At 64.8% G+C, this 54,554-nt stretch carries 59 protein-coding genes and 2 pseudogenes (1 of these 61 cut by a window edge); 35 read left to right on the top strand and 26 right to left on the bottom strand.

Features of this window, described 5'->3' with window-relative positions; genetic code table 11:
- From HCA61_RS05845 to HCA61_RS05805, 9 genes are all read left to right on the top strand, one after another.
- Positions 1-883 carry the 3' portion of a carbon-phosphorus lyase complex subunit PhnI gene (locus tag HCA61_RS05845; RefSeq protein WP_169687217.1) on the top strand. Its footprint begins 227 nt before the window's first position, so only the last 883 of its 1,110 coding nucleotides appear in the window; the start codon falls outside the window, past its left edge; it ends in the stop codon at positions 881-883.
- Complete coding sequence (locus tag HCA61_RS05840; protein ID WP_240958964.1) at positions 883-2,748, top strand: alpha-D-ribose 1-methylphosphonate 5-phosphate C-P-lyase PhnJ; 1,866 nt, start codon at positions 883-885, stop codon at positions 2,746-2,748. The genes HCA61_RS05845 and HCA61_RS05840 overlap by 1 nt, the downstream gene beginning before the upstream one ends.
- A gap of 2 nt (positions 2,749-2,750) precedes the next feature.
- Positions 2,751-3,503: an ATP-binding cassette domain-containing protein gene (locus tag HCA61_RS05835; protein WP_169687216.1), complete on the top strand. Its 753-nt coding sequence runs from the start codon at positions 2,751-2,753 to the stop codon at positions 3,501-3,503.
- Complete coding sequence (locus tag HCA61_RS05830) at positions 3,500-4,729, top strand: alpha-D-ribose 1-methylphosphonate 5-triphosphate diphosphatase (RefSeq protein WP_169687215.1); 1,230 nt, start codon at positions 3,500-3,502, stop codon at positions 4,727-4,729. Before HCA61_RS05835 ends, HCA61_RS05830 begins: the two co-directional genes overlap by 4 nt.
- A gap of 210 nt (positions 4,730-4,939) precedes the next feature.
- Entirely contained in the window at positions 4,940-5,902 is a 963-nt protein-coding gene (locus tag HCA61_RS05825) for a phosphate/phosphite/phosphonate ABC transporter substrate-binding protein (protein ID WP_169687214.1), read from the top strand.
- 36 nt (positions 5,903-5,938) lie between these two features.
- A complete protein-coding gene (phnC, locus tag HCA61_RS05820) occupies positions 5,939-6,769 on the top strand; it encodes a phosphonate ABC transporter ATP-binding protein (RefSeq protein ID WP_169687213.1) in 831 nt (276 codons plus the stop codon).
- On the top strand, positions 6,766-8,481 hold the full coding sequence (gene phnE / locus HCA61_RS05815) for a phosphonate ABC transporter, permease protein PhnE (RefSeq protein WP_169687212.1): 1,716 nt from the start codon (positions 6,766-6,768) through the stop codon (positions 8,479-8,481). Before phnC ends, phnE begins: the two co-directional genes overlap by 4 nt.
- Before the next feature lie 111 nt (positions 8,482-8,592).
- Positions 8,593-9,387, top strand: a complete 795-nt coding sequence (locus HCA61_RS05810; protein ID WP_169687211.1) for an inositol monophosphatase family protein — start codon at positions 8,593-8,595, stop codon at positions 9,385-9,387.
- Between the two features lie 35 nt (positions 9,388-9,422).
- The gene (locus tag HCA61_RS05805) at positions 9,423-9,977 is read left to right on the top strand and encodes a sugar O-acetyltransferase (RefSeq protein ID WP_169687210.1); all 555 of its coding nucleotides are present in this window, start codon (positions 9,423-9,425) and stop codon (positions 9,975-9,977) included.
- 9 nt (positions 9,978-9,986) lie between these two features.
- Here HCA61_RS05805 and HCA61_RS05800 read toward each other — a convergent pair whose 3' ends face one another.
- Positions 9,987-10,337: a PLDc N-terminal domain-containing protein gene (locus HCA61_RS05800; protein ID WP_169687209.1), complete on the bottom strand. Its 351-nt coding sequence runs from the start codon at positions 10,335-10,337 to the stop codon at positions 9,987-9,989.
- 317 nt (positions 10,338-10,654) lie between these two features.
- On the opposite strand from HCA61_RS05800, the gene HCA61_RS05795 reads away from it, so the two are divergent.
- Positions 10,655-11,692: a beta-ketoacyl-ACP synthase III gene (locus HCA61_RS05795; protein ID WP_169687208.1), complete on the top strand. Its 1,038-nt coding sequence runs from the start codon at positions 10,655-10,657 to the stop codon at positions 11,690-11,692.
- On the opposite strand, the gene HCA61_RS05790 is transcribed toward HCA61_RS05795, so the two are convergent.
- Both HCA61_RS05790 and HCA61_RS05785 read right to left on the bottom strand, forming a co-directional pair.
- The gene (locus tag HCA61_RS05790) at positions 11,624-12,442 is read right to left on the bottom strand and encodes an MHYT domain-containing protein (protein ID WP_169687207.1); all 819 of its coding nucleotides are present in this window, start codon (positions 12,440-12,442) and stop codon (positions 11,624-11,626) included. The two genes, HCA61_RS05795 and HCA61_RS05790, sit on opposite strands and share 69 nt — an antisense overlap.
- Before the next feature lie 89 nt (positions 12,443-12,531).
- Positions 12,532-13,452, bottom strand: a complete 921-nt coding sequence (locus tag HCA61_RS05785) for an alpha/beta hydrolase (RefSeq protein WP_169687206.1) — start codon at positions 13,450-13,452, stop codon at positions 12,532-12,534.
- Between the two features lie 78 nt (positions 13,453-13,530).
- On the opposite strand from HCA61_RS05785, the gene HCA61_RS05780 reads away from it, so the two are divergent.
- Both HCA61_RS05780 and HCA61_RS05775 read left to right on the top strand, forming a co-directional pair.
- A complete protein-coding gene (locus HCA61_RS05780; protein WP_169687205.1) occupies positions 13,531-14,214 on the top strand; it encodes a TetR/AcrR family transcriptional regulator in 684 nt (227 codons plus the stop codon).
- A 425-nt stretch (positions 14,215-14,639) separates the two neighbouring features.
- Positions 14,640-15,770 carry a Rieske 2Fe-2S domain-containing protein gene (locus tag HCA61_RS05775; RefSeq protein ID WP_169687204.1) on the top strand — a complete coding sequence of 377 codons (1,131 nt, stop codon included), beginning with the start codon at positions 14,640-14,642 and terminating at the stop codon, positions 15,768-15,770.
- Between the two features lie 39 nt (positions 15,771-15,809).
- Here the strand turns inward: HCA61_RS05775 and HCA61_RS05770 are convergent, their stop codons facing one another.
- Entirely contained in the window at positions 15,810-16,397 is a 588-nt protein-coding gene (locus tag HCA61_RS05770) for a TetR/AcrR family transcriptional regulator (RefSeq protein ID WP_169687203.1), read from the bottom strand.
- 109 nt (positions 16,398-16,506) lie between these two features.
- Between HCA61_RS05770 and HCA61_RS05765 the strand changes: the two genes are divergently transcribed.
- A complete protein-coding gene (locus tag HCA61_RS05765; protein WP_169687461.1) occupies positions 16,507-17,277 on the top strand; it encodes an SDR family NAD(P)-dependent oxidoreductase in 771 nt (256 codons plus the stop codon).
- Here HCA61_RS05765 and HCA61_RS05760 read toward each other — a convergent pair.
- From HCA61_RS05760 to HCA61_RS05745, 4 genes are all read right to left on the bottom strand, one after another.
- Entirely contained in the window at positions 17,259-17,999 is a 741-nt protein-coding gene (locus HCA61_RS05760) for an IclR family transcriptional regulator (protein WP_169687202.1), read from the bottom strand. The two genes, HCA61_RS05765 and HCA61_RS05760, sit on opposite strands and share 19 nt — an antisense overlap.
- An 86-nt stretch (positions 18,000-18,085) precedes the next feature.
- The gene (locus tag HCA61_RS05755) at positions 18,086-18,718 is read right to left on the bottom strand and encodes a helix-turn-helix domain-containing protein (protein ID WP_247273313.1); all 633 of its coding nucleotides are present in this window, start codon (positions 18,716-18,718) and stop codon (positions 18,086-18,088) included.
- A 177-nt stretch (positions 18,719-18,895) separates the two neighbouring features.
- Complete coding sequence (gene bphC / locus HCA61_RS05750; protein WP_169687201.1) at positions 18,896-19,804, bottom strand: biphenyl-2,3-diol 1,2-dioxygenase; 909 nt, start codon at positions 19,802-19,804, stop codon at positions 18,896-18,898.
- Positions 19,805-19,833: 29 nt separating this feature from the next.
- Positions 19,834-21,006 (bottom strand): acyl-CoA dehydrogenase family protein, encoded by a 1,173-nt coding sequence (locus HCA61_RS05745; RefSeq protein ID WP_169687200.1) that lies wholly within the window; start codon positions 21,004-21,006, stop codon positions 19,834-19,836.
- A gap of 204 nt (positions 21,007-21,210) precedes the next feature.
- Between HCA61_RS05745 and HCA61_RS05740 the strand changes: the two genes are divergently transcribed.
- The 3 genes from HCA61_RS05740 to HCA61_RS05730 all read left to right on the top strand — a co-directional run bounded on the left by HCA61_RS05740 (position 21,211) and on the right by HCA61_RS05730 (position 22,847).
- Positions 21,211-21,696, top strand: a complete 486-nt coding sequence (locus tag HCA61_RS05740) for a nuclear transport factor 2 family protein (protein ID WP_169687199.1) — start codon at positions 21,211-21,213, stop codon at positions 21,694-21,696.
- Positions 21,697-21,748: 52 nt separating this feature from the next.
- Entirely contained in the window at positions 21,749-22,606 is an 858-nt protein-coding gene (locus HCA61_RS05735) for an alpha/beta hydrolase (RefSeq protein WP_169687198.1), read from the top strand.
- Between the two features lie 94 nt (positions 22,607-22,700).
- Positions 22,701-22,847 carry a hypothetical protein gene (locus HCA61_RS05730; protein WP_169687197.1) on the top strand — a complete coding sequence of 49 codons (147 nt, stop codon included), beginning with the start codon at positions 22,701-22,703 and terminating at the stop codon, positions 22,845-22,847.
- Between the two features lie 93 nt (positions 22,848-22,940).
- Here HCA61_RS05730 and mhpB read toward each other — a convergent pair.
- The 3 genes and pseudogenes from mhpB to HCA61_RS05715 form a co-directional block, all read right to left on the bottom strand.
- A pseudogene (gene mhpB, locus HCA61_RS05725) lies at positions 22,941-23,147 on the bottom strand (3-carboxyethylcatechol 2,3-dioxygenase); the annotation flags it as partial.
- Positions 23,148-23,237: 90 nt separating this feature from the next.
- Entirely contained in the window at positions 23,238-25,091 is a 1,854-nt protein-coding gene (gene nhaA / locus HCA61_RS05720; protein WP_169687196.1) for a Na+/H+ antiporter NhaA, read from the bottom strand.
- Between the two features lie 65 nt (positions 25,092-25,156).
- Positions 25,157-25,837 (bottom strand): lysophospholipid acyltransferase family protein, encoded by a 681-nt coding sequence (locus HCA61_RS05715; RefSeq protein WP_169687195.1) that lies wholly within the window; start codon positions 25,835-25,837, stop codon positions 25,157-25,159.
- Positions 25,838-25,856: 19 nt separating this feature from the next.
- Between HCA61_RS05715 and HCA61_RS05710 the strand changes: the two genes are divergently transcribed.
- Both HCA61_RS05710 and HCA61_RS05705 read left to right on the top strand, forming a co-directional pair.
- Complete coding sequence (locus HCA61_RS05710; RefSeq protein ID WP_169687194.1) at positions 25,857-26,396, top strand: TetR-like C-terminal domain-containing protein; 540 nt, start codon at positions 25,857-25,859, stop codon at positions 26,394-26,396.
- Between the two features lie 45 nt (positions 26,397-26,441).
- Positions 26,442-26,885, top strand: coding sequence for a hypothetical protein (locus HCA61_RS05705; protein ID WP_169687193.1), 444 nt, complete (start codon positions 26,442-26,444; stop codon positions 26,883-26,885).
- Positions 26,886-26,896: 11 nt separating this feature from the next.
- On the opposite strand, the gene HCA61_RS05700 is transcribed toward HCA61_RS05705, so the two are convergent.
- Positions 26,897-28,096, bottom strand: a complete 1,200-nt coding sequence (locus HCA61_RS05700) for a flavin reductase family protein (protein WP_240958962.1) — start codon at positions 28,094-28,096, stop codon at positions 26,897-26,899.
- Between the two features lie 25 nt (positions 28,097-28,121).
- Positions 28,122-29,543 (bottom strand): MFS transporter, encoded by a 1,422-nt coding sequence (locus HCA61_RS05695; protein WP_169687192.1) that lies wholly within the window; start codon positions 29,541-29,543, stop codon positions 28,122-28,124.
- Between the two features lie 189 nt (positions 29,544-29,732).
- On the opposite strand from HCA61_RS05695, the gene HCA61_RS05690 reads away from it, so the two are divergent.
- The 3 genes from HCA61_RS05690 (at position 29,733) to HCA61_RS05680 (ending at position 32,091) form a co-directional block, all read left to right on the top strand.
- Positions 29,733-31,025: an amidase gene (locus tag HCA61_RS05690; RefSeq protein ID WP_169687191.1), complete on the top strand. Its 1,293-nt coding sequence runs from the start codon at positions 29,733-29,735 to the stop codon at positions 31,023-31,025.
- A 92-nt stretch (positions 31,026-31,117) separates the two neighbouring features.
- A complete protein-coding gene (locus tag HCA61_RS05685) occupies positions 31,118-31,438 on the top strand; it encodes a hypothetical protein (protein WP_169687190.1) in 321 nt (106 codons plus the stop codon).
- On the top strand, positions 31,438-32,091 hold the full coding sequence (locus tag HCA61_RS05680) for a response regulator (RefSeq protein WP_169687189.1): 654 nt from the start codon (positions 31,438-31,440) through the stop codon (positions 32,089-32,091). Before HCA61_RS05685 ends, HCA61_RS05680 begins: the two co-directional genes overlap by 1 nt.
- Positions 32,092-32,099: 8 nt before the next feature.
- Here the strand turns inward: HCA61_RS05680 and HCA61_RS05675 are convergent, their stop codons facing one another.
- Genes HCA61_RS05675 through HCA61_RS05645 form a run of 7 tightly spaced genes read right to left on the bottom strand, consistent with a single transcriptional unit; the run spans position 32,100 to position 37,709 of the window.
- Complete coding sequence (locus tag HCA61_RS05675; RefSeq protein ID WP_169687188.1) at positions 32,100-33,050, bottom strand: PDR/VanB family oxidoreductase; 951 nt, start codon at positions 33,048-33,050, stop codon at positions 32,100-32,102.
- A 26-nt stretch (positions 33,051-33,076) separates the two neighbouring features.
- The gene (locus HCA61_RS05670; protein WP_169687187.1) at positions 33,077-33,823 is read right to left on the bottom strand and encodes an SDR family oxidoreductase; all 747 of its coding nucleotides are present in this window, start codon (positions 33,821-33,823) and stop codon (positions 33,077-33,079) included.
- A 9-nt stretch (positions 33,824-33,832) separates the two neighbouring features.
- Positions 33,833-34,327, bottom strand: coding sequence for an aromatic-ring-hydroxylating dioxygenase subunit beta (locus HCA61_RS05665; protein ID WP_169687186.1), 495 nt, complete (start codon positions 34,325-34,327; stop codon positions 33,833-33,835).
- Complete coding sequence (locus tag HCA61_RS05660) at positions 34,320-35,600, bottom strand: aromatic ring-hydroxylating dioxygenase subunit alpha (protein WP_169687185.1); 1,281 nt, start codon at positions 35,598-35,600, stop codon at positions 34,320-34,322. The genes HCA61_RS05665 and HCA61_RS05660 overlap by 8 nt, the downstream gene beginning before the upstream one ends.
- Positions 35,601-35,641: 41 nt before the next feature.
- Complete coding sequence (locus HCA61_RS05655) at positions 35,642-36,139, bottom strand: nuclear transport factor 2 family protein (protein WP_169687184.1); 498 nt, start codon at positions 36,137-36,139, stop codon at positions 35,642-35,644.
- A gap of 4 nt (positions 36,140-36,143) precedes the next feature.
- Positions 36,144-36,503 carry a hypothetical protein gene (locus HCA61_RS05650; protein WP_169687183.1) on the bottom strand — a complete coding sequence of 120 codons (360 nt, stop codon included), beginning with the start codon at positions 36,501-36,503 and terminating at the stop codon, positions 36,144-36,146.
- Positions 36,504-36,536: 33 nt separating this feature from the next.
- Positions 36,537-37,709 carry an acyl-CoA dehydrogenase family protein gene (locus tag HCA61_RS05645; RefSeq protein ID WP_169687182.1) on the bottom strand — a complete coding sequence of 391 codons (1,173 nt, stop codon included), beginning with the start codon at positions 37,707-37,709 and terminating at the stop codon, positions 36,537-36,539.
- Positions 37,710-37,870: 161 nt separating this feature from the next.
- Between HCA61_RS05645 and HCA61_RS05640 the strand changes: the two genes are divergently transcribed.
- The 6 genes and pseudogenes from HCA61_RS05640 (at position 37,871) to HCA61_RS05615 (ending at position 42,368) form a co-directional block, all read left to right on the top strand.
- Positions 37,871-39,349 (top strand): ATP-binding protein, encoded by a 1,479-nt coding sequence (locus HCA61_RS05640; RefSeq protein WP_206039678.1) that lies wholly within the window; start codon positions 37,871-37,873, stop codon positions 39,347-39,349.
- A 174-nt stretch (positions 39,350-39,523) separates the two neighbouring features.
- Entirely contained in the window at positions 39,524-39,664 is a 141-nt protein-coding gene (locus HCA61_RS05635; RefSeq protein ID WP_169687181.1) for a CopG family transcriptional regulator, read from the top strand.
- A gap of 30 nt (positions 39,665-39,694) precedes the next feature.
- Positions 39,695-40,069, top strand: a complete 375-nt coding sequence (locus tag HCA61_RS05630) for a VOC family protein (protein WP_169687180.1) — start codon at positions 39,695-39,697, stop codon at positions 40,067-40,069.
- Positions 40,059-40,220, top strand: a pseudogene (locus tag HCA61_RS26750) (SAM-dependent methyltransferase); the annotation flags it as partial. The gene HCA61_RS05630 and the pseudogene HCA61_RS26750, both read left to right, overlap by 11 nt.
- A 37-nt stretch (positions 40,221-40,257) precedes the next feature.
- Positions 40,258-40,464 carry a hypothetical protein gene (locus HCA61_RS05620; RefSeq protein ID WP_206039677.1) on the top strand — a complete coding sequence of 69 codons (207 nt, stop codon included), beginning with the start codon at positions 40,258-40,260 and terminating at the stop codon, positions 40,462-40,464.
- Positions 40,465-40,760: 296 nt separating this feature from the next.
- Positions 40,761-42,368, top strand: a complete 1,608-nt coding sequence (locus tag HCA61_RS05615; RefSeq protein WP_169687179.1) for an AMP-binding protein — start codon at positions 40,761-40,763, stop codon at positions 42,366-42,368.
- A gap of 86 nt (positions 42,369-42,454) precedes the next feature.
- Here HCA61_RS05615 and HCA61_RS05610 read toward each other — a convergent pair whose 3' ends face one another.
- Positions 42,455-42,841 carry a hypothetical protein gene (locus HCA61_RS05610; protein WP_169687178.1) on the bottom strand — a complete coding sequence of 129 codons (387 nt, stop codon included), beginning with the start codon at positions 42,839-42,841 and terminating at the stop codon, positions 42,455-42,457.
- A gap of 177 nt (positions 42,842-43,018) precedes the next feature.
- Between HCA61_RS05610 and HCA61_RS05605 the strand changes: the two genes are divergently transcribed.
- From HCA61_RS05605 to HCA61_RS05590, 4 genes are all read left to right on the top strand, one after another.
- Positions 43,019-43,819, top strand: a complete 801-nt coding sequence (locus HCA61_RS05605; RefSeq protein WP_169687177.1) for a DUF2470 domain-containing protein — start codon at positions 43,019-43,021, stop codon at positions 43,817-43,819.
- 11 nt (positions 43,820-43,830) lie between these two features.
- A complete protein-coding gene (locus HCA61_RS05600) occupies positions 43,831-44,232 on the top strand; it encodes a TIGR03668 family PPOX class F420-dependent oxidoreductase (protein WP_169687176.1) in 402 nt (133 codons plus the stop codon).
- A 46-nt stretch (positions 44,233-44,278) separates the two neighbouring features.
- Positions 44,279-45,337, top strand: coding sequence for a Gfo/Idh/MocA family oxidoreductase (locus tag HCA61_RS05595; protein WP_169687175.1), 1,059 nt, complete (start codon positions 44,279-44,281; stop codon positions 45,335-45,337).
- A 152-nt stretch (positions 45,338-45,489) separates the two neighbouring features.
- Complete coding sequence (locus tag HCA61_RS05590) at positions 45,490-46,446, top strand: ScbA/BarX family gamma-butyrolactone biosynthesis protein (protein ID WP_169687174.1); 957 nt, start codon at positions 45,490-45,492, stop codon at positions 46,444-46,446.
- A gap of 7 nt (positions 46,447-46,453) precedes the next feature.
- Here the strand turns inward: HCA61_RS05590 and HCA61_RS05585 are convergent, their stop codons facing one another.
- Positions 46,454-47,110, bottom strand: a complete 657-nt coding sequence (locus HCA61_RS05585; protein ID WP_247273278.1) for a ScbR family autoregulator-binding transcription factor — start codon at positions 47,108-47,110, stop codon at positions 46,454-46,456.
- 146 nt (positions 47,111-47,256) lie between these two features.
- Between HCA61_RS05585 and HCA61_RS05580 the strand changes: the two genes are divergently transcribed.
- A complete protein-coding gene (locus HCA61_RS05580; protein WP_247273440.1) occupies positions 47,257-48,111 on the top strand; it encodes an NAD-dependent epimerase/dehydratase family protein in 855 nt (284 codons plus the stop codon).
- A 688-nt stretch (positions 48,112-48,799) separates the two neighbouring features.
- Here HCA61_RS05580 and HCA61_RS05575 read toward each other — a convergent pair.
- Together HCA61_RS05575 and HCA61_RS26560 are read right to left on the bottom strand one after the other, a co-directional pair.
- A complete protein-coding gene (locus HCA61_RS05575) occupies positions 48,800-50,236 on the bottom strand; it encodes an Hsp70 family protein (protein ID WP_169687172.1) in 1,437 nt (478 codons plus the stop codon).
- A 171-nt stretch (positions 50,237-50,407) separates the two neighbouring features.
- Positions 50,408-50,530, bottom strand: a complete 123-nt coding sequence (locus tag HCA61_RS26560) for a hypothetical protein (protein WP_277351981.1) — start codon at positions 50,528-50,530, stop codon at positions 50,408-50,410.
- Positions 50,531-50,871: 341 nt separating this feature from the next.
- Between HCA61_RS26560 and HCA61_RS05570 the strand changes: the two genes are divergently transcribed.
- A complete protein-coding gene (locus HCA61_RS05570; protein ID WP_169687171.1) occupies positions 50,872-51,681 on the top strand; it encodes an MHYT domain-containing protein in 810 nt (269 codons plus the stop codon).
- Positions 51,682-51,784: 103 nt separating this feature from the next.
- Here HCA61_RS05570 and HCA61_RS05565 read toward each other — a convergent pair whose 3' ends face one another.
- Positions 51,785-52,336 (bottom strand): dihydrofolate reductase family protein, encoded by a 552-nt coding sequence (locus HCA61_RS05565; protein ID WP_169687170.1) that lies wholly within the window; start codon positions 52,334-52,336, stop codon positions 51,785-51,787.
- Positions 52,337-52,435: 99 nt separating this feature from the next.
- On the opposite strand from HCA61_RS05565, the gene HCA61_RS05560 reads away from it, so the two are divergent.
- Positions 52,436-52,924, top strand: coding sequence for a hypothetical protein (locus HCA61_RS05560; RefSeq protein WP_169687169.1), 489 nt, complete (start codon positions 52,436-52,438; stop codon positions 52,922-52,924).
- Positions 52,925-53,085: 161 nt separating this feature from the next.
- The gene (locus tag HCA61_RS05555) at positions 53,086-53,802 is read left to right on the top strand and encodes an SOS response-associated peptidase (protein ID WP_169687168.1); all 717 of its coding nucleotides are present in this window, start codon (positions 53,086-53,088) and stop codon (positions 53,800-53,802) included.
- A 102-nt stretch (positions 53,803-53,904) separates the two neighbouring features.
- Here HCA61_RS05555 and HCA61_RS26170 read toward each other — a convergent pair whose 3' ends face one another.
- Complete coding sequence (locus HCA61_RS26170) at positions 53,905-54,228, bottom strand: amphi-Trp domain-containing protein (protein WP_169687167.1); 324 nt, start codon at positions 54,226-54,228, stop codon at positions 53,905-53,907.
- Positions 54,229-54,554: the final 326 nt, after the last annotated feature.

Genomic DNA, 54,554 nt, shown 5'->3' with positions numbered 1-54,554 from the left:
TCTCGTCCGCGCCCACCAATCGACCCTTCCGCGACTGGCGGTCAGCGAACCCGTCGACCCCGACGAGATGACGGTGCTGCGCCGCATCGTGCCTGCGTGGCGCACGCCGGACGGACCTCAGTTGCTCGGCCGCACCAGCGATTACACCGGCCGCATGCTCGTCCGCGACGACGCGACCGTGCCGCCGACCGTCATCGACGAGGCCCCCACCCCCGACCGGACCGAAGCAGAGCGGCACCCCAAGCGCTTCTCGGAACTGCTGCGTGAAATGGACCTGCTCGCCGACAGCCGCCCGACCGACGGCTCCGACCCCGAACCGTTCGACATCTCCCGACACCCCGCTGCGCCTCCCGCGCCGCGATCGGCGGTGCTCGCGTCGATGGCACGCGCCGAGACAGGTTCGCTGATCGGCACGTGGTACCGCTCGATCCGCGGCACCGAAGGCAACCTGCACGAGGTCACCCTCGGCGAGGTTCGACACGGCCGCGTACCGGTGCGCGTGCGCCACCCCCATACCGGAACCGCCTTCGCGGTCGGCGATGTTCGCGTCACCGAATGTGAGGCGATCGAAGATCTCAACGGCCCCGACGAGGACCGCGGCCGCTTCGACGTCGGCTACGGATTGTGCTTCGGACACAACGAACGCAAAGCCATCGCGATGGCGAACCTGGATATCGCATGCCGCCGCTTCGGCGACACCGCCGGTCTCGAGCAGACCCTGCTGCTCACCACCGACGGCCTCGACTCCTGCGGCTTCCTCGAACATCTCAAGCTTCCGCACTACGTCACCTTCCGCTCGATGATCGACCGGAAGCTCGCCGTGCAGGCCGGCGCCGACGACGCCGCGGACCGCAACACCGAACCTCTCGGAAGGACCTGCTGATGACCGACCTGCTCACTACCCGTAATACTCTGCGGGACACCGCCTCGCGCGTCACCCACACCCTTGACGCGATCGACGCCGCCACCCGTGAACGCGGCATCCTCGACGAAGGATCCAAACGCGAGATTCGTCGCGCGACACTGACCGCGGTGTGTGTGCCCGGTTACCTGACCCCGTTCGGTTCCCGCGAGATGCCCGTTGCCCGCGGCTGGGGCTCCGGCGGCCTACAGGTCACGCTCGGCGTCGTCGGCGGTGCCGATGTCGTCAAGGTCATCGATCAGGGCGACGACGACGGCGTCAACGCCACGAACCTACGACGCCTGATCGAGGCGAGCGAGAAGTGTGCTTCCACCAAGGACACCCGCGAGTCGACGATCATCCAGTCGCGTCACCGCATCCCCGAGGAGCCGATGACCGAGGAGCAGATCCTCGTGCTGCAGGTCCCCAACTCGGAACCTCTTCGGGCCGTGCAGAAATCGGTCACCGAGTGTGCCCGTATGCACGCCGAGGCCGACTATTCGATGATGTGGGTCAGCCTCTACGAGGACCTCGTCCGCAACGGCGTCATCACCAAGACCACCGGCTACCCGGTGCTCGTCGACGGCCGGTACGTGATGATCACGTCGCCGATCCCGCGATGGGATGTCCCGCGCCTGCATAATTCACCGCATCTGACGCTGCTCGGGGCCGGACGCGAGAAGCGCATCTTCGCAGTCCCGCCCTACACCCCGGTGCAGCCGCTCACATTCGACGACGTCCCGTTCGAGGTCGAGGGCAGCGACGATCAGGCCTGCGTACGTTGCGGTTCGTCCGACACGTTTCTCGTCGAGGCATCGCCCGGGCGCATGATGTGCAGCGACGTCGAGTGGTGCACTCGCGTCATCGACGCGGATATCGACGAGGCGCTCCACGGTGCGCACTCCCCGTTGCAGTTCCTTCCCGACCCGCAGCGCCGCGTCCGCGCCGCGAACGCGGTGACCCGCCGCGATCCGGCCGAACTCACCGATCGACCCGTCCCCGCGCAACCCGACGGCTGGACCCTGGCCGTCCGGGACGTCGGCAAGGTGCACGGCCCCGGTGGTGCCGACGCCGTCCCGGGAACCGGCCCCGAGACCGGCACCGCGATCAGCCCGGTCACCGGTGCCGTCGTCGCGGCGTGGGATGTCAGCTTCGACGTCGCGCCCGGTGAGGCGCTCGGCCTGATCGGCGAGTCGGGGTCGGGCAAGTCGACGGTGCTGCGCTGCCTGATCGGCGACGACAAGGCCACCAGCGGCTCGATGTTCCTGACCACCGTCGGAGGCGGGACCACCGACGTGTTCACCCTCGACGACACCGAACGCCGCGCGCTGCGCATCGACACCCTCGGTCTCGTGCACCAGAATCCCGCCGACGGACTGACGATGACGGTCTCCGCGGGTGGCAACATCGCCGAGCGACTCACCGCCGCGGGCTGGCGCAACTACTACGAGATCCGCGACCGTGCCGCGTATCTGCTGGAGAAGGTCGAGGTGCCTCTCGAGCGTATGGACGATCCCGTCCACACGTTCTCCGGCGGGATGCGTCAGCGCGTGCAGATCGCGAAGGCCCTTGCGACCGATCCGCGCGTACTGCTGCTGGACGAGCCCACGACAGGGCTCGACGCGTCGGTTGCGGCCGGTGTGCTCGATCTGCTGCGGAATCTACTCGCCGAACGGGACACCGCCGCCGTGGTCGTCAGTCACGACTTCGCGGTCATCGAGGCACTCACCGACCGCACGCTCGTGATGAACGTCGGCCGCGTCGTCGAGAGCGGGCTCACCGACCAGCTGTTCCAGGACCCCCACCACCCCTACACCCAGCGGCTCGTTGCAGCCGCACGGAGGTGACCATGTCTGAGCCCGCTACCGCAGATCCGGTTCTCACCGTCCGCGACCTGCGCAAATCCTTCACCCTCCACACCATCGACGGTCGCACCGTCACGTCGCTGCACGGCGTCGAGCTCGAGGTCGGCCGCGGTGAACACGTCGCGCTCGCAGGACCGTCGGGTGCCGGAAAGTCGAGTTTCCTGCGTTGTGTGCACCGCAGCTACCTGCCCGACTCAGGCTCGATCGTGCTGCACACCGACGAAGGCCCCGTCGAACTCACCGAGCTGTCCGACCGGGAGATGGCCCGGCTGCGCGGACGCGAACTCGGCTACGTGTCGCAGTTCCTGTCGGCGCCGCCGCGCACAGCACCCTTGGAGGTGGTTGCGGCATCCGCTCGTCGCCGCGGAATGAACCGCGCCGATGCCCGCGACGCCGCTGCCGAAGCACTGCAGCGACTCTCGCTCGACGAAGCATTGTGGGACGTCGACTGCAGTGTGCTCTCCGGTGGTGAACGTCAGCGGGTGAACATCGCTGCCGGCACCGTCCACCCGCCGCGGCTGCTCCTGCTCGACGAGCCGGTGTCGGCCCTCGACCCGGTCAACCGCGAGCGTGCACTCGACCTGATCGCGTCGCTGTCGGCGTCCGGTGTCGCGGTGCTCGCAGTGTTCCACGATCTCGATGCCATGCACCGTCTCGCGACACGTGTCGTGCGGTTCGCCGACGGTCACATTGCCCGAATCGGATCCGCCGCAGATGTGTTGGGAGATGCAGCATGACCGGAATCGAAACCGCACCCGCTACCGCAGCATGGACGCTGCAGTGCGCACCGCAGAACTATGTGGTCGGCCACGTCCGGGCGGTGCTGCCGGACCGCATTCTCGACGACGCACGCATCGTGGTGCGCGACGGCATGATCGAGGAGGTCGGCCCGTCCACCCCCGGAGTGCGGTCCGACGTCGACGGCGGTGGGCTCCTGTGTGTGCCGGGCCTCGTCGACGTGCATTCCGACGGACTGGAGAAGGAGCGTCTCCCGCGACCGGGTGTCGAACTGCCGTGGGCGTTCTCCCTCATGTCGTTCGAGGGCAAGGTGCGGGCGGCGGGTGTGACGACCGTGTTCCACGGTGCATCGTTCTCCGATCGCGCCACCGCGACGACGGGGCGCAGCGTCCATGTCGCGCAGCAGATGTGCGAGTCGATCGAGGACTGGAGCACCCGCGACACCGACGCACGACTCGTCGACCACCGGGTCCTGCATCGCCTCGACGTGCGGTCCGCGGCCGGATTCAAGGCCATGCGTGAGGAATTCGACCGGCTGGTTGCGGCGGGTGTCGTCACCACCACAACCCCCGCGGTCATCTCACACGAGGACCACACGCCGGGGATCGGCCAATACGCCGACCGAACCTACTACGAGAACCACATCGCCGGCGTACGCGGAATCTCGGTGGAGGATGCACGCAAGGTGGTGGACGGCCTGGCGGCCGAGCGCGAGGCCAACGCCGGTGTCCGCGACGAGACGATGGGATGGCTTGCAGAACAGTCGCGCAGCGGTCTGGCCCGCGTCTTCGGGCACGATCCCGAATCGGCCGTCGAGATCGCGGATCTGGCCGCACGCGGAGGCAACGTCGCCGAGTTCCCCACTACGGTCGAAGCGGCGCGGGAAGCGCGTGACCGCGGCATGTCCGTGGTGATGGGCGGCCCGAACGTGCTGCGTGGACGCTCCCACTCGGGCAATGTCTCCGCCGGGGAACTGGCCGAGCTGGGGCTGGTGACGGCGCTGGCGTCGGACTACCTGCCGTCGTCGCTGCTCGGTGCCGCGTTCGCTCTCGCGGAGCGCGGCATGGCGTTGCCCGCGGCGGTCGGACTCGTCACGAGCGGTCCCGCGACCGCGGTCGGGCTTGCCGACCGAGGTGCGCTGACCACCGGTCAGCGCGCCGACCTCGTCCTGGTCTCGCTCGAACACGGTCACCCGGTGACCCGCGCGGTACTACGCGCATCGTGAATCCTCGGCCTCGCACCCATTCGGTTGCGGGGCCGAGGTGCATTGATCGCACAACACACCGTGAACGTCGTCCGGTCGAGGGGAGGAGTTCACCTCGGGTTGGGAGATTCGATGCACCATACAGACAGTCTGGACTCCAACGATGCCGGTAAGGTGTCGCCCCCTCGTGCCCCGACTCGCTTCCGCGTGTTCGACAAGGAGTTTCCTCTCATGCGTATTACCTCTTCCCGTACTTGGTCTGCGGTGGCTGTGGCCGCGGCGGCCGTGCTCACGCTGTCCGCGTGTGGTTCCAGTGCCGACGAAGACAGCTCGGCGGGCGCGACCGGAAGCGAAGGCGCCCCGGAGACCTTGGTGCTCGCCTCCATCCCGAGCGAGGACAGCACCAGCCTGGCGCAGGAATTCTCGCTGATTCAGCAGGTCATCGAAGACGAGACGGGTATCCCGGTCGAGTTCCAGAACGCCACCGACTACGCGGCCGTCATCGAGGCCCAGCGCGCAGGCAAGGTGCATATCGGCCACTACGGCCCCTTCTCCTACGCCACCGCGAAGGACGGTGGCGTGCCTGTACAGCCACTGGGGGTGTTCGCCGACAGCCCCGACGAGGAACCCGGCTACCAGTCGTACGCGATCGTGCCTGCGGGATCCGACATCCGGTCGCTCGAAGACTTCCGCGGCAAGACGGTGTGTTTCGTCGACCCCACCTCCACCTCCGGGTATCTCTACCCGTCGGCGGGTCTGCTCGAGGCCGGCGTCGACCCCGAGAAGGACGTCACCCCGGTCTTCGCGGGCGGCCACGACGCTTCCGCACTCGCGGTCAAGAGCGGCCAGTGCGACGCCGGTTTCGCATTCGACACGATGGTGACCGAAACTCTCGTCCAGAAGGGCGATCTGGCCGAGGGCGACCTCGACGTGATCTGGGAGTCCGAGATGATCGCGGCCAGCCCCTCAGCGGTGCTGACCACGCTGCCGCAGGACCTCATCGACCAGCTCACCGACATCTACGCGACGAAGCTCAACCGCCCCGCACTCGTCGAGGGCGGCTACTGCGCCAGCGAGCAGGAGTGTGAGCTTCCCGAGGGCACCGAATACGGATTCATCCCCGTCGCCGACGACTTCTACGACGGTGTCCGCAAGGTCTGCGAGATCACTCAATCCCCCTCCTGCACAGCCTGACCCGAATCCGAAATCCCTCGACATCTGGAGTCCGCCATGACCGACCCCGACCATGCGCGCCTCGGCGCATCCATCGACAAGATTCTCCGGCCCACCATCGAACTCGACCACGTGAGCAAGGTGTTCGCACCGGATCTCCGCGTGCTCGACGACGTGTCGCTGACGGTCTACCCCGGTGAAGTGGTTGCGCTGCTGGGCCTGTCGGGGTCGGGTAAGTCGACTCTGCTGCGTCTGCTCAACGGTTTGCACCCGTCCACATCGGGTGCCGTGCGGGTCCTCGGGCACGAGGTGGGCGCTGCCCGCGGCCGTGAACTGCGGGAACTTCGACGCAAGGTTGGATTCGTGTTTCAGCAGTTCCACCTCGTCGGCAACATGTCGGTGCTCGAGAACGTGTGTTCCGGTGCTCTCGGCTCTTTGCGTGGACCGAGGTTCGGTCTCCCGATGTACCCGAAGTCGGTGCGTCTGTCCGCCATGGAACAACTCGACCGCGTCGGTCTCGCAGACCGTCCGTTCCAGCGCGCCGACACGCTCTCCGGTGGGCAGCAGCAGCGAGTCGCGGTGGCGCGCGCACTGATCCAGAAGCCGAGGATCCTCCTCGCCGACGAACCCGTCGCCTCGCTCGATCCCGAGTCGTCGGCGCAGGTCATGGCGCTGATCTCCCAGATTGCGTCAGAGGACGACCTGACGGTGGTGTGCAGCCTGCACCAGGTCGATCTCGCATTGTCGTGGGGGCACCGACTCATCGGTCTGCGCGGCGGACAGGTGGTGCTCGACAAGCCGGTGTCGACGATCGACCGGAGCGAGACGATGAGCATCTACTCGGCGGTCGAACCGGTCGCGTCCGCTCAGGCCACCGCGAACCGATGACGATTACCGCGCCACCGGTGAAGACGCTGCCACGCCCCACGTGGCAGACCATCAGCGCGCAGGTCATCCTGTTCGGCCTGTTCGCGGCGGCCCTGTGGTCGATCGCATCGCTGAAGATCAATTTCGCGACGATCGTCGACAGTATCGGCAACGCAGCCGAGTTCCTGTCGCGGATCTTCCCACTCGATTTCCCGCCCCTCGGTGAGCTCGCCGCGACGACCGGGCAGACCCTGGGGATCGTGCTCCTCGCCACCGTATTGGCTGTGGTGCTGAGCATCCCCGTCGCGCTCGGAGCTGCCCGCAACACCGCACCCCGCACGGCGCTTCGGATGCCTGCGCGCACCATCATCGTCGTCACCCGTGCCATTCCCGAACTGGTGCTGGCGATCTTGTTCCTGCGTCTGTTCGGCCTCGGCGCGATCGGCGGCATCCTCGCACTCGGCATCCACTCGATCGGCATGATCGGAAAGCTGTACGCCGACGCGATCGAAGACACCGACCCCGGTCCGCGGGACGCACTGCGCGCCGCGGGCGCCACGTGGTGGCAGCAGATCACCGGCGGAGTGCTGCCGCAGGTCATGCCCGCGATCGTCGCCACGGCCCTGCACCGGTTCGACATCAACCTGCGTGCCTCTGTCATCCTCGGCTACGTCGGTGTCAGCGGCATCGGTCTCGAACTGTCGAGTGCGTTGCGCACCATGAACTATCAGCGCGGCATGGCGCTGGCGCTGTTCATCGTCGCGCTGTGCGTCATCGTCGAGCTGATCTCCGGCGCCCTGCGCAGGATGGTGCTCGGCGACAAGGCCCCCGCGCGGCGTGGCTTGTTCTCGCGTCTCCGCGACCGTGTCTCGAATGCTCAGGGCGGCTGGGTGGATCGTGAGCCGGGTGAGAAGCAGTCCCCGACTGCACTGCGGACTTCCGACGGCCGGTATCGCATCAGTCGACCCTGGACGGGGGAGCGGATCGTCCGTACTTCCTACGTCGCACTCTTCGTGCTGGCGCTGTTGGCCTCCGTCTGGTCAGCGAACATCGACTTGTCCCGTATGGCCGAGGGTTTCGGCTCGATGTGGAATACCCTCTCGCTGTTCTTCCCACCCGGCACCGGCGGTATCGGCGACGAACTGTGGAAACAGCTGATCGTCACTCTGCAGATTGCTCTCGCGGCAACTCTGATCGGCCTGATCGTGGCGGTCCCCGTCGGTCTCCTCGCAGCCCGCAATGTCGCACCCACTCGGGGGGTCGCGAAGGGATTCCGCGTCTTCATCGTGATCGTCCGCGGTATCCCGGATCTGATCCTGGCGATCATCGTGATCGTCGTGACCGGTCTCGGTGCCACAGCCGGCGCAATTGCGCTGTCGGTCGGCGCAATCGGCCTGTTCAGCAAGCTGATCGCAGACTCCGTGGAGGAAACCGACATCCGCGCGCAACAGGCGGTGATTGCCGGCGGCGCGACACGCATGCAGGTCCTCATCGCCGCGACGATTCGCCAGTCCGGGCCCGCGATCATCGCGCACATCTTCTATCAGCTCGACACCAATATCCGTGCCGCGACACTGCTCGGTGTCGTCGGCGCAGGCGGACTCGGCTTCTACCTGATGAACGCGGCCCGAGTCATGCAGTTCGACGTGGTCACCATGATCGTGCTGATGATCTTCGCGGTGGTCATGATCGTCGAGGGTCTGGCGATCTGGGTCCGCAAGGTCGTGTCCTGATTCCCGCTGCCAACTGACCGAACGTCACCTTCATCTACTCGAGGTGACCAAAGGTGACATTCGGCCACGCCATGCCGTGCCATGCCACGCCACACCATCTGGAGTACCCATATGACTCTCACCGACTCCGACCACACCACTGCCGGACGCATGCTGACCGCGGCGTCCGATGCCGCCCTCACCGCGTACCGCGACGCCGTCGCGAAGTATTCGCGGGAGAAACTGAAGTCGATCGCGATGGAGGGTGCCGACGGCACACCGACGATGTTCATCGACGTCCTCGTCGAGGACGCCATCATCTCCGCGGCAACGGCGGCCGGTGCGAACGTGCTCTCGGAGGAGCGGGGCTGGATCGATGTCGGATCTGCCGTCACCCTCGTCGTCGACCCCGTCGACGGCTCCGCCAACGCGGCCGCGGGTATCCCGCTGGCATGTTTCAGCGCTGCGGCGGTGATCGACGGTGACTTCACCGAGGCGTCGACGACCTGGCTGCACACCGGACAGACCTGGTGGGCCTCGCGCAGTAGGTCCGCGTTTCGCACCAGCGGCTGCACGTCTCTGTCGTCGGCCGCGGTCTCGATGCTCCGTCCGCACGAACGCAACCGCGACGCCTGGTGGCGTGTCGCAGAGAAGGCCACGCGCATCCGCATACTCAGCTGCAGCACCCTCGAGTCGGTGTTCGTCGCGACAGGGTCGACCGACGCGTTCGTCGACGCAGGCAGCGACACGCACCGTTTGATGGACATCGCCGCCGCGGTCGTGCAGGTCGAGGCATCCGGTGGTGCAGTGATCGACGCGTACGACCGTCCCATCGTGTTCGACACCGACCTGACGAAACGGTGGAGCGGCATCGTCGCTGCTACCGACGACCTCGCAGCCGAACTGCGCGAAGCCGTTCGCGGGTAGTCTTCGCAAGGACATCGAAACCGACGGGAGTGTTGATGTCCGGACAGAAGGCCCGCATGCTGGCCGGCGAACTCTACCGTGCCGACGACCCCGAACTTGCGGCCGATGCACTGCGCGCGGCCACGCTGAGCGAGAAGTTCAACGCCACGAGCGCCGCAGACCCGGATGCGCGACGCGCACTCCTGGCCGAACTGGTCGGCGGCCTGGGCGAGCGGGCCGAGATCCGCCCGCCCCTGTACGTCGACTACGGATACCAGGTCACCATCGGGGCAGGTACCTTCGTCAACTTCGGGGCCGTGATGCTCGACGTAGGGCGCATCACCATCGGCGCCGACGTGCAGATCGGTCCCAACGTGCAGTTGCTGACGCCCACCCATCCGATCGACCCCGAACTGCGCCGCGCCAAGTGGGAATCGGCCGAACCGATCACCATCGAAGACAATGTGTGGCTCGGCGGTGGCGTCATCGTCGGGCCGGGTGTCACGATCGGGGAGAACACCGTCGTCGGTGCGGGCGCGGTCGTCGTGAAGGATCTTCCGCCGAACGTCGTTGCCGCGGGGGTGCCCGCCGCGGTCGTCAAACGTCTCTGACCCGGAGAGTCAGCCGGCGTTCTCGTTGCCGTCGTCGAGCTGGCGCTGCTCCTTCGCGAGGCGCCGCTGCTCTTCGACGCGCGCACGGAAGCGGCGCTGGAAGTCCTCGTCGTGCTCGGGATCGAGCACAGGGCGGGTGGGTCGGGGGTATTCGGGAGCGGACTTGGACGTCAGAGTTTCCACGATGCCCTGAGGTCGGCCGAGGATCAGCCAGAGCACCGACCCCGCCAGCGGCAGCAGAAGCACGATCATCAGCCACAACAATTTGGGCAGGTGCCGGACTCGATCTTCGTCGGAGCAGATCACATCGACGAGGCAGCCCAACCACAGCAGTGTCACGATCAATCCGAGGTATGGCACTCCCGCAAGTTAGCAGGCGTGGTGCAGGGCGCGTAGGCCCGGTGGCCGACCACCAGGCCTACCTGCATTCGACCTGCGGGGGCACGGTGCGGGCCGGCACACGGGGTTGGAGCTCGTCGAAGCCCAGCTCGACGGCGGACCGATCATCTCACCGCGTGTCACTTGAGCAACCTGGACCAAAAGGTGACAACGTGAACCTTCCCGAAGAAAATGGGCGCCGGACGCAGGCTGTCGGCATTGTCGGGGTGCGGAACGCCGTTCACTGCACACAATTGAATACGAGGGTGAACCCACCAGGTTCATGTGGAGAGGAAGTCATGCCCGCTCAGATCGCCACCGCCGCACCCGTCACCCACGCTGCTCTGTTGGGTTTGGGGGTGTACCGACCGCGCCGCGTCGTGCCCAATGCCGAGATCGTCGACCAGATCGATTCCTCCGACGAATGGATCAAGACACGTTCCGGCATCTCCTCGCGACGGTGGGCCGACGAGGATGAATCGATCGTCTCGATGAGTGTCGCCGCGTCCCGCGACGCGCTCGCCGCGGCCGGTCTCGAGGCCGATCAGATCGACGCGGTCGTCCTTGCCACGTCGTCGCTGATGGTGCTGGGGCCGTCGGCGGGAGCTGTGGTGGCCACGGAACTGGGGATGAAGGACACCGCCGCCTACGACATCTCGGCCGGCTGCGCGGGCTTCTGTTACGCGCTCGGCAATGCTGCGGCACTCGTTCGTGCCGGACAGGCCAGGAACGTGCTGGTCATCGGCGTCGAACGGTTGTCCGATCTGCTCGAGCCGACCGACCGGACCTGCGCGTTCATCTTCGCGGACGGTGCCGGTGCGGCCGTGGTCGGCCCATCCGATTCGGAGGGGATCGGTCCGGTCGCCTGGGGTTCGGACGGAAGCCAGACCGACGCCATCAAGCAGGACAAGGATTTCATGTCCTACTTCGACGAAGTCGAAGCAGCGGCCGCGGGTGGAGCGCCGGCAGTGCGCCCGTACATCCGGATGAACGGATCGGCGGTGTTCCGCTGGGTGGTGAGTTTCCTGGGGAAGGCGTGCACCGACGCGTTGGAGAAGTCCGGCGTCAACGCCGCCGACCTCGACGCCTTCGTCCCGCACCAGGCGAACAGCCGTATCACCGACGCACTCATCAAAGGGCTGCATCTGCCCGAGAGCGTTGCGGTTGCGCGCGATATCGGAGAGACCGGCAACACGAGCGCCGCATCGATCCCGATGGCCATGGAGGAGCTTCTTCGGTCCGGCGTATCCAAACCGGGGGATACCGCGCTACTCGTCGGTTTCGGTGCCGGGCTTGCCTACGCGGGACAGGTTGTTCAGCTGCCCCCCATCGTCTAGGTCATGGTCGCTCTCGGTGCTGACCAGCAGCGCCACGATCGGCACCGCAAGGAGGACGATGCCGATGACGAACGCCGGGAACAGCAGCGATAGCACCGTCATTCCCTCGGGCGCCTGTGCCTCGAGGTCGACCTGTGCACTCATGCCGACCATGCCGGTGTAGTGCAGCGCTACCACGCCGCAGGCAAGCAGCAGGGTCGACGCCACGCGCACGTGAAGTTTCCCGGGGCTTTCGAACATCCACATCGCAGCCGCAGACCCGAGGATGCCGACGGCAGCGGAGACCGCAACCATCTTCGGATCGTGCTCGATGGTGCCCCGTATCCTGATGGCGGCCATGCCGGTGTAGTGCATGAGGACGATGGCCGTGCCCATCACCGCGCCGCCGAGCGTGATCGACGCGGAGCGAGACAATCGCTGGGCGGCGGAGAGACGAGCGTTCGAGATCAACAGCCCGAACAGTGTCGCCCCTACCGCAAGTACCACCGAGAACAGGGTGGCGCCGAGGTCGTAACGGACGGGGGAGGTCGGGACCGAGAAGCCGGACATCCCGATGAAATGCATCAGCCAGATGCCGACACCGCCGATCGACAGGGCAGCCATCACGAGCCAGCCCACACCGGCAGTGGACGTCAGGTGTTTGCGGGACTGCTGCACGCAGCACAATCCGACGTAGCAGCCGACCGCGGCGGTGACGAATGCCAGGTACGGCACCCACAATCCCATCGTGAAGTGCTGTTCGTGCGGCATGCGATCCCCTGTGTCCAGCTACTGCACCTTCTGTGGTCCAGCGGCCCGACCATATCCCACACGCGGAGACTTACCCGACTGCTGAACGACTACGGAGAAAGATGTCTCGTGGGCGTGTCGGCGAGTTCGCGGATCGCGGTGACGAGCGGAGCCCACGCATGCTCGGGGAGGTCATGTCCGACTGCGGGAAGGAGCAGTGTGCGAGCCGCAGGGATCTTGGACGCGATGGCATGGGCCGCCTTGGGGGCGATGAGGGGATCGTCTTCGCCGTGGACGATCAGGGCGGGGCACGCGATCGTGTCGATCGTCGGACCGCTCCACTGTGCGCCGATCTGCCTACTCTGCGATTCCTGGTCGTGGACGCCGCTGTCGGGATTGTCTTCCAACCTTGCTCGAACCGACATCTCGTCGAATATGGCACGAGGTGACGACAGAAGCTCGGCAACGGCGAGCCCCGCCTCGATCGCACCCTCGCGGGTGTCGGGGAACTTCAGCTTTGCGAACTTGCCGAGTGTGCGCACCCGGATGAAGCGGAGTGTGCGCCACCCCGCCACATCACCGGGGACAGCCGCGACCGTGGTGAGCGACCGGACCCGCTGCGGATGCCTGAGGGCGACGCGCTGGGCGACCGCACCACCGAGCGAGACTCCGAGCAGGTGTGCCGAGCCCCAGCCGAGTTCGTCGAGCACTGCTGCGGCGTCGTCTGCCATGTCTTCGGCGGTGTAGGCCCCACCACGCCTGCCCAACAACGCGGTGATCGGGTTTCGTGTGGGTGTCGGCGGAAAGTGGGTCGACTCGCCGCCGTCCCGCTGGTCGTATCGCACGACGGCGAATCCCTGCTTCGCGAGCTCCCGGAAGAACCCGTCAGGGATCGAGTGGCGGTTGACACCCAACCCGGTCGCGACGAGAAGTGGGTCGCCGTCGCGCTCGGGCATGAACCGGTCGAACGCGATGCGCACCGACCCGTTCTGTGCCCATTGTCGCGGTCCCCATGAATTGTCGGACGGCATCTTGCCCCTATCCTAAACTGCGTTCGGTGAACTCAGTTTAGGATAGGGCAGAACGGCGACGAGCGGAAGGGGATTCGTGTGGCGAAGAAGGTGCAGATCGTCTGGGACCGTGCCGACGGCACACGCGGCCCGGCCCCGTCACACAGTAGGAGCGACCTCGCCGCTGTTGCGATGGAGCTTGCGTCGGAAGGCGGCTTGCCGTCCGTCTCCACCCGCCGGATCGCTCAGAAACTCGGCGTCAGCCAATCGGCCGTGTATCGGTACGTTTCCGGTTCGGACGACATCTTCGACATCATGGTCGATGCCACGGTCGGCGAGATCGACCTCGACGTGCCCTTACGAGGCGAGCCGATCGACGATCTCATCGCACTGGCCCGACGCGCGAAGATCGTCCACGTGAAATACCCGTGGCTGCTCGATCTGCCGGTCGAGTCGATGCGTATCGGGCCACGCACCATCGACTTTCTCGAGTACTCCCTCCGTGCGATGGCATCTGTCGACGTGCCCGGCCACGTGAAGATGCAGGCGATCGCGGTGCTGAATTCTCTTGTCCAGCAATTCGCTCGCGCCGAGGTGAGTGGGGGCGAGTCCCGGCGGATGCGCCTCACCGCGCAGGTCGCGTATCTGCACAAGATCGCCGAACAAGGAGACCACCCGTTCGTCGCGGCAGCGTTGGCACACCCCGGTGCCGACGACGCCCCCGGGGACATGTTCGATCAGGTGCTGCGCCGAGTCCTCGAGGGCGTGCTCGCGGGGGCCTGACGCCGGACGAACTTCCCGCTGGGCTGAAACATTGTGGTTGCTGCCACATCCCCTTCGTAGCCTCGGGTCATCCGAGGAAGGGAACGGCCAGAATGCAGTCGCTCGATTGCCACACCTGTGGCACCCGCGTACTCGTCGCAAAGTACAGCCCAGCCCACACGAGTATCCAATGGTGCGAATCGGCTTCCGATGCGTGTCGAGAATTCGCCGCTGCTCGCGAGATCGACCCCCACACGTATCTCCTGCGCTGTGCGGCGCTGGACCGCACGGTCGATGCGGCTGTCGCCGAGGGTGAGATTCTCCAGACCACGCGGGTCGAGCCACCCGTGCGGCCCCTCTCATCCCAGGAATGTCCGACTTCCGAGGAAGCCGTCACCGCCTCGCGGTGACCGCCGTTTTCAGCCAACTCAGCCCTGGAGGACTCCATGACCGTCGAACAGGATCGCATCGAGATCCGCACAATCGAAGCCGGTAGCAATCCCACCCGGTTCGCCCGCGGGTGGCACTGCATCGGCCTTGCCAAGTCATTCCGTGATGGAAAGCCGCATCAGGTCGAAGTCTTCGGGACCAACCTGGTGGTCTTCGCCGACACGAAGGGAGAACTCCACGTTCTCGACGCATTCTGCAGGCACATGGGTGGCAACCTCGCCCGCGGCGAGATCAAGGGTGACACCATCGCATGTCCCTTCCACGACTGGCGCTGGAACGGCCAGGGTCGCTGTGAGGAGATCCCCTACGCTCGCCGCACCCCGAAGCTCGCGCGCACGAAGTCGTGGACCACCATGGAACGCAACGGGGTTCTCTTCGTCTGGCACTGCCCTCAGGGCACGACCCCACCGGAGAACGTGACGATCCCCGAAATCGAGGGATACGAGGACGGCGAGTGGACCGAGTGGACCTGGACGACCATCCACGTCGAGGGCTCGCACTGCCGCGAGATCGTCGACAACGTCGTCGACATGGCGCATTTCTTCTACGTGCACTTCCAGATGCCCGAGTTCTTCAAGAACGTCTTCGACGGGCATGTGGCGGGCCAGCACATGCGCTCGTACGGCCGCGACGATATCAAGACCGGTGTGCAGATGGACCTGCCTGAAGCCCAGACGATTTCGGATGCGTTCTATTACGGACCGTCCTTCATGCTCGACACGATCTACACCGTGGCGGAGGGCACGACCATCGAGTCGAAGCTCATCAACTGCCACTACCCGGTGACGTCGAACTCGTTCGTGCTGCAGTTCGGCACGATCGTCAAGAAGATCGAAGGCATGTCCGAGGAACAGGCCTCCGAGATGGCGACGATGTTCACCGACGGTCTCGAAGAACAGTTCAAGCAGGACATTGCGATCTGGGAACACAAGTCGCGCATCGAGAACCCGCTCCTCACGGAGGAGGACGGGCCGGTCTACCAGTTGCGCCGCTGGTACAGCCAGTTCTACGTCGACGTCGAAGACGTCACACCGGACATGACGCAACGTTTCGAGTTCGAGGTCGACACCACCCGTGCCCGTGAGTCGTGGCACAAGGAGGTCGAGGAGAACCTGGCTGCACGGTAGTGAGGTCGGGCCTGTTCCGTCCGGGTCGGGCGGAACAGGTCATTCGGGTCGGTTGCGCATCCCGTCGATGAACACGGTGATGATCGTGTGTGCGAGCTCGGCCATCGATTCACCCGGTTCGGGGTGGTGCCAGCGCGTCGCATGCCACAAGACGTCGTAGAGCATCTCGCGGAGGATCTCGGAGTCGATGTCGGTGCGCAAGGTGCCATCGGCCACGCCGTCGGCGATGGTGCTGCGCCACGCGGCTTCCATTTCGTCGGCGGTTGTGGCCATATCGGCTTCCACAACGCGTTCGCGCATGTAGTCACCTTCGCGTCGCCAGATCGATGTGGCTCCGTGATACTGCACGTTGGAATCCAGCGCTATCTCGGCCAGGGCTTCCATACGCTCGAGGGGTGAGAGCGCCAGCGCCATCACCTCACGGCAACGTTCGGAGATGTCGTCGATGTACTCGCGGATGAGTTCGGTGACGATGGCTTCCTTCGACGGGAAGTAGTGATACAGCGCCCCGGAATGGACGCCTACCGCTTTCGCGATGTCCCGGATCGTGGTGGCGTTGATTCCCTTGCGGGCGAAGATCTCGGCAGACCGATCGAGGATCTGCCTGCGGCGTTGCTGCGGATCCATTGCAGCCTTTCTGCTGAGCGTCGGCGCCGGTATGGCCGGGGTCAGTGTGCCACACCCATTGATCAATTGATCAATGGGATTCGACGTTCGATAAGGAGTATGTGTGACCATGGTCCGAGACGCGCAGGCAGTACTCGCGGGTGATACCGCGATCGTGACCGGCGCCGGTCAGGGTATCGGTAGAGGTATTGCGCTGGCCCTTGCAGCCGCGGGCGCGCAGGTCGCGGTGGTCGGGCGTACTTCGTCGGCCATTGCGGCGGTCGCCGACGAGATCACCGATCGTGGCGGTAGTGCCGAGCCCTTCGTCTGTGACGTGACGGACGCCGCGGCGGTCGAGGATGTCGTCCCAGCGGTGGTCGAGAGGTTCGGCGCGCTCACCGTACTGGTGAACAATGCCATGACTGCGGCGCACGGGCTTCTCCTCGAAGTGGACGAACAGACCTACCGCGGAGCGATGGAATCAGGACCGACGGCAACATGGCGGATGATGCGGGCCGCCCACCCCCACCTCCGCGGAGGTGGTCGCATCGTCAATCTGGGTTCGGCGGCAGGGATTCGGTGGGACCCGTCGGGCACCGGAGCGTACGCCGCAGCGAAAGAGGCGGTGCGGGTGCTGACGCGCACCGCGGCGTGTGAATGGGCCGACGACGGGATCCGGGTCAACGCGATTCTGCCGCTGGCGGATTCGGACACCATGAAGGACTGGTTCCGTCTCGAACCGGATGCGGCTGCGGGCTACCTCGCGACCGTGCCGCTGGGCAGGCTCGGAGATCCCGAGACCGATATCGGGCCGGCGGTGGTCTTCCTGTGCGGGGCTGCATCGCGGTACATCACCGGGCATACTTTGGCAGTCGACGGAGGTCAGGCGCTCGTGCGCTGAAATCCCTTGTGATTGTGAGAGAGCGCGCGCCACACCGCGCGCGCCGCAACCCGGACGGGGGTGGCGAGCGACACGACGTCCACGGTGTCGACGGCTCCCGTGACGGACAGCGCGCCGGAACACGTGCGCCCGTCTCCGATCGGGGCTGCAACGCACGCGACCCCTCGCACGGTTTCCTCGCGCTCCTGAGCGACGTGTCGTTCGCGAACCTGGGCGATCTCGCCGCGTAGCCGTGTGGAGTCGGCGCCGGGCAGCGCGGGGGTCGAGGGACTTAGGTGCGTGTGCGCGAGCAGGGCTTTCCCCAGGGCGGTGCGGTATGCGGGCTGGCGGCCGCCGACGCGTGAGGGCAGCGGAACCGTCTCGCATCCGACCTTGTCGAGATATCGCACCTCGTGCCCCTCGAGGACGGCCAGGTGCGCGACGAGGCCTGTGGCGGAGTGGAGTTCGTGCAGAACGTTGTGTGCGGCGCGGTGTAGTTCGTCGTGATGTTGCGCAAGGGCGCCCCACTCGAACATGCTGCGCCCCAGCGCGTACCTGCGTCCTTCTCGTCGAACCCACCCCGCTTCGATCAGCTGATTCAGGAGTCGGTGGACGGACGACCGGGGCACCCCGGTGCGTTCCGACAATTCGGACAGGGTGAGGTGACCGCCGGCGTGGAATTCGTCGAGCAGGCCTGCGACGCGGTCGATGACTGCGGCGGGGGAGTCGAACTCATGTCTCATTCAATCCTCCATTGATCAACCGATCAATCAGTACGACAGAACTGTAGCAGCCCGTTCTCGATGAAGGAAGGGAACTTTGCGAGAGGTCAGTGTGTTGCGCGGGCGGACACGGTGTCGGCGGCATCGCGGATGCGTTGAACCAGATCCGCCGGGGCGTGTTCGCGCGGACCTGCCACCGACAGTGCGGCAATCTCTCCCCGACCGGCATCGAATGCGGCTGCGGCGCAACGTATGCGATCGTCACCGCAGGCCACAGTCCGGTCTGCGCGCTCCCGGAACGCGAGCATGGCGGCACCTTCGATCGTCTCGCGCGCGGGCCGCCGCTCACCCGCGCGGGTGCGCAGGCCGGTGGGCCAACGGCCACCGATCTTCTCGAGATAGAGCAGGCTCTCGCCTTCGAGGACGGCGAGGTGGACGACGAGGCCGGTGTCGCGTCGGAGGGAGTACAGGGTCGGGAGCGCGGCTTGGTGGACGCGATCGTGGTTGCGCGCCAATGCTCCGAGTTCGAGCAGCTTGGGGCCGAGAGAGTACGTCGTTCCGTTGCGGTGGACCAAGCCCACCTGGACCAATTGGAGCAGCATCCGATGCGTCGACGACCGCGGGAACCCCGTGCGGCCGGCGAGTTCGGTGAGAGTGAGGCTTGCGGTGTCGCGAAAGGGTTCGAGTAGGGCGGTGACCCGTCCCATGACGGTGTTGGGGTTCTCGCACGCGATGTTCACGAAGATCTCCTCCGGGGTTCGTCGGGGGTATTGATCAGACGATCAATGGAGCGGCCGTGACGAATCTAGCGCCGTGGAACCCGAATTGGAAGAGGGGATGAACGAGCCGTGAACGAAACGGGTAGGTGCACCCTCGGTGGGTGCACCTACCCGTGTACCAAGTGAGACGTCCCGGCATCAACCGGCCGGGATGAATGCCTTCAGTGGCTCCGACCCGGTCTGGTCATGGCCCCAGTACGCATCGGCAGTGATCTCCTCCGACGTGTAGTGCCGCTCGTCCACGAGCATGCCCTCGGTGCCGAACTCGAGATCCCATCCGCCCGGTGCGCGGACGTAGAACGAGATCATCTTGTCGTTGGTGTGCCGGCCCAGCGTCGACGAGATCGAAAAATCCATCCGGTTGACGCGATCGAGCGCTTGCCCCACCGCATCGAGACTGTCGACCTCGGTCATCAGATGCACCAGGCCCGGCTCCTCGGTCGGCGGCGCCGGACAGAGTGCGAGAGCATGGTGCCGCTCGTTGATACCGAGGAACCGCACTCGGTTCAGGCCCTCCTCGTCGAGCCGGATCGAGCCGCGAGGAAGGAAACCCAGTACCTGCGTGTAGAATTCGTACGCCTCATCGAAATTCGTCACAGGCAACACCACGTGGCCGAGACCGAGCCCGCCCGTCACCCAGCGTCCCGCGAACGGCGTCACGACCGGGCTGTGGTCGAGCACCGGACCGTAGAACACCTCCAGTCGGGTCCCCGCAGGGTCGTCGAAAGCAATAGCGCTTTCTGCATCGAGGTAGGTCGCCTCCTTCCGCGACAACACCTCGACCGCGCGTCCCGACTTCTCGACGGCCTCACGGACCCGCTGCAACGCGAACTCGTCGCGCACCTCCCAGCCGACGGCGAGAGCTTTGTCCGAGTCGCCGGGCAGCACCGCGATGCGAGCGCGACGCTCGTCGACCCGCGCGTAGAGGGCATCGGTCTCAGGGCCCGAGCCCACCGCCATGCCGAGGCCGTCGATGAGGAGTTCGCGCCAGCGCGGGACGTCCTGGGTCTGGATGCGGAGGTACCCGAGACCTCTCAATTCGGTCATAGTCTTCTTCCTCGAAAGCGAAAGGGGGATCAGATCATTGCACGGTAGGCACCCTGCGGGTCGCCACCGAGCTGGGTGAGCGCCGCAGAGTGATAGATCATGCCGGGCACGTGGATGGCGTGGGTGAGGCCGACGTGCGCGTCGCGCCAGAAGCGCTGCATGGGTGTCTTACGATGCACCGCGGCTCCCCCGGCGCGGGCAAAGATCTCGTCCATCGCTCGCACCGCACGCCAGGCAGAAGAGATCTGGGTGCGTCGGCCGATGGCACGCTCTTCGAAGCTGATCTCTTCGCCGCGGTCGGTCTTGTCCCAGAATCGGTCGACCGTCTCGAGCAACGTGATGCGTGCGGCTTCGATCTCCGACGCGGCCTCGCTGATCGCGTAGAGCACGTACGGGTCTTCCTTGATCGGGACGCCCGTGACCTGCACACGCTCCTTCTGTGCGGCGATGTAGCAGGCCAGCGCACCTTCGGTCATGCCGATCAACGACGACGTGATACCCAGCGGGAAGATGTACGAGAACGGGAACTTGTACAGGGTTTCGTCCCGGCCTGCGTGACGCCACCCGTTTCCGCTCAGGACGATATCGGCATCGATCGTGCGGTACTCGGGAATGAACGCATCCTTGACGATCAGATCCTTGGAACCGGTGCCCCGCAGCCCGATGACGTCCCAGCTGTCGGGGTCGATGTCGTAATCGGAACGCGGCAGCAGGACGTGCAGGACCTTGTCGGTGCGGTTGCCGTCCTTGTCGCCGACAGCGGCGCCGATCATGATCCAGCCGCAGTGATCCGTCCCCGACGAGAACGCCCAGCGGCCGTTGAGCACGTAACCGCCGTCGACCGGCACCGCGACACCCATCGGCGCATACGGCGACGCCATCCACATGTCGGAGTCCTCGCCCCAGATCTCCTCCTGGGCTCGCTTGTCGAAGAACGTCAGCTCCCACGGGTGGACGCCGACGATGCCCGCGACCCAGCCGGTCGCGCCGTCGAGGCCGCCGATGGCCATCACCGTCTCGGCGAACTCGCGCGGGTGCGCTTCCTGACCGCCGTACTCCTTCGGCTGGAACATGCGGATGACGCCGGATTCGCGCAGGCGCTTCGCGGAGGTGTCGGGCAGGCGCATCAGCGTGTCACCTACTGCGCCGTCAGCGCGGATCTCGTCCGCGTGCTGCATGATTCTGTCCAACGTGACGCCCATGAGGAAACCTTCCGGGGAACTCGACAATATGGCTTACGCATCTGGCCGGATGTGCTTGCTCGAACAGTCCCAGGAGTTGATGTGACGGCGCTCCTACATTTCCGTTGAACGGGACGTGCGACACATCGTGATCCGACGGCAGGTAGAACGGGGTTCGCCCTCGCATCGCTGCCCGCGATGTGCCCTCAGCCCGGACGGAGCGACATGACCGACACTGCAGAACTGGTGGCCTCGCTGCTCGAGCGCGTTCAGCTCCTCGAGGACAAAGCAGCGATTCAGGAAGTGCTGACGGCATACGGCCCCGCCGTGGATGCCGGCGACGCGGACGCCGTCGGCGAGCTCTGGGCAGAGGACGCGGTCTACGACATCGACATCCGGGTGATGGAAGGCCGCGACGCGATCACCGAGATGGTGCGCACGCGCCCCCACCAGGACTACATCAACGAAGGGTGCGGCCACCTCCTCGACCCCGTTCACATCCGCGTCGACGGCGACACCGCCGCCGCGACGTGCCACTCGCTGCTGCTTCGCCGCAACCTCGATTCCGACTCCTACCGGGTCTGGCGCGTGACCGCGAACCGTTTCGACCTCGCGCGCATCGACGGAAAATGGAAGATCAAGCGTCGTACCGCGCGTGTCCTCAACGGCAGCGAGGAAGCCCGCGAGCTGCTGGCCCGGGCGTCGCGCTGACTTCTTCGTCGGTCCGGCAGCGGAGCGTGGACGAACCTTCTAGATTGTGTGCATGGCGATGTGCATGGTCGAGATGGACGACGATGCCACGCTCTGCACCTGGACGACCGGATTGCGTAGATCCGCGCCGCCGGTAGTCCTGCTCCACGGTGGCCCAGGGATCCCCGATTATCTGCAGGCGGTTGCGCAGATGCTCGACGACGTCACCGTCGTCCACCGCTACGACCAGCGTGGCACGGGCAAGTCGCGCTGGGACGGCCCGCACACCCTCACCCGACACATCGCAGACCTGCTGCGTCTCCTCGACGGATGGCGTCACGAACAGGTCGTGCTGGTGGGGCATTCGTACGGTTCCGACCTCGCCAGCTATTTCACGCTCGCACACCCCGAGCGCGTCGCGCGGCTCGTGCACCTGGCCGGACCGTTCACAGGTGATTGGCGTGAGCCGTGCAGGGCGACCGAAACGTCGCGGCGGACGTACACCCAGCAATCCAGATTCGAAATCCTCGACGCCATGGAGACCCGGTCCGAGGCGGAGGAGATCGAGTTCCTCGCCCTGTCGTGGTTCACCGACCACGCCGACCGGCGTCGCGCGTGGCGGTGGGCGCTGGAGGCCGCGCGCGTCCGGCGTCCGATCAACTATCGGATGAACCGTGAGCTGGGAGTCGAGAAGCGGGCCGACCCGCTCGATTCACACGTCGACGTACTGCGAGAACTGGTGCCTGCGGGGTCGGTGATCATCGGCGGTGCGGGCGACCCTCGGCCCGCGGAGGCGTTGACCCGCTGGGGCGAGCACCTCGAATGCAACGTCTCGATTCTGTCCGACGCCGGCCATTTTCCGTGGCTGGAAGCCCCCTCCCGATTCAGGGCCTTGCTCCGTTCTGCTGTCGAAGAGTCCGTTCTCCGATAGGTCGCCGGTGCCCCGCGCCGTCGGCGGTGTGGTCCCCGAAGCCCCGTATCTTGGAAGTATCGAACTTTCGCGAACAACGACGGACGGGTGCACGATGGGAATGCTCAGCAAGGTCATCAAGAGTGGCGTCGCGATCAAAGCCGTCCAGGTCATCAAGAGGGAGGCCTCCAAGCCCGAGAATCAACGTAAGGCTCAGGAACTGTTCACCAAGTTGAGCCAGAAGCGTCGCGGGTCGCGCTGAGCGGTTGGTCCGGCCACGGAGGGTTCCGATGATGAACCCGATCCGTGGCCGGAGCGCTCGCTCCGATCTCGACCGTCATGAATCGGTCAGGCGTCAACCCGCCAGGAGCGCCGTGGTCACGGCGAACCCGGCAATGTATTCCTTGATGGGCCTGTAGAACTCATAGGTCACGTCGTAGTCGCCGCAGGCGCTGAGCGCGGAGTATGCGGCAACGTCCTCGACGCGTCCGGACCTGCACACGTCGAGAAACGCTCGGTCCCACTCGGGATCGAGGTCCATGATGTCGGCCTCACCGGCCGCGACTCGACCCCTCTGACGGCGTGGCCGAATAGCTGGGAGACACACAATCTCGCGCTGCCGTTCAGCGCCCCACGCGGAGGATGTGCCGATCTACAGACCACGGATCTCCTCGAGTTTCCGGATCAAGGTCGCCGCGTCGAACGGGCCGGTGTGCAGGGTGAGATCCGAGCCGGTGGCGCCTACGTAGAACGTCGGGGTCCCGTGCACATCGCTCGACGCGGCGTCGAGGTCGTCGTCCTCCACCCGATGCCGGTATCGTCCCAGCCGCATATCTTCGGCGAACCGCTCCATGTCGAGCCCCAACTGCTCGGCGTGTACGTAGATTTCGTCTTCGGTGAGGGCATCGCTGTTGACGAAGAGATGATCATGCATATCCCAGAACCGGCCTTGCGCCGCCGCGGCCTCGGCGGCCTCGGCTGCGAAACGCGCGTGCGGATGTGCCTCGTCGAGCGGCAGGTGCCGGAAAACATAACGGAGTTCCTCGCCGAAGTGCGCGTGCACCTCTCGGATGCTTCCGGTGGCTTTGCTGCAGAACGGACACTCGAAGTCGCCATACTCGACGAGAGTGAGCGGTGAGTCCACCGGTCCGCGCAGGTGATCTCTGTCCGGGTCGACCGGCCGCAGCAACACGTGTCCGGTGACGCCTTCCGGCGGGTGGCGGCGATCTGCGAGCCTGAACAACACCCAGCCCAAGCCGGTCGCGAGAACGGCTGCGACGAGCACGCCGATGCGGGCATCGTTGGCAGCGTCCGGAGATTCGAGGGCCAGATCCACGATGAACAGCGATATGGTGAAACCGATTCCGGCGAGCGCCGCGCCCCCACTGACCTGTGACAGAGTGAGGCCCGGTTGGAGGCTGCCGGGGCGCAGCCGGGAGAACGCGGCGGTGGCGGCGGTGATGCCGACCAGTTTGCCCACCACCAAACCGAGAATCACGCCCCAGGTGATCGGCGACCGAATCGCGTCGCTCACGGTCTGCCCGGTCACCGCGACTCCGGCGTTGGCGAGTGCGAAGATCGGTACCACGAGAAACGCGGTGTACGGCTGATAGAACCGCAACAGCCGCTCGTTGACGGAGACTGCTCGGAGCACGCTGAGCTGTGCGGCGCGCGCATAGTCGGAGTTGGGCGATTGACGGAAAGCCCGCGTGAGTTCGCCCGCACGTTCCACTTCGCTGCGTCTCGGCGGGTAGACGGGAAGGATCAGCGCGATCAGCACCCCGGCGAGGGTGGGATGCACGCCCGACTCGTAGAACGCCACCCAGGTCCCCGCCGCAACGATGAAGTAGGCGATGCCACGCCACACCTCGAGCCGGCGGAACTGCAGGATGAGAAGCAAGCCCACCCCGCCCAGCAGCAGATAACCCAGCCGCAGTTCGTCGGTGTAGAAGAGGGCGATGATTGCGAGTGCGCCGATATCGTCGGCTACTGCGAGGGTCAGGATGAACACGCGCAGTCGGGCGGGGCACCGAGGTCCGACCAGCGCGAGTGCGCCCAACACGAATGCCGTATCGGTGGAGACCACCACGCCCCACGCACCGGCGGCCTCCCCGCTCGGGTTGAGCAGGAGGAAGAGCGCAGCGGGTAACGCCAGACCGGCGATCGCGGCAACGAGAGGCACCGCGGCGCGCGAGCGGTCGGTGAGTTCTCCGATCGTGAGTTCGCGCTTCACCTCGAGGCCGACGACGAAGAAGAACAAGGTCATCACTGCGTCGTTGACCCAATGCTTCAAGTCGAGGCTGATGCCGTAGTCGCCGATTCGAATACTCAACGGAGTGTGCCAGAACGCCTCGTACGAGTCGCCCACGTTGGCCCAGATCAACGCCACCACGGTGGCGACGACCAGGAATCCGGCCGCCAGTTTGTCGTCGTCGGTGCCATCGCGAATTCCAGCGAGGATCAGCGATATCCGGCGAAGTCCTCCGGGATGTTCGTCGACTGCCATGTGCCCTCGCTCCGAAGCTGGCTCTCAATCGTCGGCAAGCCTATCGCCGCTGGAGGGCGCCCGGGTCACGTCTCGACCTCCTTCCATTCTCGCGCGTACGCGTCGACGTACTCCTGCCCTGTTCGAGCGGCGAGTTCGAGCATCAACACGTCTGTGGCGGCTCGTGCACCTGCCGCTCCGGCGCCACGGTATGGAGTCAAGTCCAGTGGTTCGAGGATCTCAACCGAGACTCTGCGGCGCCACCACGGAATCGAGCGATCCGGCCGGGTCCCCGTAATGGCTACTGGCACAAGCGGAATTCCGGTCTCCAGGGCGACTCGGGCAGCGCCGGTCCGCCCTCGATAGAGGCGACCGTCGGGCGACCGCGTGCCTTCCGGATGGATGCCCCACGCTCCGCCTTGCTCGACGATCCGGATCGCGGCCTCGAGCGCGGGGGCTGCCGTTGATCCTCCTCGTCGATCCACCGGAATCTGACCCATGGCCGAGAAGAACCACCGCTGGAGGCGTCCGACGACGCCGCTTCTGCCGAAGTACTCGCGCTTCGCCAGGAAGGTGATCTGCCGCCGGGCGGCCAACGTCAGGTAGAACGAGTCGAGTACTGCGAGATGGTTGGCCGCCACGATGACCGGCCCGTGGCGGGGGAGGTTCTCGCGACCAACGATCTTCGGACGCCTGGGTAGATGCAGGACCGGGCCGATCAATACGTGCCGGCACAGCCGGTAGAAGCACGCACTCCAGAAACGCATAGACAGTGTCTACACGAAGATGGAAGATACGAGATCGGCCCTGGTGAGGGCGGGCATCGAGTTGCTGGAGGAGACAAGGTCGGCAGAGATCGGTCTGCGAGAGATTGCGCGGCGAGCAGGTGTCTCGCACGGTGCGCCGCGACGATGGTTCCCCACCCACAGGAGTCTGCTCGCGGCGATCGCCGAGGTCGGCTTGAAAGACCTCTCGGCGGTGCTCGCCGCGGCGGCGGGAACAGACGGCAACCTCGCCGCACTGGCCGTTGCCTATGTCGACTTCGCCCGCCGTCGGCCGGCGATGTTCACACTGATCTTCCGGCACGACCTGCTCGAAGGCTCCGGCGCCGAGCTGCGGACCGTGTCGCAACCGCTGTTCACATGGCTGGTCACGATGGTCGAGCAATCGGCAGACGTGGAAGACGCGGCACAGAGCGCGGCTGCGCTGTGGGTCGGGGTCCACGGGATAGCCGTACTCTCGTCGACAGGCTCGCTGGGACTTGCAGCATCGAACGTGAACGAGGCGGAACTGATCGACCGCGTCGTACGCGACAGTCTTCGCTGAGCCGAACGGCTGACCACACCGAGTGCCCAGGTAGCGTTCGTGCCCATGAGCACCCTTCAGGAAGTCGGCGACCGCGAGTCGTGGAGATGCTGGTTGTGCGACGAACCAGTGGACTCCGATATGTCGGTCAACGACCCGCGCGGCCCCAGCATCGACAGCATCAATACAGCCAAGAAGGGCGCCAAGGGGAAGGGCGGGGTCGAGCGGCTCGCGCACCGCGCCTGCAACACCAAGAAAGGTGCCGTGAAGCCGGTCGTACCGTGGCCCGATCAGCTGTTCGTCGTCGACCCCGCACCAATCATCGGCGTGGTCGAACAGCTGAGACGGAAGGGCGGGCGCGTTGCCGTCGCCCGGTGCCCCGCGAAATCCGATGCCGAAGACGCTTCCGCGTGGTTGCTCGACAGACTGTCGCGGCTGGAACCCGACATGCGGTTCGACACCCAGATCGATGCCGGCGGTGGTGGTTTCCTCCTGGTGCTGAAGGCGTAGCGCAGCGACACCTACTGCCCACCGGATCGCCCTTCCAGCACCGCGACAACTGCCTTGGCTCGGGAAATCCATTCCGCGACCGCCGCTCCGGATGCATCCGTCGGAAGCTGGGCCAGACGTAAGGTTCGTGTGTGGCTCCCGTCCCGGTTGCGGACGGGCAGCACGACAGACCCCACGTTGTAGCGACACTCGGGATCGAGTTCCCGCGGACGGTAGTCGACCGTCGATTCGACGATCGATGCCCGAATGTCACGCTCCTGCACGGGCGTCAGGCGCCCGCACTCGTATCGGCGCGTGGCCTCGCACATCGAATCGTAGGCAGCGATCCCCTCCTGCGGAAGCAGTGAGAGCACGTATCCGTGGGTGCGGAGGAATGCTGTCCGCTGCCGGTAGTGTCCCTTCACGGATTCGTCGACGCCGTGGGCCTTGGCCAGCCATCGCTCCTGCTCGTCGTCGGCCCGGTCGAAGACCACGCTGTCGCCGATGGGCGGCACGATCGGTATTCGTCGCGCCAGCCCGTTCTCCCGATCGACCCCCGGCCCGACTGCGGACAGCACCGTCGCCATCTCGTCCCTGCTGATTGCTGTGTAGAGGATGACTTCGCATCCGACGGCCCGGGCAAGGGCCTCGACATCGGGGCGTGCGATCTCCACATCGTGGATCTCATCCATGATCTCGTGGTCCATCCGGGCCATCAGGGAGGTGCTGACGAAACTGCCGTAGCCCCCTTGGAAATAGAGCAGCGGCGCAACAGGATTGGTGACGGCCATGTCGTTCACGCTGCAGAGGACGATCCAATGGTCACCGGCGTCCAGTGTGTTCGTGATGCGGGCATCGATCCACGCGACGGACTGTTCGAGCACGGGGTCGCCGGAGGGCGAGCCGAACCAATCGATGCCGTCGAACTTGTTCTCCCAACGTCGTGCGATCGTGGAGACAAGGTCTTCCTGCTCGCCGCCGAGAATATTGATGCATACCGAATTGCATCGGCGGAGCTTGTCGAACGACTTGGATGTCTTCATCGGCATGAATGAGACGAGTGGAGGCTCGAGAGACACCGAGCTGAATGTGCCGACGACGAGAGCGAGCAGCTCGCCGTCGTCCGCGCGACCCGTGACTACCGCGACGCCGGTGGGATAGTGGCCCATGACCTCGCGGAACAGACCCTTATCGATGTCACTGTCGATGTCGATGGTGGTATCGGTGGACATGAGTGCCCTCCTTGCTCGGGGGAGATTACTTGCTGTAGCCGGCCTGGAGCTTGCGTCCGAGGGCCTCGGGGCGGAGGAACCGGATGCACAGCACGCCGCCGACGAGGAGGACGACACCGGTGATCGTGAATGCCTGGTGCACACCGGCGGCCATGTTGTTCGCCATCTCGGGGGTGAGTTCCGATCCGGATGGCGGCGAGACATACCCGGCTCGGGTCATCAGCCATCCGACGAGCGTGGGCGAGATGATCGCTCCAACGGAGGCGACACCACCGAGCGTGGCCATCATGATGGGCCGCTGTTTCTTGCCCACGGAGAACGCCAATGCTGATGCGGTCATGGGGTAGGCGAGGCTGCAACCGGCTGCGATGCAGAGCAACGCCACAGCGAAGACGCCTGATGCTGTCTGGACGAGGATGAAGCAGATACCGGCGACGAGTGCCGCGATCCCGAAGGGGACAGCGATGGAGCGGTGCGAATCGAAGCCCTTCTGCATCAGCCGGTGGCCCAGGTAGCCGAGGAACAGCAGGACGATCGCGCCGAGGATCCACGGAATGGTCGTGACCGTTCCGACCTGAGGGAGGGAAAGCCCGACGACGGTGCCGAGATACTGCGGAAGCCACGTCGTCACGAAACCCTGGACCCAGAAGTTGGAACCGCCGCCGATGACCGCAGCGAGGAAGGTCAGGCTGGCGAATGCGCGCCAGAGAGCGATGGGCTTCTGCTTGTCGACGTCTTCGGTGTCCATCTCGGCGGTAGCCTCGGCGGACACACCGTCCTCGCCCTCGCCGAGCTTTCCATGACCCGAGTGGGGGCCGTCGCCGGCGAGCAACACCCATGCGACCACCCAGACGAATCCCACGATACCGAGGGCGCCGAAGGCCCAGCGCCAGCCCCACTCGCCGATGACCCACGCCAGTGCGGGCGCGGCGAGAACAGGGCCGAGGGTGGAGCCGGCAGCCACGAGATTCGACGGCAGGGCACGGCGACGCGGCTCGAACCACGAATGGACCGAGGTCAGCGACATCGCCGTGGCCGGTCCTTCGGCGCCACCGAGCACGATGCGGGTCACGAGCAGGATCGCGGCACCGCCACCGAGCAGCATGGGGAACTGCATGACCGCCCACACGACGCCCATCGTGAGGATGATCCACCGCACCGAGAACCTCGCTGCGAGAAATCCGGTCACGACAGATACCACGGCGTACAGGAAGAAGAAGGCGCTGCCGATGAAGCCGAATTCGACCGCGGAGATCCCCAGATCGGGAATCGCCTCGGACGCAACCAGTCCCAGCACTGCCTTGTCGGCGAACGCGACGATCTGGAACAGGACGAGCAGTGCTGTGACGAGCCAGGCCTTGCGGTTCATTCTGCCGAAATCGATCTTCTTCGAGGTCTCCGGTCGGGGAGAGTCGATGATCGTGTCCGGCGCCACGGATGAAGCCATGTGCAGCCGCCTTTCTTGTGGGCTGGGAAGGGGCGTGGTGCGTGCGGGAAGTGTTGGACGGGCACCATCGGACCGACGGTGTGGAAAACATATTTGCCGTTCCCTCGCTCGGGTAGGAGGGAAACCTTTACTGTCGGCGACTGCGCTCACTGGGCAGAATGGTGAGGTCAGCGAACGTAGGAGGAAGATGTGAACGCGCCCGCGGTTGGTTTGTCGGTTTCGGATCAAGTGCGGTCGATCGGAGCGGGCGAGACGACCGCGACGGAACTCGTCTCGCAGGTCAGAGCGGCGATCGAGGCCAGGGAGTCGGAGTTCGAGGCGTGGGTGCAGCTCTCGTCGACGGCAGCCGCCGAGGCCGCGGATATCGACAACGACCCACGCGACCTCCCCCTGCGCGGTGTCTCCGTCGGCGTGAAAGACCTCATCGATGTCGCGGGTATGCCCACGCGTGCCGGCTCGTCCGTCACTCCTTCCTCGGCGGCCACTTCCGATGCGCCCTGCGTTGCCCGGCTTCGGGCGCTCGGCGCTGTCGTCCAGGGCAAGACCGTGACGACGGAGTTCGGCTATTTCCGTCCCGGCCCCACCCGTAACCCGCACGCACTCGATCACACGCCGGGTGGGTCGTCGAGCGGTTCCGCGGTAGCGGTGGGTGCAGGCACTGTGCCGCTGGCTCTCGGCACGCAGACTGCAGGATCCTTGACTCGCCCCGCGTCGTACTGCGGTGCAGCGGGAATGGTACTTCCGCACGGCAGCACCGATATGTCGGGAATCATCGGCCTGAGCGAATCGCTCGATTCCCTGGGGTTTCTGACCCGCACTGTCGCCGACCTCCGGTACGTGCACGAGGCGTTCCTCGGTGCGCAATCGAGCGATCCATTCGGCAGCGCTACGAGCGTGTTTGTTTGGGGCGGTAGCTACCTCGACTATCTGGACCCCGCGATGATTGCACTGCTGGGCCGAATCCCCGCCCTCCTGGGCGATCTGGGGTTCCGGTCGCAACCACTCGATTGGGACGATCACGTCAAGACGCTTGCGGATGATCACCTCACGGTCATGGGCTATGAGGCCGCGCGGGAGCGCGCCGGTGAGTTCGACGAGCACCGTGACGAGCTGAGCCCTCAGATTCAGGACCTGCTGCAGCAGGGCCGCGAGATTTCCGGTTCTGCATATTCTTCCGCCCTGATCCGTCGCGATCGCTCGCGCGAACTTCTGCGCGAGATACTCGACGGTCCGGCTGTGATCGTCGGCCCCGCCGCAACGGGTCCGGCACCGAAGGGGTTGTCTGCGACCGGATCACCGATTCTGAGCCGCCCGTGGCAGCTGCTCGGCGTGCCCGTGGTGGTTGTGCCGGGCGCCCGCACGGTGCAGGGGCTCCCGCTGGGGCTGCAGGTGATCGGATCGGCCGGCGACGAGGGGTATCTGTTCGACGTCGGGGAGAAACTCGAAGCGGCACTCCGTGATCTGCCGCCGGTGGCCGGATGACGATGACTGCACCACTGAAAATTCGGGAAAGCGCAGTAATTTCGGGAGAAGCAGTGCATTCGGACGACACAACGATTTCGGGAGATACCGGGATGCTGACACCTCGACCGGTCAACCATCATCGGATGTTCCTCACCTGCTACGAGGACACCTTCAACTACGGGTGGCATCACGTCGACCTGTTCGTGCACGACGAGTACGGCCGCGAGGTCAATTGGGTGCACTGGACGGTGGAGGCGGACGGTCCGGAAGCCGCCGATGAGTCGGTGCGCGGGGAGGAACCACTGCTGAGGCGCACCACGCCGTGGGAGCCACAACTGAGTGCGGTGGGAGCGCGGTACTGGACCGCTGAGGCCGGGTGGGGCGACAGCACCGGGTCGGAAGACAACGTCGCGGCGGGAGGCGACGCCTGATGACCACCGCACGCGCCACCGAAGATGCGCCGGAGGCAACTGTGTACGTCGTCGACGACGACCCTGCGCTGTGCGATTCCGTCGACTGGATTCTCGAGAGCATCGGTATCAAGCCGGTGATCTGCCACAGTGCTGATGCCTTCCTCGACGTGTACGACGGTTCGACACCGGCCTGCATCGTGCTCGATGTGCGGATGCCCGGAATGAGCGGGACGCGGTTGCAGGAGAGAATCAACGAATTCGCCCCGCACGTCGTGATCATCTTCGTCTCTGCGCACGGCGACATCAGGATGTCCGTCGGGGCGCTGCAGAAGGGGGCGATGGACTTCCTCGAGAAGCCCTACGATCCGCAGCGACTGCTCGACGCCGTGCAGTCCGGTGCGGAGAGAGCCAGAAGCCGGTTCGCAGAGCATGTCTCGCGTACGATCGTGCAGGAGAAGCTCGAGTGCCTGACTCCGAGGGAGCGGCAGATCCTCGCCCTGGTCGTCGAAGGACTACCCAGTCAGAACATTGCCCGCAGGCTGGGGATGAGCGTGAAGACGGTCGATGTCCATCGCGCCCGAATCAAGAGCAAGACCGATTCCGACAGCATCGGAACCTTCGTCCGGGACCTCCTCCGGTACGGAGTGGAAGTCCCGGACGCCGATCGGTAACGGTCCGATCAGTAGTAGTCCAGCACGAGCCGTGGGCTCTTCGTGCGCGACACGCATACCGCGATGACCTCACCGGATTCCTTCTCGGCCTTGGTGAGCACGTTGTCGCGGTGCTCGGGCGACCCTTCCAGTACCTGCATGATGCAGGTGCCGCAGATCCCTTCCTGGCAGGAGGTGTCGACGTCGCAGCCGTTCTCCTGGAGCACCTCGACGATGCTCTTGTCGGCGGGGATCTCGTAGGTCTCGCCTTCCAGTTCCACTTCGAAGGCCGCGTTCTCGGACGTGTCGGGTTGTTCGGCGGCATGGAAATTTTCCAGGTGGACGGCATCGGGCGGAACATGCCGGCCCGCGACCGCGACGACCTTGTCCATGAATCCGTCCGGTCCGCATGTGTAGACGTGCGTACCTGCCGGCAATGTCGTGAAGGCCGCGTCGAGTACCTGCTCCTGACTGTCGCGGGACACTCCGATGTGTGCGTGGAGCTTGTCGGGGCAGCGGTCGTTCAGCAACGGCAGGAACGCCGCTTCGGCTTCGGTGCGGGCGAAGTAGTGCAACTCGAAGCTGATGTCGTGGACATCCATGTAGCGGGCCATGCTCAGCATCGGGGTTATGCCGATGCCCGCGGCGACGAGTACATGGTGTCGTGCGTCGGTTGCGATGCCGAGGAGATTCCGGGGCTCGCTGATGCGGAGTCTGTCGCCGACCGCGAGTTCGTGCAGGGCGGCAGACCCGCCGCGGGAGTTCGCCTCACGTTTGACGGCAAAGGCGAACGAGTCCGCGGAGTCGGGGGTGCTGCAGAGCGAGTACTGGCGTGTGATGGCCGTCGGCCCTTCCACGTCGATGTGCGCGCCCGGAAGATATGTACCCAGCGGCGACCCGTCGGGCTTCTCCAACCTGATCGACTTGATGGTCGGCGTTTCCTGGGTGATATCGGAGACGATGACGTCGATGAGTGCCATGTCCGTTTCTCCTTGTGTAGCAACAGTCAGCGGACGTACAGTCCGCCGTTGACGTCCCAGCAAGCGCCGGTGACGAAGAAAGCGTCGTCGGAGGTCAGCAACGCGACCGTGTCGGCGATGAACGACGGGCTTCCGAGGCGCCCCACCGGGATCCCCGCGATGATGCCTTCGAGCTTGTCTGCGGGCACCGTCCTGCGCACCACGGGCAGGTCGTGCGGGCCGGGAGAGACGGCGTTCACCGTCACGCCCCGGCTCGCCAGCTCACGTGCGAACACCTTGGTGGTGGTGAGGATGGCGCCCTTGGACGCGGCGTAGTGGCCGCCGGTGGCCGTGCCGCCGTTCTGGCCCGCGAGTGACGCCATGTTGACAATCCGTCCGAAACCCTTGTCGGCCATGGCAGCCCCGAACACCTGGCATCCGAAGAAGATGCTGTTGACGTTCGTGTTCAGGACGCTCGTGAAATCGTCCTCGGCGAGCGTCATCAGGTCGGCGGCCTGGGTGACCGCGGCATTGTTGACGAGGATCGTCGGTGTGCCCCAGAGCTCTTCGCACACCGCGAGTCCCTCTTCGAAGCCGGTCTTGTGACCGACGTCGAGCTTGACCCCGCGCGCGGTGGATCCGTCAGCGGACAATTCCGATGCGAGTGCGTCGACCGCGCCGCCGTCGAGGTCGGCAAGAAGGACGCGTCGGCCGCCGGTGTGGAGTTTCCGGGCGATGACGGCGCCCATTCCGCCGGCGGCGCCGGTGACGACCGCGATGCCATTGGTGGTCATACCAGCTCCTTACAACAGGTAACCGGAGGCGCTGACCGCGTCCTCACTGTCGACGAGACGGATCACCTTGAGGGAGATCTTGTCGTCACCCTCGTCGCCGAAGACGACGGTGTGCGTCAGGTTCGCGCCGAGGGTCAGGAACTCGTTCCGCTTGAACGCGTTGAGAATCTGGGCCGAGCTAATGGTGACGGACGTGTCGGTGAGCTCGCGCACGGTGAAGCGGGAGATGACCCGGACGGTGCGTGCCGCCGCCACTGCAGACGGCGAATAGCCCTGCAGCATGCGCTCGACGCGAAGCCGCCGCATGCGCTTGTCGTCGTACACCAGGTTGAGCGACGACCCGAAATCGTCGGTATCCGGGTCGATCGGGACGACGTAATGGGCATCGTCGGAGTACATCTGCTCCCACGACTTGTAGTCCTTGTCGTCGAGCGCTTCGGCTTCCTTCCAGATGAGCTCGATCGCGCGCAGGACGCGGGGGTCCGTCAGGGTGAGGTCAGTCATCGCTCATCAACTTCTTCCACATTGCGTAGGCCTCACGCATTCCCGTTTCGTCGGTGACATGTGAAGTGGGCCAGCCTTCTTCGGTGAGATATTCGCGTCCCTCGCCGCGGTTGACAAGGATCGGCATGTTGGGATTGCCGCCGGCGCCGATCTGCACCCGGGTCCAGCCTTCGGCATCGTCGGGGCTACCGAAACCGAACGGTCCCTGGAAATGTTCGTGGATGCGCAGCCGCTCCCGGTTGACGCTCTCGGGTCCGCCGTCCATGCCGATGGCCATGTGCCAGATCTCGGTTTCGTCGACGGAAATGGGGATGAGCACGCGGAAGAACGACGACGACATCGCCACGTTCGGGAACGTGTTGAGGTTGAATCCGCATCCGTGCATCGAGCGCATGTAGCGGCGGATCCGCTCGGGACTTTCGCCGGCTTCGGCGAGTTCGTCGACGAGATGCTGGAATCGAGGCTGGATTTCTTCGGTGCCGTCGTCGACGTCGAGGTCCATGTGGGCGGCCGCCATGATGGCGACACTGTGCCCGTTGCCGAGCGAGTGTGTTTCAGCGCTCGGATCGTCCATGAACGACATCATGTTCGCGGTTTCCGCATCGACCGAGGCCATCCACGACTTGTGGACCATCGGGAAGTGGTAACCGTCGGTGGTGTTCTCGAGCTGGATCTTCCAGTTCCCTTTGAACCGGAACTTGTGTACGCCGATGACCTTCGTCGGTAAACCGTTGCTCTGTTTGAAGAACCGCTCCATCCAGATCTTGGCGTCGCCCAGGAAATCTTCGAGCGGCTCGGCGTCCTGGTTGAACGTCGCCCAGATCATTCCCATGTAGCTTTCGGTGCGGAGGGTCTGGAGCGGGTAGTCCTTCTTGTCGATGACACCCTCGTACCCGTCCGGGTACGGGATGCCGCGCAGGCGACCGTCGAGTGCGTACGACCAGTTGTGGTAGGGGCAGGTGAAGCCGTTCGCCTTGCCGCTGCGCTGGTCGCACACGGTCGCGCCGCGATGCCGGCACCGGTTGAGTAGCGTGTTGAAATTGCCTTTGCGATCGCGGGTGACGATCACCGGCTGATCGCCCACCTGCGTGGTTTTGAACGATCCGGCCTCGGGGATCTCGCTCTCGTGCGCGACCCACACCCACGTGCGGTAGAAGATCTTCTCCATCTCCACGCGGAAGATTTCCGGATCGGTGTAGAGCCGGCCGGCGACACGATCGGTGCCGACGAGGTCGCCGTAATTCTCCTGGATCGAATGCTCGACCGTTGTCATGGTGCTCTTCTTTCAGAGTTCGTGTTGTGCGGGCGTCCGCATCAGTGCAGGTGGGCCATTGCTTCGGTGGGCAGCGGTGTCGCGAACATCCGCTGCGTACGGAACCGGCTCATCCGAGCGGTGGGATGGGGGAGTTGTTCGATCTCGAAGTCGATTTCGAGTCGGGCGCACAACAACTCGGCGGTGCCATCGGCGTAGAGAGAGAGTTGCTGCATGATCCAGCGGCCCCGAACACCGTCACCGTCCACCTGGGTCTGCTCGCTGCCGAGCAGATGTGCATTGCGGACGAAGTGCTTTGCCGGTGGAAGATACCGCGAGACGAGCGCAACCACCTCGGCGCGGCCTCGGGCGATTCCGAACTTGCCGGCGTACTCGGGGCCTACCCCCTCCCAGGTCGCCTCCGCGGTGAACAGCAGTCCGATCTCGTCGGTGCTCTCCAATGGCCCGGGCACGTCGCACAGGTCCATGTAGCGGGTCAGGCAGTCGCGGACGGCGTCCTTCGCTTCGAGGATGGCCAGACGGCGTTCGAGGGCGGTCATCGGATCACAACCCCACGTCGTCCCGAATGGTCAGCTCACGACCCATCCGCGCTTCGATCTTGAAGTACTTCCACAGTGCGTATTCGCCGATCATGGTGGTGCGCAGCAGGTTGCAGGCGTTCTTCACAGTCTCCTGATCACGAGCATCGGCGAGGACGTAGCAGGTCCACGGCCACCCATCGGACGGCCCGACCATGTGGGCATCGTCATCGAACGTGCCGATGATGTCGATGCCGTCCATGTTCTTCAGGTTCGAGAGCATGGTGGAAATTCCGACCCAGACCGGGCCGATCTCGGCCTTGGGCAGATCGAAGAAATTCTGGTTGTTGCCGATGCAGAACAGTGTGCGCAACGGTTCGGCCATGACGGCGTCCTTTCGGTTGGGGTGCGAGCCCGGTCAGGGGAAACTGGGGATACCGGCGTCGAGCCCGAGCAGAATCGAACCGGCGGCCTCGAAGGTGTTGGTCTGGAGCATCGCGTGCTGGGCAGGAACGAGTGCGTCCTGCAGGTATCGCTGGAGCGGATGGCTCTCGTAGATCGCCCCGGTGCCCGCGAGATCGAATGCGGTGAGCACCACATTGCGGCCTACATGCGCAGCCTGGGTTGCACCCAATCGGAGCAATGCCTTGTGTTCGTCGGTGATGGCGGCGCCCGATACGGCGAGCTCCCAGACCTCGTCGGTGACCTCGTAGAAGAACGCCCGCGCCGAGCGTAGATCGGCCTCGGCCTGCGCGAGGCCCGTCTTGTATGCGGGCCGGTTCCCCTTGGCTGTGCCGCCGGTGATGCTGGAACGGGCCGAACCCACCTCACGCACGTAGTCGAGGGCACCGCGCGCCGCCCCGAGTGTCACCACCGCAAGGACCTGTGCCGCGTACGGGAGCATCGGGTAGCGGGTGATCGGCTCGTCTACCTGCGGGACTCCGCCACGCACGAAGGTCATCTCTTCGGGCACGAAGAGCCTGTCTGCGCGGACGGCGTGGGAGCCGGTGGCCTTCATTCCGGCAACATCCCAGTTCTCCACGATCTCCACGTCGGCCGGATCCACGAGTGCGGTGAGAGGCATCCCGTTGGAATCCGGCCCGCCGGCGAGGCCGATACCGAGAATGTCAGCACCGCGGCATCCGCTGGCGAACTGCCATAGCCCACTGCACAGGTAACCGCCCTCCACCTTCTCGGCTTCCTGCATCGGGAAAAGGCCACCGGCGTAGGCGAGATCCGGCCCATCGGCGTAGATCTTCGCCTGCGTCGCGACCGGCAGAGCAGAGAAATAGACCAGAGACGACCCGAAGCTGGCGACCCAGCCCGTGGCAGGGTCCACCGCGGAAATCCGCTCGACGAGCTTCATGAACGACGACGGATTCATCGGCTCACCACCGAACTGCGCCGGTGTCGACGCCCGATACATCCCGGCACGCTTGAGCAGGGCAATGTAATCGGGCGGGACGAAGTGTTGCTTGTTGAACTCGTCGCGTCGGTCGCGCAGGACTTCGAGCGCATCGTCGAATGCACGGTCCCGTGCCGCGCCCACAGGCTCGGCCGCGATCCGTTCGGTGGTGCTGGGGATCGTCATGTCGTCTCCGTTCGCTCGTGTTCGCGCTGATGAACACGCTATGGACGAGGCGGCTACGGCGGTATCGGGGTTTTCTCCCGAGGTCATAAAGTAATTACCGATGGCGGTGGTGACGGACTGCGTTCCATGATGGACCGTCCTGTTCTCGGAGGTGCTGATCGATGTTCCCGACCCGACGCGACTTCCAGGCGATGGCGGAACACACTCGGACGGGCATTCTGATTCATGAGGCCGCGTCGAAGAACATTCTGTGGGCGAATCCTGCAGCGTGCCGGATGTTCGGATTCACGCTCGAAGAGCTGCGTCCGCTCAAGGCGCACCACATGAGCAGCCAGGAACGGCAGTACCGTCGAGCGCTCGGTGTTGCGTGGTTGCAGTCCGCCGTTGTTCACGGATCGAGCCGTCGGCAGTGGAAGTATCGGACCAAGGCCGGCGTCGATTTCCTCACCGATGCCACCGCGTCGCACATGCAGTTCCAAGATGGTCCGGTGGTGTTGGTCGAGTTCCGCAACATCTCCGAGGAGGTCGAGATCCAGCAGGAACTCAGCTGGGTGTCGCAGTCCTTGCAGCGGATCATGACACACACGTCGGCCGGAATTCTGGTGCTCGACGACGACAATTGCATAGAGGACATCTCTCCGCTCGCCGCGCGACTGTTCGATTCCACACCGGATCGGTTGACGGGGGTTCATCTCGAAGACCTGGGCCGGTGCGACCCAGCGCTGGACTCCGAACAGGTGGTGGCCAAACTCGCGTTCGGACACGGATCCGTCAAGATCACGCAGAAGATCACGAAGGCGGACGGGAGTATCACGTGGCTGGCCGGTGAGCTGGAGGACGTCGTGCACGACGGCATCGTCTCGCGAGTGCTGGCCTTCCGGGACGTCACCGAACGCGTCGAACTGGAACTGCGGCACGAGTACCAGGTGGCCAATCTCCAGTATTTGAGCCGCTACAACGCGATGGGCGACATGGCGATGATTCTGGCCCACGAGCTCGGGCAGCCCCTCGCGGCGTCGTCGAACTACTTGAGCGGACTGAAGGCGCGTGTCGCGGGAGGAACCCTCGACCGCGAGCAGCTCTCGTACGGATTGGATATGGCGGAGAGACAATTGAGCCGCGCCGCGGAGATCGTGGCGTCCGTCAAACGGTATGTGCGACGTATCGAATCGACAATGTCTGCACTGGATCTCAACGAGGTGGTCGACGAGAGCCTGTATTTCGTGCGGCTGCGTGCGGCCGAGCGCGGTATCCGCGTCGATGTGCATTCCGCGCCGGAATCCCTGCCGGTCCAGGGCGAGAGTGTGCTGATCGGACAGGTGATCATCAACCTGTGCTTCAACGCGATCGACGAGATCGTGCTGCCGAGCACTGAGGTCAAAGTACTGACGGTGAGCACTTCGCACGACGGGGAGTGGGCCTGTGTCTCGGTCGCGGACCGAGGTCGGGGGATGGAGACCGCACCCGAGAACCGCCTGGCGTCAGGAGTGTTCTCGGCGAAACAGGATGGGTCGGGGCTCGGGTTGATCCTGTCGGAACACATTGTCGAACGGCATGGCGGCGACATCCGGTTCCTCGCGAACGAACCGCGCGGCACCGAGGTGCGGTTGCGTCTGCCGATCACGAGAACGAGTCGGTGACTCATGTTCGGCTGCGGCCCGCACGGCCGGCCTCGCCCGTCCTGCGATGTCCTTCCCTGAGTCTGTGCTGACCTGACCGGATGGTGTTGTACTCGGCACCTGCCTGCCGAGTGGACGTTGCGGCGCGAGGAACCGCTTTACGACCCGGTAGCTAGATTGCTGGCATGCTTTCTTGTGGGTGACGTCAAGCAGTTCAACGTGTACTTGCCGGTCGATCTGATCAAGCAGGTCAAGCATCGCGCCATCGAGGATGAAATGTCCTTGTCCGCGTTGGTCACCGAGGCCCTGCGTGCCTACCTCGACACCCACGAGTAGTTCTCGTGTTCCTCCGGAAGGGAGAGAGAAATGGCAACCGACGGCATCGAGGCCGTGTTTCTGACGACCCACAACTGGGGCAAGTCGGCGAAGTTCTTCCAGGAGTTGGGTTTCACCCTGGAGTTCGAGACCGATCATGCGTCCGGGCAGCTCCGCGCGGGCGACGGTCCTTACATGTTCATCGCCGAGGTTCCCGAGACCGAGCAGCCACAGACTCGGCTCGTTCTGGGAGTGCCTGATGCTCATGCATTTCGTCCGGATCCCGTCGTCGAGGTGGTCACCCCGTTCGAGGACACCCACTTCGGAACTCGTGAGATGACGGTTCGTGATCCCGACGGACGTATCTGGAGCATCCAAGCTCCCGGCGCTGGGCGACACGGTGAGGCGGACCATCATGGCCGATGAGCAGATCGAGGCGCCGGAGAACACGGCCGAACGTGTCGCACTGTGGCGTGCGATGCACGTCCGGGTGGATTCACCGCCGCACGTACTCGAAGATGAGGTCGGCCTGCAGCTTCTTGCGCCTGACAACGACTGGTCGAGGCGCCCGGACATGGACCCGCAGACGACCGCCGGCTTCCGGGCGGCCATCGTTGCTCGCGCTCGATTCATCGAACTTCGGCGACGAGTCGACCGGGACCACCGTTGTGGTCGTCAGCGCCATCTACATGCTGCTCACGTCGTTGTTCATGGGCGTCGCTGATCTGCTCGGGTACTGGCTGCCGCGCGGAGGGAGCGTCAGGGGGACCGTTGCGTCGTCCGTCCTGCCAGCGGTCGCGCTGATCGCCCTCGCCGCCTGACCCCGGCCGAGGTGGTAGGAGTGTCCTACAACAGTGCAGGTCTGCCCGTCGCCGATTGGCCAGCGGTCCCGGCTCAGTGATCCGCGTGACGCGGTTTCAAACCGGTGTCACAGTGGGGGACACGCTCATCCAGAGCGGAATCTTTCCTCCGCCTCCTCGGCTTGCCACTACCTCATGACCCGCGGAAACCCGGAGAGCCTGGGGAAGGTTTGCCCGATTCTGCGCGAACCCTTCCCCTAAGCTGGAACGTGTTCTAGATTCTGGGGAAGGGGTTCGTCGGAGTGGAGGTATGCACAGTGGAGTTCAACCTTGCGGATGTTTTCGAGACAACCGCGTCTGCGGTACCGGATCGCATCGCACTCACGTACGAAGATCTGAATCTCACGTATGCGGAGCTGGACGCGGAAGCCAACCGTGCCGGACAGCTCTTCTCCCAGGCAGGCATTTCCAAGGACGATCACGTCGCGATATTCCTCAAGAACTGCGTCGAGCATGTCACCAGCATCCTCGGTCTCATCAAGATCCGCGCCGTACCGATCAACGTCAACTACCGCTACACACCCAGCGAACTCGAGTACATCTTCACCAACTCGGATTCGGTGGCGGTCGTCGTCGAACTTCCCGAGCATCAGCAGGTCCTTGCGTCATTGCTCGATGCTTGTCCGCTGATCCGCACGGTGTTCGTCGTCGGCGAGGTAGCGGAGGAGTTGAAGCAGGCCGCCGAGCAGCGCTCGGTTGCCGTGGTTTCCTTCGCTGATGCTCATGCTCTGCCCGCGACAGCGGAGTTCCCCGCGCGTTCGGGCGACGACCTGTATCTGCTGTACACGGGCGGAACCACCGGATACCCGAAGGGTGTCATGTGGCGGCACAACGATTTCTTCCGCAAGCCGCTCTCCGGCGGCAATCCCTATGGTGATGAGCCACGGAAGGATCTCGCCGAGGTCGCAGCGGGAGCGAAGGAGTTCCCGGGTCTTGCGTTCCTCATCGCGGCGCCCTTGATGCACGGTGCGGCTCTCTATTCGCTGTTCACGTTCTTCACGCTCGGCGCCCGGGTGGTCCTGAGGCGCGATTTCGATCCGAAGACGGTGGTCGAGGCTGTCGAGAAGGACAAGGTGCAGGTGATTCTCATCGTCGGCGACGGCATGGGGTTGCCCCTCGTCGACGAGATGGAACGGCGGAAGGACGACGCCGACCTCAGTTCGCTGTTCTCCATCACCTCCGGCGGTGCCATCTGGTCGACGAGCGTGCGCGACCGCATGCTTGCTGTGAAACCGGACCTGTTGCTGCGCGACAACTTCGGCGCTTCGGAAACCGGCAACGACGGCGCATTCGACGTCGACGAAGACGGAAACTTGCGAATGCCCCCGAGCCCCAACATGGTCCTCGTCGACGAAAGGCTCGAGCCGATTGCCCCGGGTTCCGACGACGTCGGCTACATCGCCCGTATCGGCAACGTGCCGCTGGGTTACTACAAGGACGAAGAAAAGACGGCCCGGACATTCCCGACACGTGCCGACGGTACGCGCTTGTCGATCCTCGGAGATATGGGTCGTGTGGAGGCCGACGGCACCATCGTCTTCCTCGGTCGCGGCTCGCAGTGCATCAACACCGGAGGCGAGAAGGTCTTCGCCGAAGAGGTCGAGTCGGCACTCCACTCACATCCGTCGGTCTCCGACGCTCTTGTCGTGCCCGTGCCGCACGAACGCATGGGGCAGGCAGTCGCGGCAGTCATCGCCACCTACCCGGAAGCTGGGGAACTGACCCTCGAAGAGGTGCAGGAACATTGCCGTAAATCGTTGGCGGGATACAAAATTCCTCGCTCGATCGTCGTGGTCGACGAGGTGAAGCGCACCCCCGCCGGCAAGGCCGACTACCGGTGGGCCACAGCTCGGGCTGCGCAGTAGGCGACGAACACAGCCTTACGACAGATGCACCTCTTCGGGAGGAGGGGTGCATCTGCGTAGGTGGTGCTCGATCGTCGCGGACGTGCTCAGGGCCGAGGGTTCCGGGTGCGACGCTCCGCCTCTGCGAGTGCGCGTCGGACAACGGCCGACAGTGCGACGAACGATTCCAGCTGGCTGGACCCAGAAGGCTTGACGTCGTCCAGTTCGGCTGCGATGGCTTCGCTCTCACTGCATAGTTCGGTAGCGAGGGCGCACTGATCGTTGAGCGACTTCAATTCTGCTACAGGCCAACTCGCATCGATGATCCGGTAGTCGCCGCGCTCCCTCAGTCGAACTCCGCGGGATGCAAGGGAGATTCGAAGAGCCTCGTTCACCTCGACGGAGCGGTCGGTGACCTCGATCCACCTCTGCATCGCGTCGAGCTTTGATCGCTCGCTACGCCGCTTGCCTGATCCGAACAATGACAGCTTCATTCGCGATTTCCCCCTTTTATCGACGTGAGTGTAGTCGCAATATCGTGATCTTGTAGCCGATTTGGAGAGGTACCCGACCGCCTTCGCGTTACAGGTTCGGCCGAGGGCGACGACGAGACCAGGCGTACACGGCGACCTCGTCGAACGGGGTGTTGTCATTCGGTACCGTCTCGTTTCATGACGAACTTGGATCACGGAGACCCTGGCGACGCCCCCACTGTGCCGCCGCCGTTGACGGAGGTCGTGAACGCGACCCGGCCCTCTGCCGCCGAGGAAGCGCGGACGGTCGCCGCGTCGACGAACACGGGTACTCTCGCAACCCTCACCAAGGAGGGCGACCCCTGGGCGTCGTTCGTGACGTACGGGCTCGTCGGAGGCTCACCGGTGTTGTGCGTGTCGCACATGGCCGAGCACGGACGCAATCTGGCGCGCGATCCACGCGCGAGCATCGCGATCGTGGCACCGGACCCGCAGTCCGACCCATTGGCCAGCACTCGAATCACCCTCGCCGGGTATGTCGAACGTCCGGAGGGTGAGGAGCTGACCGCCGCGCGCGAGGCGCATCTGGCTGCTGTGCCTGCGGCGCGCGTCTACATCGATTTCAGCGACTTCTCGCTCTGGGTTCTTCGGGTTCAGCGCGTGCGCTGGGTGGGCGGGTACGGACGGATGGATTCGGCCACCGCCGAGTCCTATGCCGAGGCGTTACCCGATCCTGTGACCCCGGCGGCCGGTCGCGCGATCGCGCATCTCAACGACGACCATGCTGATGCGCTGCTGGCGATGGCCCGAAAGCTCGGCGGATTCCCGGATGCCACCGAGGCCACGTGCGTCGGAGCCGACCGCTACGGTCTGGATCTGATTGTCACCACGCCGCGCGGTCGGGCACCGACCCGCGCCGGGTATATGTCACCGCTCGATTCTGCTGATGAGTTGCGTTCGGCCACAGTAGCTTTGACACGTGCGGCGCAGTCCTCGTAGGGGGTGCGATCATGGATGTCCGCCGACGCTTCGCCGACGCCCGCGTGGCCCGACTCGCCACAGCGGACGGGTCGGGCGTGCCGCACGTGATGCCGATCGTATTCGCTCTCGACGGCGACACGATCCACACCTGTGTCGACGACAAGCCGAAGACGACGCGGCAACTGCGACGCTTGGCCGACATTGCAGAGAATCCTCGGGTGAGCGTGCTCGTAGACCACTACGACGATGACTGGTCCCAGCTGTGGTGGGTTCGCGTCGACGGCATCGCCACTGTGCACGATGCCGATACGGACTCCGGGGCGGCCGGACTCGACGCGCTGGTCCGCAAGTACACGCAGTATCGGGTGCAGCGGCCGTCGGGGCCGGTGATCACCATCGACCGGCTGAGCTGGCGGTCGTGGTCGTCGTGAGCCGCGACGACGGGTCCCGATCGAGTGCGGTGGGTATACCTGTCACATGCGAATCGGAATCCTAGGCCTGTCGCGGGGCCTGCACATGGCCGGATTAGCACGCCGGATCGGCATCGAGGTGATCGCGGTCTGCGATGCCGACTCCGGACGTGTGTCCGACGCACGCGCAGAGTTTCCGGAGGCGCGGGCGACCGGGGATTGGACCGAATTGCTCGGTGCCGGTCTCGACGGCGTGGTGCTGGCCAACGACTTCGACGCGCACGCGGAATTGGCCATCGCGTTCCTGGATCACGGGATCCATGTGTTGTCGGAAACCGCGGCCTGCGCGTCCGAAGACGAGGGGCGCCGGCTCATCGCTGCAGCGGAGCGGTCCAGGGCGACCTATTCGTTCGCGGAGAACTATGTCTTCCATCCGCATACTCGGCTGCTTCGGGAGTCGGTGGATTCCGGTGAGCTGGGCGCACTCACGTTGGTGGAAGCCGACTATCTGCACAGCCTGTCGCCCCAGGACACAGCCGCTCTGATCGGCGACCCGACACATTGGCGTGGCCGTATACCGCCGACCGCGTACTGCACGCACACCGTCTCACCGCTACTCGACCTCACCGGAGCGTGGCCGGTGGAAGTCAGCGCCTTTTCCATCGGACCGGATGACGCTCGCCCCGCCGCCGTTGTTCTCGCCATAAGGCTCTCCGACGGCACCCTGGCCGTGGCCCGCCACGGTTTCCTCGCCGGCGAAACCGGAAGCCACTGGAGTTGGGTATCGGTGCGCGGTTCCCATGGCATGGCGGAGTCGGAGCGTGTCACAGGAGAAGACGCCTGGTCCGTGCGAGTACGTCTGGAGGGCTGGGCGCAGCCGGATGGGCTGGCGCGTGAGCAGATCCGCGTACCCGGCCCCTACGTTGCGGACGACGAATCCTTCGATCGCATGGCAGAAGGCACCGTCGTGGTGCTCGAAGGATTCCGTGCGACAGTGGAACACGGCACTGCACCGCTCATTCCGGTGCGTCGCGCCGTCGCGGCATCATTGGTCGGTGTGGCAGGTGCGGAATCACTCGTCATGGGTTCGCGGCCGGCGCCGGTTCCGGATGTCCGCCCGGAGTAGCCGAGGCAGCGAGCACGTGACGAGGGGCTCGTTCTCGGGCGAGGGAGGGGATTGCCTTCGACACAAGCCCGGTCATCCACGGCCGGGAGGACGTCGAGCCGTACTGTGAGTGCGATAAGTACGGTATCGGAGTAACAAACAGTTCGTCCGGTATGGCTACCAGCGTGGAGGCTGATCTTTCGGTGTTGTCGTTCGAGTCGACGGTGCCACGACGGTATGTGCATCGTCAGTCCGTATCGGAGGTTTTCCTCACTGATTGCGTCACCGGCCCGGAACCCGACCGGTTCGTTCTGGGCGCGCAGTGGCCGCGGGTGCATGGCTTCTACCGCGGCCGGGCCGGCCGGTACGACCCGATGCTCCTCGCGGAGACCCTGCGGCAAAGCGTGATCTACCTGGCACACACTCGCTATCGCGTCTCGCTCGGTCAGCGATTCGTGATGCAGACGATCGAGATCACCGCTGAACCCGATCGGCTCGAGATCGGTGCGGGGGCAGCCGAGGTCGCGGTCACTGTTGTGGTGTCGAATGTCCGGCGACGAGGCTCGCACGTCACCGGTCTCAGCGCTGCCCTGACGTTCGAGGTCGCGGGCCGCCGAGTCGGATCGGGCCACGGCCGTGCTTCGGTGCTCACCCCGGTCGAGTACGACAACGCTCGATGGGGTGAGAGCGGGCCGCGGGCGATCGGATCCGTGCCCGACGGCGTGCCCCTCGACGCGGCCGCGGTGGGCATGATGGTCGACGGGGATGTCGTCATCGGGGCAACGGCACGACGCGGGCGATGGCAGGTGCTGCCCGACCTGTCCCACCCGGTGCTGTTCGACCATCCGTCCGATCATCTCCCCGGCATGCTCATGTTCGAAGCTGCGCGTCAGGCGTCGCGAGCGGAGCTCGGGCTTCCGGATGCGGATCTGGTGTCGATGAGCGTGCAGTTCCAGCGGTTCGTGGAACTCGACCGTCGAGCCGAGGTGGTCGTCTCGTGCGTCGACGATGAGCCTGGGCGCGCGCATGTCGTATTCGAACAGCATGGAACGTCGATGGCCTCGGCGACGCTGACGTTGGCTTCTGCAGCCGATGTACGTTCGGGGCGCGGAACCCGGTCCGGTGTATAGACGCGGGTCAGGCCATCGCTGGGTCGTGGACCCAACGAGCGCCTCGAATCTTCTCGCTGTCGAGTCGGCGCTCGGGTACCACGATGCCCGGCAGCAGAAATTGCCACATCTGGTCGATGCGCTGTTCGAGATCGGTGCGCCGATCGAGCACGTTCGAGACCATCTGGACGCCGGTGAATGCGGAGATCACAAAGCGAGCCAGCACCGGTGGCTCGATCGTGGGAAGGATATCTTCCTGGGCGATCGCTTCCTCGACGAGAACTCGGCAGGCTTCGATCCAGTCCTGGTACGGCCCGGGCTCGCCGGGTGCGGCGCTCGCACTGAATTCGAGGGTCAGCCGGATTCCCGCCCGCACGATCGGATCCTCGACGATCTGTCGGCCCATTTCGTGGCAAAGCATGACGATCTGTTCGAGGGCCGAGGCGTTGGTGGCGGAGATGGCTTCCACCGAGGCGATGGAGATGGTGTGTTGCCGATCCATGACCGCCTGCGCCAGGTCGTCCTTCGACTTGAAGTGGAAGTACAGGGCGCCTTTGGTGAGCCCACTGCTCGCTTCCACGATCTCCCCGAGGCTGGCACCCTCGAACCCCAGTCGATCGAATGTCGCCGCGGCTGCGACGACGATCTGCTGCCGCGTAGCTACCGCGCGGGCTTGTCTGACCACACCCCGTGTCCTTCTCTCGAAAACATCCCGAAAGGCGAGTCGTGACGAACTCCGACAATCGGCCTCCCCCGAAACGCACGGTACCAGCCGACCCTGAGGAAACCGCAGACCGTGCATCGACCCAGGAACCGGCACTGCATGTCGCGGTGGTGGGTGCCAGCGGTTTCCTCGGTGGGGCAGTGCTCGACGTGCTGCTGACCCGGGGTGTCAGGTGCACTGCGATTGCGCGCCGTCCACCGGCGCCCGTAGGACCATCAATGACGGGGGTGGCCGCCGATCTGGATGATCCGGCATCGCTCACCGCTGCGCTTGCCGGAGTCGACGTGATCGTGCACGCCGCGTCCTACACCGGCTCCGACGAGGCCCAGTACGAGCAGATCAACGTTCTTGGCACCCGGAACCTGGTGGCTGCCGCTGCGGCGCAGGGCATCGATCGAATCTTCTATCTCAGCACGATCGGCGTCTACGGTCCGGGGCCGCATCGGAACGTCGGTGAGGGGGAATTGGAACCCAACCCGGTCACGGCGCTGAGTGCCAGCCGTCTTGCCGCCGAGAATCTTGTGCGCGACCACGGCGGGCTCGTGTTGCGTCCCGGGTTCGTTCACGGACCGGGGGACCGGTGGTTCCTGCCCGGGCTTGCTCATATCGTGTCGACGCTCGGAGTCTGGATCGACAACGGTGTCGCCAGGCAGTCGGTGATCTCGCGCCACGACGTGGGCCGGCTCACCACCGCTCTTGCGGTTCGTCCGCTTCCCGACGCGATGCGCGGGGGCATGCTCCACGTCGCCGATCGGATTCCCGCGAGCGTCCATGATCTCGTCCACGTCGCTGCCGCCCAAGGGCTGCTCACTCCACCGACTGAGTCCGTGAGCTACGAACAGGCGCTGCACGTGGGGCTGGAGCGCGGATTGTCAGCGCGTCACATCGACCTGATCGGACACGATCACCACTACGCCAGCACTCGAATCTGGGCAGATACCGAGCTGGCAACCGATCCCTGATCGATGGATCATGCCGGGTGCTGTTCACCAGTGTTTCCACTGGCAGTGACCGTGTCCGGGTACTTTCGTCCGACGGGATGCAGGTGTCGCCGGAAATGCGGTAGACTGCACCCACCGAGCAATACCGGTCGATTGGTATTGTTTGCCGGGGAGGGCATCGATACAAGTGATTGCGAAAGCATTTCGACGTATCGGCGGGTGATAGATCGACGGCTGTGACGGGACGAAGACGGTGAGGTCTGCACCGGGGGGTCCTCATCGTTCTGACCCGAGGGGTTCCGTCGGCGTATGGCGCCGACGGAACCCTGGTCGTCCGCGCACTCGGGGGGAGTGTGCGCGAACTGTGCCCCCGTTCGGGGAGGGGCGGGGGCACAGAACAGACTATGTGAGTTTGCGGTTGCGTGCATTGCCGGGCTTACCCCGACGCGTCATCTTGGCGAGAATCCGCGATGGCACTCGTGCTTCGGAGTGGGATTTCGAGTGTCCGGATCGTTGCCGATGGTCCTACGTTGCGCCGGGTCTCCTGCAAGATCATGAGGGCTCACATCCCTTGACCATCAGGAACTTTCATGCGATCGATAATCCGCGACACTCTGGTCACCATGGCAGTTGTCCCGCTGGCCGCAGCGGCCGATGCCGACGAGCGGAGTTCGGGTGCAGGGGTGAGTGACAGGCAAGTGTCCGAGACTCAGAATCCGGGAATCGAGGGCAGTTCCGGCAAGGGAAGCGTCGGCGGTGGAGGGAGCGTCGGAAGCTGGATCTCGGGCAGGCCGGGAATGAGCGGCGAGGGTTCGGGCGCGTCCGGTGTGGCGGGCGGCGCAGCACTCTCACTCTCCGTCTCGGCGGTGGGCGCCTGAGCCGGGACCTGGGTCTGCGGCTGGTAGGTGATGGGCTCCTGGGCCTGTGCCGGAACCACAGGCGGTACGACGCTCGCCGCCGGGGCGGTTTCAGGGGTCGGGATCATCTCCGAGGTCGGCGCGGGTTGTGGCGGTGCTACTTGCCGCGCGGCCGGTGGCTGCGTGTCCTGCTGAGTGACTGCGGGTTGTACGTCGCCCTCCGAGTCTTGCAGCACGACGGTGCCGAGCCCGATCGCAGCTGCGAGAGCGACGACACCGCCGGCAAGCGCGAAGGTGCGACGTTTCGGCGCAGGCGGTGGCGGTGGCGTCTCATGGGTGACCACAGCGGCGACGTTGCCGGGTTCGTTGCTCGGTGCGGGCAGCGCGGTCGGCAGCACCTCGGTGTGCGACAGTGTGTGGTCGGCGAACTCGACCGCTGCGGGATGAGCCAGCAGCGCCGCGCCCTCTGCCGCTACCAACTCGGGTTGTTCGGGCACGATCACCGGCAGGTCCAGCCACGACTCCATCACCGAGGCGATCAGCGGGATGTTCGCACCACCGCCGATCAGCACTGCAGCATCGGGGGTGCGTCCCGAGCGTTGGATGACCTCGCGGGTGAGGCGGGCAGACGTCTTCACAGCACCGTCTATGAGCGAATCGAAGCTGTCCTGAGAGAGCAGTAACAGGCCGCCCTCGCCCGCTATGCACACTGCACCCTTGGTGGACAGTTGCTCCTTCGCGTCACGACACCTTGCGGTGAGGGCGAGCTGGGCTGCCAGATCGGCAGGCCGCTCGAAGCGTTGCTGGTGGAGCTGGTCGTCGAGGACGAGCCGGTCGACGAGGTTACCGCTGATCTGATCCGAACGCGTGGTGCTCAGTACCTTTCCGGTGCTTCGGTCGACGACGGTGACGGTGAGGCCGGAGCTGCCGAGATCGTAGAACACCAGCGTCTCGTTCTCACCGAGCTGTCCGGACATCTCCAGCATCTGGAGCGCGGCCGTCACCTCGGGGACCAACTGGAAGTGGCCGATCTCGAGCCGGGTCATCGCGGCGTGGACGGCACCGGCCTGCGCGTCGTTCTGGTACGCGACTCCGATGGCCTCTACCTGCTCGATCTCCCTGGTTTCGGCAAGCATCCACTCGATGGAATCGCCGGCCGGTTCCCCGGGGCGTTCTAAAGTTGCAGTGATGGGGCGTGATCGGAAGATCGAACCCTCGGGCGTCTCGGCATCACGGCTTGCGAAGCGCACAGCGCTGGCCCCCATCGAGACACCGAGAACTGAAGTCATGAAGCCGACTATAACGGTCTGATCACGGGAGCGCGCACGAAGCGGGGCGGGTCGGCCGGGACTCCCTGGCGACGGCGATCCGGGAATGTCGGTGTGCCAGCATCAAACACGGGCAAAAAGGTCATTACGGACTATATGCCCTATGTGGATGTTGAAGTGAGGCGCAGTGGCTCAGTGCGCCGCACCCAACTCGACGAGTGGCACGCCGGTGATGATCAGACCGATTCCGGCACCCACGATGGGGCTGAGCTTGTCCTTGAACAGAATTCGACCCGCCAGCACGGCGCTGTTCATCGCTTCAGTGAGAGCGTAGCGGCAACTTGCTCCCCGATTCTCGGTGAGGGGGCGGTTATGTGCGAATTGCTCGGCGACATCGCACACAACCGCCCCTTCGGCAGCTACGAGAAAACCTGAAAGCGACTGATGTCAAGACCATTTCATGAGAAGCAGGGATTCTCTTGTGGTCAGGATCTGACAGTGCGCCTGCCGATCCGTTCGTGTTGGTGATGTGATTCGGGATACGATAAGGTCCGTTATGCTGCTTGGGGGCCGGGGTTGCAGCTCGCTTCGGTGCTGGTGTGGCGCGCTGCTGTCCGGATGCGATAAGTCGGGGCGCGCTGTACGCGAGGATTCGAATGTCGCACGAGTTACACCACTTCAGCATGGGGATCTGGGTGTTCTTCCAGGTCTATGCCACCTCTGTTGTGGGTTCTTATGTCGGGTTGACCTGTGTTCGGCAGGCAGCGAAGGACCCCACCCGTTCGGGCAAGTTGCGATGGCTGGCGATGGGAGCATTGGCCATCGGCGGGATCGGAGTCTGGCTGACGCACTTCATCGGCATGATGGGTTTTGCGGTACCCGGTTCGGTCATCCGCTACGACCTGGGTCTGACGGTGTTCTCGGTCGTACTCGCCGTCGGGGCGACGTTCTTCGGTCTCTGGCTCATGTATCGGCCGTTCACTTCGAAGTGGCGGATGCTGCATATCGCACCGCTGGCGGTCGGTGGACTGGTCATGGGTCTGGCAGTGAGCGCAATGCACTACAGCGGGATGGCTGCTATCCGGATCCAAGGCGTACTCGGACACAATTCGGGCTTCGTCGTTGCATCCGTGATCATCGGAATCGTCGCGTCCGTCGCAGCGCTGTGGCTCTCGGCACACGCCGAACGGATAGTCGTACGTATAGCGGCAGCGCTGATCATGGCCTGCGCGGTGGTGGCGTTGCACTACACAGGCATGGCTGGGGTACATGCCACCGTCGATCCGTCGGCTGCGAAACCTGAGGGCCTGAGCGTGTTGTCGCTGCTGTTCCCCGGCTTCGTGCTCGGCATGATCGCGCTGGCTCTGCCGATCACGCTGCTGCTGGTGACGTCCAGCCGCGAGGAGCGTGCGCGTGAGGACGCAATCGCGCATTGGAATAGTCCGGCCGACGCAGTGGGACGCTGACCTTCGAGCGAGTGACGGATGGGGCACTGCAACGACCGAGCGGCGTGCCCCGTCCGCACCATCGGCCGTCCGTCGTGCAACAGAAATGCGCCGCCGATAGTCGTCACTCCGCGAGATAACGCAGCATCACCACGGTTTCGAAATGTCTCGTCTCGGCCAGTCGGAGCGGGAGGCGCTTGTCCAGCGCGGGAAACATCGGTGTGCCGCCACCGAGAACCATGGGTGAAACGAACAGCTGATACTCGTCGATCAGTCCGTGCGGAATCAATGAGGCTGCGAGGTTCGCGCCGCCGACTTCCATGACGCCGTCGCCTTCGGACTTGAGCCTGCGGACCTCTTCGACCGCGTTCTCACTGACCAGGGTGCTGTTCCAGTGGACCTCGGTGAGTGTCCGCGAGAAGACCACCTTGGGTGTCCGGGTCCAGAGTTCGCCGAACTCCCGCTCGATGGGCGATGCGTCGTCGGGGACGTATGGCCAGTACTCCGCCATCAGCTCGTACATCCGACGGCCGTGCAACGAAATCTCCAGGCTGCGAAACCTGTCGTTGTGGAACTGGTGCAGCTCCTCGTCGGGTTCGGTCCAGTCGATGTTGCCGTCGCGGTCGTTGATGTAGCCGTCCAGGGAGACGCCGAAGTCGTAGATCAGTTTCCTCATGGCGGGATAGACCTCCCATGTGTTCGAAATTCATCGGTGCCTGGTCTGCCACTCGAACATGCCAGGTGTAACACCGAAATGAAGGGGAATACCTCCTTCATGAAATCGAATCGACGAGATGCCGACCCCGCGTCGAGACTGGGCGGCCATCTGCTTGCATTGGCCGGCGACCGTGACCGCGCCGCTCTCTCCGACACGGTGTCCTCGTTGGTCCACGGAGACAGTCTCAGCGAACGAGACAGTTACGGCGCAGTCCTCGAATGGACGGTCACAGCCATAGCCGGCGTGATCGCCGACAAAATGGGCCCGATCGCCTCAGGGACAGTTGCCGACAAGGTGTTGATGCTGCGGACCCCTGAGGGAGAGCACTTGACGATCGAGGAGCTCCCATCCCCTGCATGTCATGTATGGGGAGCGATCGCCGACTACCTCGGCGGAGACGCCTTGCGCGGACACAGGCGACTTCGGCCCGTTGTATATGTGTCCGATCCGGAGAAACGAATTCACGCGCTGACCGAGGCGGTGGACTTGCTCGACTATCTCCTTGATCTGCCTGCGCGCGACGAACCGGACGCACTCACCGAATAGGTTCTGCGGCCTTGCTGAAAGACTCCAGGGCCGAGTGAAATGCGCGCGGCTGCGGAACCCACTGAACGGGCATCCGGCAAATCCCTCCCGAACGTCTTCCGCTCGCGTGTCGGTGGGTGACGCTATCGTCCCGGTAGAACTGCGACGAGGGGAATTCGAGCGTGTGTGGACGGTATGCAAGCACCAGCACCCGCGATGATCTGGTCTCGGTCTACGACGTGGTCGAGGCGGTCGGGGAAGAATTACCGCCGTCCTACAATATCGCCCCGACGCAGCATGTGAACGTCGTGTTCGAACGCGCGCCGCGCGGCAAGCCGGATGCTGAACCGAAGAGAATAGTCTCGTCGGAGGTCAAATGGGGTTTGGTCCCCTCGTGGGCAAAAGACCCGAAGATCGGATCACGGATGATCAATGCGCGTTCGGAGACGATCACGAGCAAGCCCGCCTTCAAGGCGGCCGCGGCCCGACGTCGCTGCGTGTTGCCTGCCGACGGTTACTTCGAGTGGATGAAGGACGAGAACGGAAAGAAGACCCCGTTCTTCCTGCACGCCGACGGACCGATTTCGATGGCCGGCCTCTACGAGCTGTGGCCGAACCCTGATCTACCCGAAGACGATCCGGAGCGCTGGTTGTGGACGTGCGCGGTGCTGACCAGGCCGGCCACCGATGCGGCAGGCCAGATCCACGACCGCTCGCCGGTGCTCCTGCCGGACACATTCGTCGGTCCGTGGCTCGATCCGGCACTCACCGATCGCGACGACGTCGACGCGTTACTGAACTCGATTCCCGAACCACATCTCGATCTGTACGAGGTGAGCTCCGCCGTCAACTCTCCTCGCAACAACACACCCGAGTTGCTGCATCCCGTGCACCGTTGAGCGATGCTTGCCCCCGATGATGAGGCGCTATGCGAGATTCACGCCGTAAGGGTCGGTGACGAAAATATCCGGTCGCCGCGATAGACCGACCGCGTGAGCTGATCAGCCGACGGTGTTCTTGCGGGGACGTCCGCGACGCGCCGGTTTGGCCGGGGGAGTCGTGGGTTCGGCTTCCGCCTCGGTTTCGGATTCTTCGGAGGGGTCGTCGCGCCAGCTGATCTCGATCTCAATCTCTGTTTCGTTGCCGTCGACCTCGATTTCGAGTTCCCACCGCACCCGGTCGGAGACGACGATCTCGATCGAGTCGTCCCCCGCCTCGAGTGCGACCTCGCGACCGCGCGCGAGCGCGTGTCCGAGTGCTATGAGCTTTTCCGACACTTCCTCTCGCGAGAGGTCGGATTTCCTCTTGAATTCCAGTTTCGGCACGACGACTCCTGACCTCGGCGCAGTGGTATCAACCGTAGCCCTCGAAGTGCGGCTTTCCGGGCCGAACCGAAATATGGGCAGCGACGACCTTCCGGTTCTCCAGCTCCGGCGCTCATGCACGTGAAGCGCTCGTTGATTGTGGGTCGGACGCACTGAAGTTGTTCTGTTCCAATGTATTCCGTCTCGTACTGGCGGTGGGCTCCTCAGTGGGTCGCCGGGGCGAGCGAGGGTGATAGCGGACGTCGCGTGCGTGTGATCCGAGGTGCGGCACCGCCTGCCTATGAAGTTGGACGTTTGTCCGAATCGTGCATGTCCGCGACCCTTTT

Origin of the sequence: Rhodococcus sp. HNM0563 (assembly GCF_012726195.1) — a bacterium.
Classification (GTDB): Bacteria; Actinomycetota; Actinomycetes; order Mycobacteriales; family Mycobacteriaceae; genus Rhodococcus.
This window is presented reverse-complemented; position numbering and strand designations above follow the sequence as displayed.

Coding starts and splice junctions, on each gene's coding strand:
- bphC (WP_169687201.1), bottom strand. CDS start 19,804: ATGACCGAATTGAGAGGTCTCGGGTACCTCCGCATCCAGACCCAGGAC.
- HCA61_RS05665 (WP_169687186.1), bottom strand. CDS start 34,327: ATGACTGACCTCACCCTGACGGACCCCCGCGTCCTGCGCGCGATCGAG.
- HCA61_RS05560 (WP_169687169.1), top strand. CDS start 52,436: ATGAAATCGAATCGACGAGATGCCGACCCCGCGTCGAGACTGGGCGGC.
- phnE (WP_169687212.1), top strand. CDS start 6,766: ATGACGATTACCGCGCCACCGGTGAAGACGCTGCCACGCCCCACGTGG.
- HCA61_RS05795 (WP_169687208.1), top strand. CDS start 10,655: ATGCCCGCTCAGATCGCCACCGCCGCACCCGTCACCCACGCTGCTCTG.
- HCA61_RS05660 (WP_169687185.1), bottom strand. CDS start 35,600: ATGACAACGGTCGAGCATTCGATCCAGGAGAATTACGGCGACCTCGTC.
- phnC (WP_169687213.1), top strand. CDS start 5,939: ATGACCGACCCCGACCATGCGCGCCTCGGCGCATCCATCGACAAGATT.
- HCA61_RS05595 (WP_169687175.1), top strand. CDS start 44,279: ATGCGAATCGGAATCCTAGGCCTGTCGCGGGGCCTGCACATGGCCGGA.
- HCA61_RS05760 (WP_169687202.1), bottom strand. CDS start 17,999: ATGAGACATGAGTTCGACTCCCCCGCCGCAGTCATCGACCGCGTCGCA.
- HCA61_RS05700 (WP_240958962.1), bottom strand. CDS start 28,096: ATGTCCACCGATACCACCATCGACATCGACAGTGACATCGATAAGGGT.
- HCA61_RS05745 (WP_169687200.1), bottom strand. CDS start 21,006: ATGGGCGTCACGTTGGACAGAATCATGCAGCACGCGGACGAGATCCGC.
- HCA61_RS05775 (WP_169687204.1), top strand. CDS start 14,640: ATGACCGTCGAACAGGATCGCATCGAGATCCGCACAATCGAAGCCGGT.
- HCA61_RS05825 (WP_169687214.1), top strand. CDS start 4,940: ATGCGTATTACCTCTTCCCGTACTTGGTCTGCGGTGGCTGTGGCCGCG.
- HCA61_RS05640 (WP_206039678.1), top strand. CDS start 37,871: ATGTTCCCGACCCGACGCGACTTCCAGGCGATGGCGGAACACACTCGG.
- HCA61_RS05605 (WP_169687177.1), top strand. CDS start 43,019: ATGACGAACTTGGATCACGGAGACCCTGGCGACGCCCCCACTGTGCCG.
- HCA61_RS05835 (WP_169687216.1), top strand. CDS start 2,751: ATGTCTGAGCCCGCTACCGCAGATCCGGTTCTCACCGTCCGCGACCTG.
- HCA61_RS05785 (WP_169687206.1), bottom strand. CDS start 13,452: ATGCCGTCCGACAATTCATGGGGACCGCGACAATGGGCACAGAACGGG.
- HCA61_RS05790 (WP_169687207.1), bottom strand. CDS start 12,442: ATGCCGCACGAACAGCACTTCACGATGGGATTGTGGGTGCCGTACCTG.
- HCA61_RS05590 (WP_169687174.1), top strand. CDS start 45,490: ATGGCTACCAGCGTGGAGGCTGATCTTTCGGTGTTGTCGTTCGAGTCG.
- HCA61_RS05670 (WP_169687187.1), bottom strand. CDS start 33,823: ATGACCACCAATGGCATCGCGGTCGTCACCGGCGCCGCCGGCGGAATG.
- HCA61_RS05685 (WP_169687190.1), top strand. CDS start 31,118: ATGCTGACACCTCGACCGGTCAACCATCATCGGATGTTCCTCACCTGC.
- HCA61_RS05630 (WP_169687180.1), top strand. CDS start 39,695: ATGGCAACCGACGGCATCGAGGCCGTGTTTCTGACGACCCACAACTGG.
- HCA61_RS05710 (WP_169687194.1), top strand. CDS start 25,857: ATGGAAGATACGAGATCGGCCCTGGTGAGGGCGGGCATCGAGTTGCTG.
- HCA61_RS05655 (WP_169687184.1), bottom strand. CDS start 36,139: ATGACCGCCCTCGAACGCCGTCTGGCCATCCTCGAAGCGAAGGACGCC.
- HCA61_RS05770 (WP_169687203.1), bottom strand. CDS start 16,397: ATGGATCCGCAGCAACGCCGCAGGCAGATCCTCGATCGGTCTGCCGAG.
- HCA61_RS05730 (WP_169687197.1), top strand. CDS start 22,701: ATGGGAATGCTCAGCAAGGTCATCAAGAGTGGCGTCGCGATCAAAGCC.
- HCA61_RS05675 (WP_169687188.1), bottom strand. CDS start 33,050: ATGGCACTCATCGACGTCATCGTCTCCGATATCACCCAGGAAACGCCG.
- HCA61_RS05740 (WP_169687199.1), top strand. CDS start 21,211: ATGACCGACACTGCAGAACTGGTGGCCTCGCTGCTCGAGCGCGTTCAG.
- HCA61_RS05565 (WP_169687170.1), bottom strand. CDS start 52,336: ATGAGGAAACTGATCTACGACTTCGGCGTCTCCCTGGACGGCTACATC.
- HCA61_RS05570 (WP_169687171.1), top strand. CDS start 50,872: ATGTCGCACGAGTTACACCACTTCAGCATGGGGATCTGGGTGTTCTTC.
- HCA61_RS05645 (WP_169687182.1), bottom strand. CDS start 37,709: ATGACGATCCCCAGCACCACCGAACGGATCGCGGCCGAGCCTGTGGGC.
- HCA61_RS05680 (WP_169687189.1), top strand. CDS start 31,438: ATGACCACCGCACGCGCCACCGAAGATGCGCCGGAGGCAACTGTGTAC.
- HCA61_RS05765 (WP_169687461.1), top strand. CDS start 16,507: ATGGTCCGAGACGCGCAGGCAGTACTCGCGGGTGATACCGCGATCGTG.
- HCA61_RS05695 (WP_169687192.1), bottom strand. CDS start 29,543: ATGGCTTCATCCGTGGCGCCGGACACGATCATCGACTCTCCCCGACCG.
- HCA61_RS05805 (WP_169687210.1), top strand. CDS start 9,423: ATGTCCGGACAGAAGGCCCGCATGCTGGCCGGCGAACTCTACCGTGCC.
- HCA61_RS05840 (WP_240958964.1), top strand. CDS start 883: ATGACCGACCTGCTCACTACCCGTAATACTCTGCGGGACACCGCCTCG.
- nhaA (WP_169687196.1), bottom strand. CDS start 25,091: ATGGCAGTCGACGAACATCCCGGAGGACTTCGCCGGATATCGCTGATC.
- HCA61_RS05610 (WP_169687178.1), bottom strand. CDS start 42,841: ATGAAGCTGTCATTGTTCGGATCAGGCAAGCGGCGTAGCGAGCGATCA.
- HCA61_RS05650 (WP_169687183.1), bottom strand. CDS start 36,503: ATGGCCGAACCGTTGCGCACACTGTTCTGCATCGGCAACAACCAGAAT.
- HCA61_RS05715 (WP_169687195.1), bottom strand. CDS start 25,837: ATGCGTTTCTGGAGTGCGTGCTTCTACCGGCTGTGCCGGCACGTATTG.
- HCA61_RS05810 (WP_169687211.1), top strand. CDS start 8,593: ATGACTCTCACCGACTCCGACCACACCACTGCCGGACGCATGCTGACC.
- HCA61_RS05830 (WP_169687215.1), top strand. CDS start 3,500: ATGACCGGAATCGAAACCGCACCCGCTACCGCAGCATGGACGCTGCAG.
- HCA61_RS26560 (WP_277351981.1), bottom strand. CDS start 50,530: ATGAACAGCGCCGTGCTGGCGGGTCGAATTCTGTTCAAGGACAAGCTC.
- HCA61_RS05735 (WP_169687198.1), top strand. CDS start 21,749: ATGGCGATGTGCATGGTCGAGATGGACGACGATGCCACGCTCTGCACC.
- HCA61_RS05575 (WP_169687172.1), bottom strand. CDS start 50,236: ATGACTTCAGTTCTCGGTGTCTCGATGGGGGCCAGCGCTGTGCGCTTC.
- HCA61_RS05705 (WP_169687193.1), top strand. CDS start 26,442: ATGAGCACCCTTCAGGAAGTCGGCGACCGCGAGTCGTGGAGATGCTGG.
- HCA61_RS05600 (WP_169687176.1), top strand. CDS start 43,831: ATGGATGTCCGCCGACGCTTCGCCGACGCCCGCGTGGCCCGACTCGCC.